The 57,671-nt window shown below is 50.9% G+C and carries 55 protein-coding genes, 1 pseudogene and 1 riboswitch; of the genes and pseudogenes, 21 read left to right on the forward strand and 35 right to left on the reverse strand.

The annotated features are described in order from the left end of the window. Nucleotides 1-181 precede the first annotated feature (181 nt). From VA597_RS13175 to VA597_RS13200, 6 genes are all read right to left on the reverse strand, one after another. Nucleotides 182-1,258, reverse strand: a complete 1,077-nt coding sequence (locus VA597_RS13175) for an alcohol dehydrogenase catalytic domain-containing protein (protein ID WP_128743247.1) — start codon at nt 1,256-1,258, stop codon at nt 182-184. Between the two features lie 52 nt (nt 1,259-1,310). Then, nucleotides 1,311-2,453 (reverse strand): ABC transporter ATP-binding protein, encoded by a 1,143-nt coding sequence (locus VA597_RS13180; RefSeq protein ID WP_128743249.1) that lies wholly within the window; start codon nt 2,451-2,453, stop codon nt 1,311-1,313. Between the two features lie 22 nt (nt 2,454-2,475). Beyond that, entirely contained in the window at nt 2,476-3,609 is a 1,134-nt protein-coding gene (locus VA597_RS13185; RefSeq protein WP_128743251.1) for an ABC transporter ATP-binding protein, read from the reverse strand. Between the two features lie 14 nt (nt 3,610-3,623). Then, entirely contained in the window at nt 3,624-4,493 is an 870-nt protein-coding gene (locus VA597_RS13190) for a carbohydrate ABC transporter permease (RefSeq protein ID WP_243112518.1), read from the reverse strand. A gap of 14 nt (nt 4,494-4,507) precedes the next feature. Continuing rightward, on the reverse strand, nt 4,508-5,329 hold the full coding sequence (locus VA597_RS13195; protein ID WP_442872778.1) for a carbohydrate ABC transporter permease: 822 nt from the start codon (nt 5,327-5,329) through the stop codon (nt 4,508-4,510). Between the two features lie 245 nt (nt 5,330-5,574). Beyond that, nucleotides 5,575-6,978 carry an ABC transporter substrate-binding protein gene (locus VA597_RS13200; RefSeq protein ID WP_326974748.1) on the reverse strand — a complete coding sequence of 468 codons (1,404 nt, stop codon included), beginning with the start codon at nt 6,976-6,978 and terminating at the stop codon, nt 5,575-5,577. Nucleotides 6,979-7,345: 367 nt separating this feature from the next. Here VA597_RS13200 and VA597_RS13205 point away from each other — a divergent pair, with 367 nt between their 5' ends. Continuing rightward, complete coding sequence (locus VA597_RS13205) at nt 7,346-8,611, forward strand: YibE/F family protein (RefSeq protein WP_164919070.1); 1,266 nt, start codon at nt 7,346-7,348, stop codon at nt 8,609-8,611. A 304-nt stretch (nt 8,612-8,915) separates the two neighbouring features. Here the strand turns inward: VA597_RS13205 and VA597_RS13210 are convergent, their stop codons facing one another. From VA597_RS13210 to VA597_RS13225, 4 genes are all read right to left on the reverse strand, one after another. Further along, entirely contained in the window at nt 8,916-9,842 is a 927-nt protein-coding gene (locus tag VA597_RS13210) for a MetQ/NlpA family ABC transporter substrate-binding protein (protein ID WP_128743258.1), read from the reverse strand. Between the two features lie 33 nt (nt 9,843-9,875). Next, nucleotides 9,876-10,535, reverse strand: a complete 660-nt coding sequence (locus tag VA597_RS13215) for a methionine ABC transporter permease (protein ID WP_128743260.1) — start codon at nt 10,533-10,535, stop codon at nt 9,876-9,878. Then, entirely contained in the window at nt 10,525-11,538 is a 1,014-nt protein-coding gene (locus tag VA597_RS13220; protein ID WP_128743262.1) for a methionine ABC transporter ATP-binding protein, read from the reverse strand. The genes VA597_RS13215 and VA597_RS13220 overlap by 11 nt, the downstream gene beginning before the upstream one ends. An 88-nt stretch (nt 11,539-11,626) precedes the next feature. Then, nucleotides 11,627-12,820 (reverse strand): trans-sulfuration enzyme family protein, encoded by a 1,194-nt coding sequence (locus VA597_RS13225; RefSeq protein WP_128743263.1) that lies wholly within the window; start codon nt 12,818-12,820, stop codon nt 11,627-11,629. Between the two features lie 150 nt (nt 12,821-12,970). On the opposite strand from VA597_RS13225, the gene VA597_RS13230 reads away from it, so the two are divergent. Continuing rightward, nucleotides 12,971-13,411: an RrF2 family transcriptional regulator gene (locus VA597_RS13230; RefSeq protein WP_128743265.1), complete on the forward strand. Its 441-nt coding sequence runs from the start codon at nt 12,971-12,973 to the stop codon at nt 13,409-13,411. Nucleotides 13,412-13,540: 129 nt separating this feature from the next. On the opposite strand, the gene VA597_RS13235 is transcribed toward VA597_RS13230, so the two are convergent. Continuing rightward, nucleotides 13,541-14,827 (reverse strand): O-acetylhomoserine aminocarboxypropyltransferase/cysteine synthase family protein, encoded by a 1,287-nt coding sequence (locus tag VA597_RS13235; protein WP_128743267.1) that lies wholly within the window; start codon nt 14,825-14,827, stop codon nt 13,541-13,543. A gap of 548 nt (nt 14,828-15,375) precedes the next feature. Between VA597_RS13235 and metE the strand changes: the two genes are divergently transcribed. The 15 genes from metE (at nt 15,376) to VA597_RS13310 (ending at nt 30,995) form a co-directional block, all read left to right on the forward strand. After that, nucleotides 15,376-17,646, forward strand: a complete 2,271-nt coding sequence (metE, locus tag VA597_RS13240; RefSeq protein WP_326974749.1) for a 5-methyltetrahydropteroyltriglutamate--homocysteine S-methyltransferase — start codon at nt 15,376-15,378, stop codon at nt 17,644-17,646. After that, the gene (gene metF / locus VA597_RS13245) at nt 17,646-18,521 is read left to right on the forward strand and encodes a methylenetetrahydrofolate reductase [NAD(P)H] (RefSeq protein ID WP_128743271.1); all 876 of its coding nucleotides are present in this window, start codon (nt 17,646-17,648) and stop codon (nt 18,519-18,521) included. Before metE ends, metF begins: the two co-directional genes overlap by 1 nt. Before the next feature lie 439 nt (nt 18,522-18,960). Beyond that, nucleotides 18,961-19,113: a YezD family protein gene (locus VA597_RS13250; protein WP_128744325.1), complete on the forward strand. Its 153-nt coding sequence runs from the start codon at nt 18,961-18,963 to the stop codon at nt 19,111-19,113. 105 nt (nt 19,114-19,218) lie between these two features. Then, entirely contained in the window at nt 19,219-20,106 is an 888-nt protein-coding gene (locus VA597_RS13255) for a radical SAM protein (protein ID WP_128743272.1), read from the forward strand. 31 nt (nt 20,107-20,137) lie between these two features. Next, the gene (locus VA597_RS13260) at nt 20,138-20,494 is read left to right on the forward strand and encodes a NifB/NifX family molybdenum-iron cluster-binding protein (protein WP_128743274.1); all 357 of its coding nucleotides are present in this window, start codon (nt 20,138-20,140) and stop codon (nt 20,492-20,494) included. 45 nt (nt 20,495-20,539) lie between these two features. Then, on the forward strand, nt 20,540-22,012 hold the full coding sequence (locus tag VA597_RS13265; RefSeq protein ID WP_128743275.1) for a nitrogenase component 1: 1,473 nt from the start codon (nt 20,540-20,542) through the stop codon (nt 22,010-22,012). Further along, nucleotides 22,009-23,376 (forward strand): nitrogenase component 1, encoded by a 1,368-nt coding sequence (locus VA597_RS13270; RefSeq protein WP_128743277.1) that lies wholly within the window; start codon nt 22,009-22,011, stop codon nt 23,374-23,376. Before VA597_RS13265 ends, VA597_RS13270 begins: the two co-directional genes overlap by 4 nt. A 14-nt stretch (nt 23,377-23,390) precedes the next feature. Then, on the forward strand, nt 23,391-23,774 hold the full coding sequence (locus VA597_RS13275) for a NifB/NifX family molybdenum-iron cluster-binding protein (protein ID WP_128743279.1): 384 nt from the start codon (nt 23,391-23,393) through the stop codon (nt 23,772-23,774). Continuing rightward, nucleotides 23,771-25,381: an L-serine ammonia-lyase, iron-sulfur-dependent, subunit alpha gene (locus VA597_RS13280; RefSeq protein WP_128743280.1), complete on the forward strand. Its 1,611-nt coding sequence runs from the start codon at nt 23,771-23,773 to the stop codon at nt 25,379-25,381. Before VA597_RS13275 ends, VA597_RS13280 begins: the two co-directional genes overlap by 4 nt. A gap of 212 nt (nt 25,382-25,593) precedes the next feature. After that, nucleotides 25,594-26,493: a transporter substrate-binding domain-containing protein gene (locus tag VA597_RS13285; RefSeq protein ID WP_164919071.1), complete on the forward strand. Its 900-nt coding sequence runs from the start codon at nt 25,594-25,596 to the stop codon at nt 26,491-26,493. A 1-nt stretch (nt 26,494) separates the two neighbouring features. Then, nucleotides 26,495-27,292 carry an amino acid ABC transporter permease gene (locus tag VA597_RS13290; protein WP_326974751.1) on the forward strand — a complete coding sequence of 266 codons (798 nt, stop codon included), beginning with the start codon at nt 26,495-26,497 and terminating at the stop codon, nt 27,290-27,292. A gap of 1 nt (nt 27,293) precedes the next feature. Then, nucleotides 27,294-28,034 (forward strand): amino acid ABC transporter permease, encoded by a 741-nt coding sequence (locus VA597_RS13295; protein WP_128743286.1) that lies wholly within the window; start codon nt 27,294-27,296, stop codon nt 28,032-28,034. Beyond that, a complete protein-coding gene (locus VA597_RS13300; RefSeq protein WP_128743288.1) occupies nt 28,018-28,758 on the forward strand; it encodes an amino acid ABC transporter ATP-binding protein in 741 nt (246 codons plus the stop codon). The genes VA597_RS13295 and VA597_RS13300 overlap by 17 nt, the downstream gene beginning before the upstream one ends. An 86-nt stretch (nt 28,759-28,844) precedes the next feature. Beyond that, the gene (gene nifH / locus VA597_RS13305) at nt 28,845-29,693 is read left to right on the forward strand and encodes a nitrogenase iron protein (RefSeq protein ID WP_128743290.1); all 849 of its coding nucleotides are present in this window, start codon (nt 28,845-28,847) and stop codon (nt 29,691-29,693) included. A 108-nt stretch (nt 29,694-29,801) separates the two neighbouring features. Further along, nucleotides 29,802-30,995 carry a trans-sulfuration enzyme family protein gene (locus VA597_RS13310; protein ID WP_128744326.1) on the forward strand — a complete coding sequence of 398 codons (1,194 nt, stop codon included), beginning with the start codon at nt 29,802-29,804 and terminating at the stop codon, nt 30,993-30,995. 56 nt (nt 30,996-31,051) lie between these two features. Here the strand turns inward: VA597_RS13310 and VA597_RS13315 are convergent, their stop codons facing one another. Genes VA597_RS13315 through VA597_RS13325 form a run of 3 tightly spaced genes read right to left on the reverse strand, consistent with a single transcriptional unit; the run spans nt 31,052 to nt 33,996 of the window. Further along, nucleotides 31,052-31,903 (reverse strand): class I SAM-dependent methyltransferase, encoded by an 852-nt coding sequence (locus tag VA597_RS13315; protein WP_326975689.1) that lies wholly within the window; start codon nt 31,901-31,903, stop codon nt 31,052-31,054. Between the two features lie 18 nt (nt 31,904-31,921). Then, complete coding sequence (locus VA597_RS13320; protein WP_128743294.1) at nt 31,922-32,836, reverse strand: PLP-dependent cysteine synthase family protein; 915 nt, start codon at nt 32,834-32,836, stop codon at nt 31,922-31,924. Next, entirely contained in the window at nt 32,833-33,996 is a 1,164-nt protein-coding gene (locus VA597_RS13325; RefSeq protein ID WP_128743296.1) for a trans-sulfuration enzyme family protein, read from the reverse strand. Before VA597_RS13325 ends, VA597_RS13320 begins: the two co-directional genes overlap by 4 nt. A gap of 373 nt (nt 33,997-34,369) precedes the next feature. Here VA597_RS13325 and VA597_RS13330 point away from each other — a divergent pair, with 373 nt between their 5' ends. Both VA597_RS13330 and VA597_RS13335 read left to right on the forward strand, forming a co-directional pair. Continuing rightward, nucleotides 34,370-35,191: an alpha/beta hydrolase family protein gene (locus VA597_RS13330; RefSeq protein ID WP_128743297.1), complete on the forward strand. Its 822-nt coding sequence runs from the start codon at nt 34,370-34,372 to the stop codon at nt 35,189-35,191. A 557-nt stretch (nt 35,192-35,748) separates the two neighbouring features. Then, nucleotides 35,749-35,970, forward strand: coding sequence for a hypothetical protein (locus tag VA597_RS13335; protein ID WP_243112520.1), 222 nt, complete (start codon nt 35,749-35,751; stop codon nt 35,968-35,970). Nucleotides 35,971-36,039: 69 nt separating this feature from the next. Here VA597_RS13335 and VA597_RS13340 read toward each other — a convergent pair whose 3' ends face one another. The 3 genes from VA597_RS13340 to VA597_RS13350 all read right to left on the reverse strand — a co-directional run bounded on the left by VA597_RS13340 (nt 36,040) and on the right by VA597_RS13350 (nt 38,476). After that, a complete protein-coding gene (locus tag VA597_RS13340) occupies nt 36,040-37,122 on the reverse strand; it encodes a helix-turn-helix domain-containing protein (protein ID WP_128743299.1) in 1,083 nt (360 codons plus the stop codon). A 101-nt stretch (nt 37,123-37,223) separates the two neighbouring features. Continuing rightward, nucleotides 37,224-37,526: a GIY-YIG nuclease family protein gene (locus VA597_RS13345; protein ID WP_128743301.1), complete on the reverse strand. Its 303-nt coding sequence runs from the start codon at nt 37,524-37,526 to the stop codon at nt 37,224-37,226. An 8-nt stretch (nt 37,527-37,534) separates the two neighbouring features. Further along, on the reverse strand, nt 37,535-38,476 hold the full coding sequence (locus tag VA597_RS13350) for a hypothetical protein (protein WP_128743303.1): 942 nt from the start codon (nt 38,474-38,476) through the stop codon (nt 37,535-37,537). 377 nt (nt 38,477-38,853) lie between these two features. Between VA597_RS13350 and VA597_RS13355 the strand changes: the two genes are divergently transcribed. Further along, on the forward strand, nt 38,854-39,150 hold the full coding sequence (locus tag VA597_RS13355; RefSeq protein ID WP_128743305.1) for a ParA family protein: 297 nt from the start codon (nt 38,854-38,856) through the stop codon (nt 39,148-39,150). A gap of 85 nt (nt 39,151-39,235) precedes the next feature. On the opposite strand, the gene VA597_RS13360 is transcribed toward VA597_RS13355, so the two are convergent. The 10 genes from VA597_RS13360 to VA597_RS13405 form a co-directional block, all read right to left on the reverse strand. Then, nucleotides 39,236-41,806 (reverse strand): FtsX-like permease family protein, encoded by a 2,571-nt coding sequence (locus VA597_RS13360; RefSeq protein ID WP_326974753.1) that lies wholly within the window; start codon nt 41,804-41,806, stop codon nt 39,236-39,238. Further along, entirely contained in the window at nt 41,806-42,492 is a 687-nt protein-coding gene (locus tag VA597_RS13365; protein WP_128743310.1) for an ABC transporter ATP-binding protein, read from the reverse strand. Before VA597_RS13365 ends, VA597_RS13360 begins: the two co-directional genes overlap by 1 nt. Nucleotides 42,493-42,574: 82 nt before the next feature. Further along, nucleotides 42,575-43,564, reverse strand: coding sequence for a sensor histidine kinase (locus VA597_RS13370; protein ID WP_128743312.1), 990 nt, complete (start codon nt 43,562-43,564; stop codon nt 42,575-42,577). Further along, the gene (locus VA597_RS13375; RefSeq protein ID WP_128743314.1) at nt 43,551-44,237 is read right to left on the reverse strand and encodes a response regulator transcription factor; all 687 of its coding nucleotides are present in this window, start codon (nt 44,235-44,237) and stop codon (nt 43,551-43,553) included. The genes VA597_RS13370 and VA597_RS13375 overlap by 14 nt, the downstream gene beginning before the upstream one ends. Nucleotides 44,238-44,709: 472 nt before the next feature. Next, complete coding sequence (locus VA597_RS13380) at nt 44,710-45,261, reverse strand: flavodoxin family protein (protein WP_128743316.1); 552 nt, start codon at nt 45,259-45,261, stop codon at nt 44,710-44,712. An 18-nt stretch (nt 45,262-45,279) separates the two neighbouring features. Then, complete coding sequence (locus VA597_RS13385) at nt 45,280-45,444, reverse strand: hypothetical protein (RefSeq protein ID WP_326974754.1); 165 nt, start codon at nt 45,442-45,444, stop codon at nt 45,280-45,282. After that, a complete protein-coding gene (locus tag VA597_RS13390) occupies nt 45,441-45,653 on the reverse strand; it encodes an AraC family transcriptional regulator (protein ID WP_128743318.1) in 213 nt (70 codons plus the stop codon). Before VA597_RS13390 ends, VA597_RS13385 begins: the two co-directional genes overlap by 4 nt. Before the next feature lie 571 nt (nt 45,654-46,224). Continuing rightward, on the reverse strand, nt 46,225-46,923 hold the full coding sequence (locus tag VA597_RS13395; protein ID WP_128743320.1) for a phosphatase PAP2 family protein: 699 nt from the start codon (nt 46,921-46,923) through the stop codon (nt 46,225-46,227). 111 nt (nt 46,924-47,034) lie between these two features. Beyond that, nucleotides 47,035-47,640: a helix-turn-helix domain-containing protein gene (locus VA597_RS13400; protein WP_128743322.1), complete on the reverse strand. Its 606-nt coding sequence runs from the start codon at nt 47,638-47,640 to the stop codon at nt 47,035-47,037. A 149-nt stretch (nt 47,641-47,789) separates the two neighbouring features. Then, nucleotides 47,790-50,321 carry a cation-translocating P-type ATPase gene (locus VA597_RS13405; protein ID WP_128743323.1) on the reverse strand — a complete coding sequence of 844 codons (2,532 nt, stop codon included), beginning with the start codon at nt 50,319-50,321 and terminating at the stop codon, nt 47,790-47,792. Nucleotides 50,322-50,429: 108 nt separating this feature from the next. After that, nucleotides 50,430-50,523: riboswitch (NiCo riboswitch) on the reverse strand. A 205-nt stretch (nt 50,524-50,728) separates the two neighbouring features. Between VA597_RS13405 and VA597_RS13410 the strand changes: the two are divergent. Then, nucleotides 50,729-50,898, forward strand: a pseudogene (locus VA597_RS13410) (cupin domain-containing protein); the annotation flags it as partial. Between the two features lie 137 nt (nt 50,899-51,035). Here VA597_RS13410 and VA597_RS13415 read toward each other — a convergent pair. The 8 genes from VA597_RS13415 to VA597_RS13450 all read right to left on the reverse strand — a co-directional run bounded on the left by VA597_RS13415 (nt 51,036) and on the right by VA597_RS13450 (nt 57,387). After that, nucleotides 51,036-52,520, reverse strand: coding sequence for a metallophosphoesterase family protein (locus VA597_RS13415; protein WP_128743325.1), 1,485 nt, complete (start codon nt 52,518-52,520; stop codon nt 51,036-51,038). Between the two features lie 356 nt (nt 52,521-52,876). Continuing rightward, entirely contained in the window at nt 52,877-53,473 is a 597-nt protein-coding gene (locus VA597_RS13420; RefSeq protein ID WP_326974755.1) for a DedA family protein, read from the reverse strand. 37 nt (nt 53,474-53,510) lie between these two features. Then, nucleotides 53,511-54,137, reverse strand: a complete 627-nt coding sequence (locus VA597_RS13425; RefSeq protein ID WP_128743329.1) for a phosphatase PAP2 family protein — start codon at nt 54,135-54,137, stop codon at nt 53,511-53,513. Beyond that, nucleotides 54,130-55,080, reverse strand: a complete 951-nt coding sequence (locus VA597_RS13430; RefSeq protein WP_128743331.1) for a zinc ribbon domain-containing protein — start codon at nt 55,078-55,080, stop codon at nt 54,130-54,132. The genes VA597_RS13425 and VA597_RS13430 overlap by 8 nt, the downstream gene beginning before the upstream one ends. After that, complete coding sequence (locus VA597_RS13435; protein ID WP_128743332.1) at nt 55,080-55,346, reverse strand: hypothetical protein; 267 nt, start codon at nt 55,344-55,346, stop codon at nt 55,080-55,082. The genes VA597_RS13430 and VA597_RS13435 overlap by 1 nt, the downstream gene beginning before the upstream one ends. After that, entirely contained in the window at nt 55,339-55,881 is a 543-nt protein-coding gene (locus VA597_RS13440) for an RNA polymerase sigma factor (RefSeq protein WP_128743334.1), read from the reverse strand. The genes VA597_RS13435 and VA597_RS13440 overlap by 8 nt, the downstream gene beginning before the upstream one ends. 174 nt (nt 55,882-56,055) lie before the next feature. Continuing rightward, a complete protein-coding gene (locus VA597_RS13445) occupies nt 56,056-56,916 on the reverse strand; it encodes an EamA family transporter (RefSeq protein ID WP_128743336.1) in 861 nt (286 codons plus the stop codon). A 27-nt stretch (nt 56,917-56,943) separates the two neighbouring features. Next, the gene (locus VA597_RS13450) at nt 56,944-57,387 is read right to left on the reverse strand and encodes a helix-turn-helix domain-containing protein (protein ID WP_128743338.1); all 444 of its coding nucleotides are present in this window, start codon (nt 57,385-57,387) and stop codon (nt 56,944-56,946) included. Nucleotides 57,388-57,671 lie beyond the last annotated feature (284 nt).

The following is a 57,671-nucleotide window of genomic DNA, read 5'->3' on the forward strand; positions in this document are numbered from 1 at the left end:
CATCACGTTCCCTTGATTCAAATTTTGGGGCCGCCGATTCGCCGGGAGTCCCCGGTGATTAAAGGACAATGCTGGCGCTTTAAAAAGTTGAGAAGAAGGAGGAGAATGAGTTTAATTACTCCCGAAACCGGCGGTCCCCAAGGTGTAATACAAAATTTTACGGTTTAAATCAGGAATGAATTCAGAACTTAAACGCTATTTTAAAATCACCGTATTTGCCGGTCGCATAATCGAACGCTTTTTCCCACTCGTCAAGGCTGAAGAGTGTCCTGATCACGCCGTCCGTCTTGAGATTTCCGTTGCAGATATTGTCAATCACAAACGGGTAGCAATAAGGGCTCAGATGGACGCCAAGAACATCCAGTTCCTTTTCGTCGCTGATCACGGACCAGTCGACCGTGGTCGGCTGTGCGAAAACACTGAATTCAACAAAGCGGCCGAGTTTTCTGACCATGGCGAGCCCCTGGAGAACGCTGGACGGATGTCCCGTCGCCTCCACATAGATATCACATCCATATCCGCCGGTCAGCTTCATAATCTCCGCGACAACGTCCTGATTCTTCGGGTTGAACACCATGTCCGCACCGAACTCCTTCGCCTTTTCCAGCCTGGAATCTTCCATGTCCAGAACAATCAGGTGTTTGGGATTTTTCATTCTCGCATAGGTAATCATACCCAGGCCGAGCGTGCCCGCTCCGGAAATGACAACAATATCCTCACACCCGATCTGCGCGCGGTCGATGCAGTGTTTGGAACAGCTGTAGGGCTCAATGAGAAGCGCCTTTTCCAACGGCAGTTCTTCGGGGACCCGATGGACGATGGCCGTTTGGGGGAAGCGGACGTATTCCGCCATGCCGCCGTTTGTCTCCTTCTGGAACCCCAGCAGATAATGCGGCTGGCACATCCAGTAGTGTCCGTCTTTGCAATACCGGCATTTCCCGCAGGGAACGATCTGGTCGGCCGTGACCCTGTCGCCGATCCTGTAGTCCGTGATATTTTTGCCTGTTTCAACGATATGCCCAAGGAGTTCATGTCCGGGAATGAACGGGGGCCTTACCCAGGAAGGTTTTGTTTCATCGCCCCAGAACCTGGCGGCGCCCTGGCGGCATTTCAAATCACCCGCGCAGATGCCGCAGCCTTCCGTCTGGATAATAATGTCGTCCGGCCCGCATTCCGGGGTCGGATAAGAGGTTTCCAGACGATAATCTTCTTTTCCATACGCGACCAGAGCTTTCATTGTTTTTGGATAATTTGACATAAGATTATCTCCTTATTGATTCAAATTGCAGGATATCACTTTTCAATCCTGCTTAGCTTTCGCTAGAGGTTTGGCCGGGACGAATTCTCTCCCCCGTTTTCGGGTCAAACAGGTGCGTTCGTTCCGCGTGGAAAATCAAACGAATGATCTGTCCCTTTTGGTAATAGACATCTTTTTCCGTCGTGATATTGAGCAGGGATTTGCCGATTCTGACGCTGATGTGGCGCTCATCTCCCAGATCTTCATACACGGCTACCGGGACAGCCGTGCTGACCGAATCACCGCCGGAAATCAACACATCCACCGGGCGGACGCCAAGAATGACATCCATCCCGTCAGAGACAACCTCTCTGTACCGCTGCGGAACCTCGATACGGACATCGCTGTTTTCAAAAGTGAACAAAAAGTGGCCATCCGCCCTGACGATCGTGGAAGGCAAAAGGTTCATGGGGGGCTCTCCGATAAAGCCCGCTACGAAAACATTGCCGGGGTCATCGTAAACCTCCAGCGGAGTTCCCATCTGCTGCAGTTCTCCGTCCTTCATGATGACGATCCGGTCAGCCAGAGACATCGCTTCCAGCTGGTCATGCGTCACAATGATTGTCGTGCATTTGATTTCGTGGTGCAGGCGCTTGATCTCCTGCCGGAGTGTCTGGCGCATTTTGCCGTCCAGGTGGCTCAGGGGCTCATCCAACAGCAGCAGCCCCGGTTTTCTGACGATGGCCCGCGCAATATTCACCCTCTGTTTCTGCCCGCCTGAAAGAGCCGTCGGCTTCATCTGAATCAGATCGTCGACTTTCAGCAGAGGAGCCACATAGTCAATTGATTTCCTGATTTCTTCCTCGCCGATCTTTTTCGCCCTCATGTTAAACGCAAGGTTATCGTATACGCTGAGCGGCGGATACAGAGCATAATCCTCGAATGCAAGTCCGATGTTCCGGTCCTTCGGCAAAAGATCGTTGATTCTGATCTCATCGATGTAAACATCCCCCGAGGTGATCTGCTCCAAACCGGCAAGCATGCGGAGTGTGGTCGATTTCCCGCAGCCGGACGGGCCGAGAATCCCGACGAATTCCCCGTCGTTGCAGGAAAAGGAAAGATCCTTTACAGCAAAATCATTCAGAACCTTCTTACGAAACAGTCCTTTTCTCCCGTCATATCTTTTATAGATATTTTTTAATGTTAACTGTGCCAAAATTTCACACCGTACCTTCCGCTTATGATTTTGCCAAAAATCGGTTCATAGCGCTTCTGGTAATGAACTTCTGCGTTTCGCTGTCAAAGAAAATGAGATTCTTTTCATCGAACTTGATGTAAACTTCCTGGTCAAGTTCTGCTTTTGTATGATTTGGAGCAACCAGGTGAAATCTTGTGCCGAAAATGTCCACCGTCATGACCACTTTATTTCCGATCGGCTCGTTTGCATAAACGCTTCCCCGTACCCAGTCCCTGCCCTCCTGCTGAAAACTGAAGCGGATATCGTTTCCCCGGACGCCGATATCTATCTTTTGAGCCGATTTTTTAAGCTGCGGGACAACGTCGCCGCATGGAACAACGGTTACATTTCCTTCAAACGCCCTCAGTTCCAGGGCGTCGCCGTTTGTATTCAGTTCCGCCGGGAAAATATTGATTTCCGGTTCCCCGAAAAGCTTTGCCACGAACTCATTGCTCGGAAGATAGAACATTTCATTCGAAGTGCCGATCTGTTCAAACCGGCCGTTGTTGAGAACGGCGACCCTGTCCGCCAGGGACATGGCTTCCATGTAATCGTGCGTAACGTAAAGCGTCGTCGTGTTAAAGGCACTCTGCATCTCTTTCAGCTCACTGCGCATGAAATGCCGCAGCTTCGCATCCAGGTGAGCAAGCGGTTCGTCCATCAGAAAAACATTCGGTTTTCTGACCAGACACCTGCCGATGGCGACACGCTGGCGCTGCCCGTTGGAAAGCTCGCTCGGCCTGCGTTCCAGAAGATGCTCGATGCTCATCATTTTGGCGACCCGATTCACGGCTTGCCGTATATGTTCTTCGCTTTCTCTGTAAAGCTTGCTGCGCATAGGGGAAGCAATATTGTCATAAACCGTTTTCTGCGGATACAACGCATAATTTTCAAATACCATTGAAACATTCCGGTTCAGCGGTTCCACGTGATTGACAATATTGTCGTTAATTTTCACCAGGCCCTTCTGAGGAAATTCGATGCCTGCGATCGTTTTCAGAAGAGTGGTCTTCCCGGCTCCGGCCGGGCCGAATAACACAAAAAACTCATTGTCTTTTACACAAAGGCTGATATCGTCGAGGGCTGTTTTTTCCCCATAGTTCTTTGTGATATTTTGCAGTTCAATCTGGGCCATCTCTTAACCCCCCATTATCCTTTCACCGCACCGAAGCTCAATCCGCGGACCAGATGTTTCTGAATGAAGAGGCACGCAATGACTTCAGGCAGCACCGCTATGGTGGAAGCCACCGCAACCTGCCCATAATGAACCGTATCGGAGGCAAGGTAACGCAAGGATGTGATGGTAATGGTCTGGATGCTCGACCCGCTGAGGATCAGCGGGAAGGTAAAGTCATTCCACGCAAAAATAAAGGCAAGCAGCGCCACGGAAACAAGCCCCGGCTTAATCAGCGGAACCAGCGTCTTCAGAAAAATCTCATACCACCTGTATCCGTCCAACTGGGCCGCCTGCTCGATTTCGACGCTGATATCTTCAAAGTACCCTCGAAGCACCCAGATCAGCAGCGGCATCGTGACAAGCTGATAGACCCAGATCAGCCCGAAATAAGTGTCATATAACCCTATCTTTTGAAAGATAAGAAAAACAGGCAGGGAAACGAGAATCTCCGGAGCGAATTTGAAAGAAAGAATCGTGAAAGCGACATTTTCTTTTTTCTTGAAGTTATATCTTGCGAGCGCATAAGCGATTGGCACCCCCGCGACGATCGTAATCAGAACGGCAAGGGCCGAAACGACAAAATTCTGATAAAACGCTTTGAAATAATCGGTTCCAATCAGGACCGCGGAATAGTTGGCTGTTGTCGGATGGAATCTGAAAACCGTATTGTACATCTCCGTATCCGGTTTAAAGGAGCAAAGAACCATCCACAGCAGGGGAAACAACGCAAACACCGCATAAACAGTCAGTCCGAGGTTGCGGCCGACCGCCCCAAGGACTTTGAATTTTTTTCTGCGCTGGTAGCTGTTTCGCAGTTTTGAATCCATTTGATTGTTATCCATACAGTTCACCTCTGTTATAATCCCTGGGCCTGTCTGGCAAGTTTGCGCTGCCTGTTGACAATTGCCTTCGCAGAATAATTGATAATGACCCACAAAACCAGCAGATAAGGCATCGCAACGCCCACCCGCGAATATTTAAACGCCGTCATATAAGCCGTCAACGAAATATTCATCAAGGAATCCCCCGGGCCGCCTTTCGACAGGGAAAAAATAACTCCGAATTCCTGAAGAGCCGCCATGAGTCTGAACAAAAGCGCAATGTACATGAACGGTTTCAGCATCGGGAATGTAAGAGTCTTAAAGGTAAACCATGCGCTGGCGCCATCCACCTGCGCCGCCTCAAAAGGCGACTTGGGCAGTGACTGAATCCCGGCCAGTACCAAAAGCAAAATAAACGGCGTGTTAACCCAGGTATCAATCAACACTGCGGTAAACATGGATGTCTTGTAGGACGAAGCCCATGGGAAGTTAAAAACTCCAAAAACATTTAGAAATTTTTCCAGAACACCAACCGTGTTGGATGTCATTAATTGCCAGATCAAGACTGCAATCGCCGGTGCGACCATCAGCGGAAAAGTAAACAGGACCTTAAGAACCTTGCTGTACAAAGTGTCTTTTTTCAACAGCAGCGCAATCACCGTTCCCAAAACCATCTGGACTACCGTTGCGGAAACGGCATAAATCAGGGTGATTAAAAGGGCGTGGTAAAAATCCACATTGGTCAGCATGTCAGTCCAGTTTCTCACCCCGACAAAACGCCAGTGCATGCTTTTAAAGGAATAATTGGTAAATGAAAGGAAAATGGCGAGGATAAACGGGATCAGAATGCCAATCAATACGATCATACCCGGAGTAATAATGTAATATGGCCTTCTTTTTATGGTCCTGGGGATTTCGTTGTAATTCACTGGAATATTTTTTCCTTCACTTGGCATCTCGATTGCCTCCGTTAATCAGACTCAGGTATTTCAAATATGCCGCACGGACCGAATCGCCTGATGCGGCATATTTTTAATACCGCTGGGGGGAGAAAAAATGAGCAGTTCTTCTAAAAGCTGATTTAGGGCAAAATTCTATTTTGTTATCCTACGTCGACATCCTCGACCGCCTTATCCATCTTCTTTTTCAAGTCGTCCATACCCGCCTGCACATTCGAGTATTTTCCTGCAACAATGTCCTGAAGGGTTGCCGCCCAGTTCGTCGTTGTTTCAAAAAACGACGGCTGCGGAGTGAACAGAATCGTGGAATTGTCAATGGTGGCTTTGAAGGATTCCAGATATCCGGTCTGCGCACTCATCTTTTTTTCGTATTCACTGGAATTAATCACAGACTCGCGGCACGGATCGAGACTGTTCTTTTCAATCGTGGCATATTTCGCAAAATCCTTCGATGTGAAATACTGGATGAAATACCAGGCGGCTCCTTTATTCTTGGAGGCGCTGTTCATTGCGAGAGCCCAGGTCCAGAAATTGGATTTCGGCGTGTCTCCTTCTTTCACAACAGGAATCGTTGCCCACGCAAGGTTTCCCGCCTCCTGTGAAGCGCCCTTCCAGTTCTGCTGCACTCCGACAGAATCCGAATCCAGCATCATAGCCGCTTTTCCTGCTCCCAGGTCGGCGCTGCAGTCGTACCAGGTATAGCTTGACCAGCCCGGCGCACAGCCCGTTTTCACCAGATTCGTCCAGTAAGTCGTCATTTTTACCGCTTCCGGTGAATTCACTTTGGAAACCAGTTTTCCGTCCTCGATTGCAAAATCCGACGCGCCGAAGTTTGAATATGTACTCATATATCCAGGATGGATCGTGCCCCAGTCGCGGGCGCCGCGAATTGCCAGTCCGTAAGAACCCGTGCCGTTCCAGTTCTTTAATTTTTTGCTGACGTCCGCAAGTTCGTCCAGAGTCTTCGGGACCTGAAGATTTAACTGCTTAAATGCTCTTGTATTATAGGAAAGAGTGTAAATTTCAGACATCAGCGGGAGTCCCAGCAGCTGGCCGGAACCAACTTTGTGGCCTGCGGTGCCGTCCCATTTCAGAGCATTCACAACGCTTGGAACAAAATCGTCAAAATCATAATCCGACGATGTCGCGCCCGCGTCGCTGGTATAATTCGACAAATCGTCTACATAACCTGCCGAAGAATAATCCCACAACTGATATGCCCCGGACATGAACACGTCCGGATCGCCGCTGCGGCTGGAAAGCGATGTGGAAACCTTGTCAAAATAGTTTGCTTCCGGGGTGACGGTATGCTCAACCTTAATTCCGGTTTTGTCTTCGAATTCCGACAGTTTGGCAATGATCGGAGCAGAACAGAAATGCTGAACAAAATATACTTTCAGAGTCGTGCCGGAGTATTTCTTCCAGTCAAACTGAGACGGTTTCGCCTGTGTTTGTTCCGCGCTGGCGGACGACGCCGTGTTTCCGGAGCTGGCGCTTGGGGCAGTGCTGTTTCCTCCCGAACATCCCACCAGGGAGCTTGACACCATGGCCAAAGTCAACAAAATTGCAGCTTTCTTCTTGAAGTGCATTAATACAACCTCCCTACACGAAAAATGAATATAATTTTTGCCTTATCAGCTTTCTTCTCAGTATTTTAATATAATTCCTGCCTTTTTTAAATTGATTATTTTTTTATTATTAGCAATTTGTTTATTTTTTGTAAGGCGGGATTCGATCATTTTATAAAATTTTATCAATACCATCAAAACGATATTAATTTGCTAAAGATTTCACAGCCCGGTTTTCACCAAAGTTCCGGAATTTTGCCGGAGGCCCGGATAACCGGCTTTCAGAGACAAACCATCATATCCTATTTCCGGCGGACATAAATTTGATGAAAAGGATGTGATGAAAGTGAAACAGAATCAAATAAAATCAACACTCGCAATCCTTTTATTCTCCGCGTTTTTTCTGTTGATCGGGAACAGAATCGCGTCCATGCACGCTTTGCCGATCACCGTAGCGGATTATGAATCGGAACTGAAGGAGCAGGTATTTGCGAAAGTTACAAAAATCGATTCGGTCACGCCGGACCCTACGGACTCCAATACCAACGTCGTCAAATTCACCTGCATCCTCGCGGCGGGAAAAGAAAAGGGAACTGCGGTTCAGGCGACTCAGTATTGCTACAAAAACAACGCGACCATGCCTCCTCAGGTCAGTGTCAACGACAAAGTCGTCCTTGGAATACTGTCCTCTGGAAGCTCGACGGAGTATGCATTCGAAAATTACGACCGAATCGGACAAGTGCTTCTGCTGTCTCTCCTCTTTGCCGGACTCATTCTCCTCTTCGGCGGTAAAAAAGGAGTCAAAACCGTCCTTTCCCTCGCGCTGACCTGCATGGCAATTTTTTTCGTTTTCATCCCGTGCATCATGGCGGGATTCAACGTTTATCTGTCGACTGTCATAATCTGCGTCTATATCATCGCGGTCTCTGATACTCTTACGGGAGGGCTCGGCCTGAAAAGTCTCGCGGCTGCATTGGGCTGTTCCGGCGGTGTGGCATTTTCAGGGTTCCTCTACATTTTCATGGGAAAGGTCATGAAATTAACCGGATCCTATAACGATCAGACCTCCTTGATTATGCAGACCTTTGTACAATGTCCGATCGACCTGAAAGCGGTCGTGTTCGCGATGGTCACGGTCGGCGCGTTGGGCGCGACCATGGACGTCGCCATGTCGATTGCGTCATCTCTGGAAGAAATTCGGGAGAATAACGATCATTTTAAAAAACAAGACCTGATCCATTCGGGCTTCAAGATAGGGAAAGATATTATGGGCACGATGACAAACACGCTGATCCTCGCCTATATCGGCAGCAGCCTTGTCACGGTGCTGATCTATGCTGCGTCCCATTACCCGATTCTTCAACTGCTGAACAAGGAAGAAATCATCATTGAGACTCTCCAGTCCCTGATCGGCAGCCTTGGGATGCTGATCACAATTCCGTTTACCACGGTCATATCGGCTTATCTGTTCCAGAAGCAGAAACGACAGCCGTTCGCCAAAAAAGATCTTACGAGCCGCGTGTCCTGTCGGCAAAATGGCAACCGCGATTTGGACTTCCCCGTTCACGAAAAAAAGTCCAGCCATGTCGGTCACTATGATCCCTATCGTTGAATCGGTCCTCCCCCGTCAAGAGGCCAGCCGGATCCGCACCGCTCCGGTCCGCAGCCAAACCTAAAATCCAGCCGTGTAGGGAGAGTTCATTCTTCGGAATTGAAAGGGATCAGGGAACGACTGCCACGGCCGGATAAACCAACCGGCCGATATAGCAAAGCCCCGCCTCCGGCGGGGCTGGATCTTATACTCCAGAAACATGAAAAAGCCGCATGAACACTAGAAAACTAGAATTCATACGGTTTCAGGCCCGATGCCGGCGGCCGGAAGAAATTCGCCCTTTTTAATACTTGTGAAAGGCGGCTCAGTTCACCGGAACCACTGCTCCCTTAAAAGTATCGTTGATAAATGTTTTAATCTCTTCGCTCTTCAGCACTTCCACAAGAGCTTTGATGTCCTCACGATTTTCATCGCCCTTTCGGACCGCAAGGATGTTTGCATATGTGGTGGCAGCCAGCGAATCCGGTGTTTCCACCTCCAGTGCGTTTTCGACCTTGAGCCCGCCTTCCAGAGCATAGTTGCCGTTGATGATCGCAATATCCACGTCCGGGAGAGATCGGACAAGCTGAGCCGCCTCGATCTCACGGAACTTCAGGTTCTTTTTGTTTTCCACGATGTCTCTCTGCGTGGCTGTAACGCCCGCCCCGCTCTTGAGCTTAATCAAACCGTTCGCCTGAAGAAGCAGCAAGGCTCTCGCTTCATTGGAAGTGTCATTGGGCACCGTAACGGTCGCGCCGTCTTTTAGATTGGCCAGCGCTTTCGTCTTGCCGGCATAAATCCCGAACGGCTCATAGTGAATCGCTCCCGCGGACACGATATTGGTCCCCCTTTCCTTATTGAATTCGGTCAGGTACGGCTGGTGCTGAAAATAGTTCGCATCGAGCTGTTTGTCTTCCAATGCGGTGTTCGGCAGAACATAATCGGAGAATTCCTTGATTTCAAGGTCATACCCCTTGGCCTTCAGCAGTTTTGCCGCTTCCTTCAGAATTTCGGCATGCGGAGTCGGGGAAGCGCCCACTACGATCTTTTTTTGTTCCGAAGCGGAAGACGCTGCCGGCGAAACCGCCGGCGCCTCTGAAGAGGCCGCCTGGGAAGATGCCGTCTGGGAAGATGCCGTCTGGGAAGATGCCGTCTGTGCGGAAGAGGCGCCGCCGGAATTCGCGCAGCCCGCCAGCGCACTAAGGGAAAGGAGTGCTGCCAGCAAAACGGAAACGGATTTACTCTTTTTCATAAATTACCCTCCAGTACTTGTTATGGGATTTGACTATTTTCTTCTGTCAAACGACGCGGCCATTTTCATGCCGAACCCTTGAAAGACCTGGACGATCAGCACAAGAAGCACGACGGTCATCAGCATGATTCCGTTTTGGTAACGGTAATAGCCATAATTGATGGCGATCGTGCCCAAACCTCCGCCGCCCACAAAACCCGCCATGGCGGAATAGCCTAAAACCGTCGTAACCGCAATGGCACAGCCGACGAGCAGAGACGGCCTTGCCTCCGGAAGAAGGACTTTCCATACGATCTGAACATTGGAAGCTCCCATGGACTGTGCCGCCTCAACCACGCCCGCGTCGACCTCTTTCAGCGAAGACTCCACAAGCCGGGCAACAAACGGGGCGGCGGATAAGGTGAGCGGAACCACGGTTGCCGTGGAACCGATGATGGTGCCGGTAACCAGGCGGGTAAATGGGATGATCGCCACCAAGAGAATTAAAAACGGTACGGACCGGGTCAGGTTTACAATGACGTCCAGCGTTTTGAACAGCCCTGTGCAGGGGTGGAGCCCGTCTTTCGAACTTGTGACCAGAAAAATGCCGACCGGCAAGCCGATCATATAAGCAAACAGCGTTGACAGCAGCGTCATGTACAGGGATTCGCCAATGCCCTGAAGAAGCATTAAAACGGTTGACTCATCCCACATAATCATCCACCTCTTCTGCGGTCAGACCTTTCGCGCGGATATAATGGAACATTTTCCGCGCCAGCGCCTCTTCTGCCGGAAGCTGCACGACCATCTGCCCAAACGCTTTGCCGTTCAGGTTTTTTGTGTCCGCATAAAGAATATTAACAGGCGCCTTACAGGCAAGAACCATGCCGGCCAGTACCGGTTCAAAAGAGGAATTGCCGTTAAAGACAATGCGCATACAGCGTTTGCTGATCTTTACCGCTGTGCCTCCCGCGTCCGGGTAAACGAATTTGTGGGCTGCGGCCGTCTTTGGATTTGTAAAGATGTCTTCCACCAGTCCCGTTTCAGCAATCCTGCTTTCGTCAATGATCGCGACCCTGTTGCAGATCCTTTCAATTACGCTCATCTCATGGGTAATAATCACAATGGTAATTCCGAGCCGTCCGTTAATGTCTTTCAGCAGGCTGAGGATCGACTGCGTGGTGGCGGGATCGAGCGCGCTGGTTGCCTCGTCGCACAACAGCGCCTTTGGGTTTGTTGCAAGCGCCCGCGCAATGGCGACGCGCTGCTTCTGTCCCCCGGACAGTTGCGTGGGGTAGGATTCCACCCTGTCGGAAAGCCCCACCAAGTCAAGAAGCTCCCTCGCTTTTTTCTTCGCGTCAGATTTGTGGATTCCGGAGATTTCCAGTGGAAAGCAGACATTTTCGAGCGCGGTACGCTGCATTAAAAGATTGAACTGCTGAAAAATCATTCCGATGGATCGGCGCACGCCGCGCAAATCCGATTCCTTTAGCCTGCATAAGTCTTTTCCGTCAAAAAGGACATTCCCCTGCGTGGGCCTCTCCAACATATTCATACATCGGACCAAGGTGCTTTTCCCCGCGCCGCTCATGCCGATAATGCCGAAAATATCGCCCTTTTCAATCGTGAGGCTGATGTCGTTCAAAGCGTGAATCTCTGTGTCCTTTGTCTGGAATGTTTTGCTCAGATTGTGTATTTCAATCAGCGCCTGACCCAATAGCGTCTTACCTCCTCATCTTCCGGACTTGCGCCATACCTTCCGAATGGTCCCCCCTGTTTTACCTTGTATGCCGCCTTAAATCATTTTATTTCAGGCCGGTCTTTTCAAGAGCCTGCCGGATATCCCCAATAATGTCTTTCGTGTCTTCCAGACCCACGCTGAAACGGAAAAAGCCTTCGTGGAACTCTGCCGGATAAAGGTACTGCCGCTCGTCGTTTGGGCCGAGAAAAACGATCAGGCTTTCGTCGTGCCCGAGGGAAACCGCCGACGTAATAACGCGCAGGTAACTCACAAACCGGTTGTGCGTATCTGCATCGGCATTCAGGCCGAAGGAGATCATGCCGGAAAAGCCTTTTTTCATCTGTTTTACGGCGATCGCATGACCGCGGTCGCTTTCCAGCCCCGGATAAGCGACGAAGCGGACGGACGGATCGTCTTTCAGAAACCGTGCGATTTTCAGGGCGCTTTCGCTGTGCTGGCGCATCCGCAGAGGCAGCGTGACCGCGCCGCGCATGATGAGCCACGCGTTGAACGGGCTGATTGCGCCGCCGAGATTCACCATTGCTTCCGCGCGGATTTTGTCGATGAGCTCCTTTTTTCCGGAAACGGAGCCGCCCAGCGCGTCGCCGTGGCCGTTGATATATTTAGTCAGGCTTTCCGCCGTCAGATCGGCCCCCAATTCGGCCGGCCGCTGAAGGTATGGAGAGGCAAACGTGTTATCAACCGAAAGCAGGATCCCGTTTTCGTGGGCGATTTTTGCAATCGCCGCAATATCGCTGACGCCGATCGTCGGATTTCCGGGAGTTTCGATGTGGATTAATTTTGTATTGGGCCGGATCGCCGCTTTTACCGCTTCCAGGTCGGACATATCCACCAGCGTGGCCTGGATTCCGTACTTGTTTTTCAGGTGTTCCGTCAGCAGCCGGTAGACGGCGATATAGGTCACTTTTGAGCATACCACATGGTCGCCGGAGTTCAGGAAGGCAAAAAATATTCCCGAAAGGGCCGATACGCCGGAAGCAAGAACCACGCAGTCGTCCGTCCCTTCCAGCGAAGCGATCTTTTCCTGAAGATACTTCTGATTCACGCCGCCGTTGCGGGTATAGAGCGCTTTGTCGGCGCTGCTCCAGTTCAGGCTGCTCGGATCGTAGGGCAGCTCGTAGCAGTTCCCAAGCGTGATGGGGCGCTTGATTGCGCCGGTGTCCCGGTCGACATCGTTCCCCGTATGCACCGCTCTCGTCAGGAATCCATATCCGGGACCATATTCACGTTGACTCATGGAAAATCTCCTTGTCTTAATTTGAGTATCGAACAGGCACGCCGTTCTACTCCAAGCCCGTATATTCGTAAAGCGAATTCAGCTTGACAGAATAAAATAAGATTGATACTATATAATAAATAGTATTAATATATGTTATGGTGATTATAAATGAGGATTTCTACAAAAGGACGATATGGGCTCGCATCCCTGATCCTTATGGCACAGAAATATTTAAGCCGGGAAAACGTTACCGTCATTTTTATTTCCGAACAGCTCGGCATCTCAAAGATTTACCTGGAACAGGTCTTTTCCCTGTTGAAACGGGATAACATTGTCATTTCCGTAAAAGGCTCGCGCGGTGGTTATCGGCTTCTGAAAACACCGGACGCGATCTCCGTTTATGAGGTCTTATCCGCTTTGGAGCCATCCCTCTTTGAAATTACGGAGAGTTCGGTAGAGGATAAAGCGCCCGAGGTGGAACGGACCATGCAGAAAAAGGTCTTTGACGTTATCAATTCCGCCTTAATCACCGCTCTGAAAAAGATCACATTATATGATCTCGCGCGCGATGCGGAAAAGCGGCCTGCCGGATATATGTACTACATTTAACGGGCAGCCTTTCCGGGGTGCCGCCGAAACGCACCTCCGTGCTGGTAAAACAGGGAATCCGATAGTGATGAGGAGCGCTTTGGCGCCCCTCATTTGCACTGTCCTTTCGCTTTTAAGTATCTGCTCCTTTTAATCCGGAATCGCCTGATCAAGCGCCTGGCCGATATCCCAGATCAGATCGTCCGGATCTTCCACCCCGATGGAAAGGCGGATGGTTTCCGGCCCGAAGCCCGCCGCGCGCTGCTCTTCCAGCGTCAATTGCTGGTGGGTTGTGGTAGACGGATGGATAACCAGCGATTTCGCGTCCGCAACATTGGCAAGCTGAGAGAAAATCTGCAGGCTGTCGATGAACTTCTTTGCTTCATCGACGTTCCCTTTCAGCGAGAATGTAAAGATGGAGCCCGCGCCCCTCGGGAAATATTTCTTTGCGAGGCCATAGTATCTGTTCGATTTCAGGCCCGGATAGTTGACTTCCCTGACCTTCGGATTGCTGTCGAGATACTCCGCAACTTTTTCCGTGTTGGAAACATGCTTTGCCACGCGGAGCGACAGAGACTCCAGGCTCTGGATGAACAGCCACGAATTGAATGCGGAAAGCGTCGCGCCGGTGTCGCGCAGAAGCTGCGCGCGGATTTTTGTCACGAAGGCCGCCGCGCCGAGATCCGCGTATCTGATCCCGTGGTAGCTTTTGTCCGGCTCGGTGAATCCCGGAAATTTTCCGCCGGTCCAGTCGAAGTTGCCGCCGTCCACGATCACGCCGCCGATGGAAGAACCATGGCCGCCGATGAACTTCGTCGCGGAATGGACGACCACGTTCGCGCCGTGCTCAAACGGGCGGAACAGGTATGGGGTCGCGAACGTGTTGTCCACAATGACCGGGATCCCGTGCTTCTTCGCGATTTCACCGACCGCATCGAAATCGATCACGTTGATGCCCGGATTGCCGAGCGTTTCGTAATAGAGCGCTTTCGTCCTGGGGGTAATTGCCTTTTCAAAGTTGCTCACGTCCTCCGGATCGACAAAAACTGTTTTGACGCCGTATTTCGGCAGCGTATGCGCGAACAGATTGTAGGTGCCGCCGTACAGCGTGCTGGCGGATACGATCTCGTCTCCCGCGCCGGCAATATTCAGGATGGCGTAAGTGACCGCCGCCGCGCCGGACGCGACGCCCAGCCCCGCGGAACCGCCTTCCAGCGCCGCGATGCGCTGTTCAAAAACGTCCGTCGTCGGATTCGTGAGGCGGGAGTAGATGTTGCCGGGAATCGTCAGCCCGAAGCGTCCTTCCGCCTCGGCGGTGTCCTTGAATACATAAGATGTGGTCTGATAAATCGGGACGGCGCGCGCGCCCGTCGCCGGGTCCGGCTTCTGCCCCGCCTGTACCTGAAGAGTGTCAAATCCAAATTTTCTCTCGCTCATCGTCAATCAACCTTTCAAAATAATATTCATGGATTTCTTGGGAAATGATATAAAAAAGGCCGGCAGGTCTTTGACCTGACAGCCCTTTTGTCGGTTTGAATGCGGCGTTTTAAGCGCCTGGATCTATTCCAACAGCAGAAGGGAGCGGTCATGTTCCATTTTGGGCATGCCACAGCACATGATGCACATCGCGCACATCATGCAATCCATTTTGCCGTTGTTGCAAGCCAGAGCTTTCATAGCCGTCTCCTCCTTTAATACTAGTTATCATATATGCTTTGTATTCATATAATATTCTGAACATCCGCTTTTGTCAAGGTCTTTTCCTATAAATATGAGATAAATATTTTCATGGCCGACAGGATGCATAGACGACATGCGGCCGGCAGCTCCAAATGATATCCGGGTTCTATGTCCGTGATAGTCCCATAGGATGAATCTATGAAATATCATAAAATTTTTGAGTTGGCTACAGCGGCGCTTTTATGGTATCTTAATATGCAATATAAATTATTCATATCATAATTATAGGAATAGGGGATTTCGCAATGAGAACATCCGTGATAGGATTTCCGAGGATCGGCTCTCTTCGGGAACTGAAATTTGCATCGGAAAGCTATTTTAAGGGAGAAAAAGATCCGGAGGAATTATTGTCGGCAGGGAAAGCGCTTCGCGAGAAGCATTGGCGCTTACAGAAAGCCAGCGGCCTTGATTCCATTCCGTCCAACGACTTCTCTTTTTACGACGGGATGCTCGATACGGCCGTTTTGCTGAACGCGGCCCCGAAAAGATACCGGGAGCTGGGGCTCGGCGGCCTCGACGAATATTTCGCAATGGCGAGAGGCTACCAGGGCTCAAACGGAGACGTCAGAGCGCTGGCTATGAAAAAGTGGTTCAACACCAACTATCACTATCTGGTGCCGGAAATAGAGGATGACACGGCAATCAGCCTCGCGGGCACAAAGGTGTTTGAAGAGTTTTCAGAAGCGATGGCCCTTGGCATTTTAACAAAGCCTGTCGTTATCGGTCCGTTCACCTTTTTGAAGCTTGCCAAATTTACGGGCAGGAAAAGGGCCGCTGATTTTACCGGCGGCATTGTAAGGGCTTATTCCTCGCTGATCGAAAAGCTCGCGGCGTCCGGCGCGGAGTGGATCCAATTCGACGAACCGTCGCTGGCGATGGATCAAACTTCGGAAGACGTCTCCCTTTTCAGCGGACTGTACGCGGGAATTCTGGAGGCGAAGGGGAAGGCAAAAATTTTGCTGCAGACCTACTTTGGGGACATCCGGGACTGCTACGGGGAAGCGGCCGCGCTTGATTTCGACGGAATCGGCCTGGACTTTATCGAGGGAAAGGAAAGCCTCCGGCTGATCCGGGAGAACGGTTTTCCGGATCATAAGACCTTATTTGCGGGCCTTGTGAACGGGAAGAACATCTGGCGGAACAACTACGCAAAGACGTTGTCGGCAATCGGTGAATTGAAAGGGCACGCGGACCATATCGTCCTCGGGACGTCCTGCTCTCTGCTCCATGTCCCGTTTACCGTCGAAAATGAAACACAGCTTGACAATACATACAAAAGGCACCTGGCTTTTGCCGTGGAAAAGCTGCGGGAACTCGCCGACCTGAAAAAGCTGGCTTCCTGTGACCTGCCGTTGGAGACGGATGAATATGCCTTCAATGAGGCTCTGTTTAAAAAAGTGCGGCAGGGCGCGGACAAAACCGTGAGGGCAAGAATCAACTCCCTTTCTGAGCGGGATTTCACGAGGCTTCCCGCTTTTGCGGAACGTGAAAAGATTCAGAACGAGTTTTTTCATCTGCCGCTTCTTCCGACAACCACGATCGGTTCCTTCCCGCAGACCGCCGACGTCCGCGCAAACCGCTCCGCTTTCAAGAAAGGGCGGATTTCCGAAAAGCAGTATATGGATTTCAACAAACAGAAGATCAAAGACTGCATCGAGCTCCAGGAAAAAATCGGGCTGGACGTTCTTGTTCACGGCGAATTCGAGCGAAACGACATGGTTGAATATTTCGGCGATCACTTGAACGGATTTCTCTTCACCGAAAAAGCGTGGGTCCAGTCCTATGGCACGCGCTGCGTAAAGCCGCCAATCGTATGGGGAGACGTCTCACGCCGGCATCCGATCACGGTGGAATATTCAAAATATGCGCAGAGCCTGACGGATCAGTACGTCAAGGGCATGCTGACAGGGCCGGTGACCATACTGAACTGGTCTTTTCCAAGAGAAGATATTTCATTAAAGGAATGTGCGTTTCAAATCGCGCTCGCCATCCGGGATGAGGTTCTCGATCTGGAGGCGAACGGGATCAAGATGATTCAAATCGACGAAGCCGCCCTGCGGGAAAAGCTGCCGCTGAGAAAGGCCGATTGGCACAGCGGATATCTCGACTGGGCGATTCCCGCGTTCCGGCTCGTCCACAGCGGCGTGAAACCGGAAACACAAATCCACACGCACATGTGCTACAGCGAATTCGGCGATATCATAAAAGACATTGACAATATGGACGCGGACGTGATCACGTTTGAAGCCTCGCGCTCCGATCTGGCTATCATCGACGCCCTGAACGAATGCGGCTTTAAAACCGAAGTGGGGCCGGGCGTCTACGACATCCATTCCCCGAGAGTGCCGGCGGTTTCGGAAATTAGAAACACGCTTCATAAAATGCTGGGGAAAATTCCGAAGGAAAAGCTTTGGGTCAATCCGGACTGCGGCCTGAAAACGCGGGGATATCGTGAGACCGTATCAAGCCTTGAGCACCTTGTTCAGGCCGCCAAAGAGACAAGAGGTGAACTGTAATGCGTACCAGCGAATTGTTTCAAAGGAAAACCGTGTTTTCCTTTGAAGTCTTCCCTCCGAAAAAGACCGCTTCGATCGATACTATCTATAACGCTCTGCAGAAAATGCGCGGGCTTTCCCCCGATTTTATCAGCGTCACCTACGGAGCGGCGGGAAGCGCCGGCGATCTGACCGTGAAAATCGCCTCCGACATCCGGACCCGGTACGGCTTGGAGAGTGTCGCCCATCTCCCATGCATCAATTTCACCAGGGAAAATGTGCTGGAAGTACTGAAAACCTTAAAGCAAAGCGGCATTGAAAACATTCTGGCCCTGCGAGGAGACATCAGCCCGGACAGCGCTCCCCAAACGGATTTTAAACATGCAAGCGACCTGATTGCGTTCATAAAGGAAAACGGAAACTTCAATGTCATCGGGGCATGCTACCCGGAAGGGCATCCTGAGTCGGGAGGGCTTGTCAGAGACATTCAAAACCTGAAAATAAAGGTCGACGCGGGTACGGATCAGCTGATTTCCCAGCTTTTTTTCGATAACAGCTGTTTTTATTCTTTTTTGGAACGCACCGAGATTGCAGGGATTCACGTCCCGATCCAGGCGGGGATCATGCCGGTGACGAACAAAAAGCAGATCGAACGAATGGTTTCTCTCTGCGGAGCGGCACTTCCGAAAAAGTTCGAGACGATCATGGAAAAGTACGGAAGCGACCCGGCTGCGATGCGCGACGCGGGAATCGCGTACGCCATTGACCAGATCGTGGACCTTATCGCGCAGGGGGTGGACGGCATCCACCTGTATACGATGAACAACTCCTACGTTGCGTCGAAAATCAGTGAAGCGGTGTCCAGCCTTCTGAAAGCGAATCAAATTTCAGCGTAAAAGATGAAGCTTTTACCGTCCGCAAATTTTTTCTTGACATTTATCGGCGAATCCGTTATAATTGCCGTAACGCGATTTCAAATGTAAGCATATATAAATAATATGTTTTAACGACTGACCGGAAAACCGGAGGCCGGGCACTGGTACCTCGTACTTTGCCCGGCATTTTTTATAACGGCTTTGGAAGGATAAGGAGAGATACAGGATGAAGTGCATGGCTGCTGTTTCAGGACGGAAAAACAATATGATGTGCATGATGTGCTGTATGCGAATGTCTAAAACGGGCAATTCGTTTCACTTGTTATGTCCAAGGTTAAATTGATGATGGATTCCGTATGCCGCACAGGGATGTAAAGCATATGAAAGCTCATGGGTCAATTGGCCTGTGAGCTTTTTTTCATCCATGAAACCGAGCTATTCGAAAAGGGCGGTGAATGCCATGCTGGAAAAGGATACTGGTTGTCATAACGCGGAGATTTATCAAAAATTGTTGGAGTACATAAAAGATATCCGATACGGTTCTATCGTAGTGGTGATCCAGGACGGCAAAATAGTCCAGATCGAAAAAAACGAGAAAGTGAGATTTATTTAAAAAAATCGAAACGGACTGACCGGAAAACCGGAGGTCGGGTTGGGCTGAAAAACGCCTGGCCTGGCCATTTTTATTTTCAACTTGGACAGAAGAGGGTGGTATGAAATGAAAGAGAAATTCTTAGAGAACGAAGAGCTGCTGCGTATTGCGAAAACGCATCCCTGTTTAAGCCGGGAGGCGAACACAGCGTTTGGAAGGCTGCATCTGCCGGTCAGCCCGGCGTGCAATATCCAGTGCCGGTTTTGCAGCCGTTCGCTCAATAAAACGGAACAGCGTCCGGGCGTGACCGCGCAGGTGCTTCAACCCGAACAGGCGGTGGAAAAAGTCCGGCAGGCGCTTGAGCTTTGCCCGCAGATCACCGTCGCGGGCATTGCGGGCCCGGGCGACACGCTCGCGACAGATTCTGCCCTGCGCACTTTCCGGCTGGTACATGAAGCTTACCCGGAGCTGACTCTCTGCCTTTCTACCAACGGGCTGATGCTTCCGGATTACGCACAGGAGTTGTACGACGCGGGTGTCAGGACGATTACCGTTACGGTAAACGCCGTAGACCCAGAGATCCAGGCGAAGATCATTTCTTACATCGTCTATCAGGGAATCCGCTATGTGGGCAGGGAGGCGGCGTCCATCCTGATCCGGCGCCAGCTGGAGGGGATCCGGAAAGTCAGCGGCCTGGGAGTCATTACAAAAGTCAATACCGTTCTGATTCCGGGCGTCAACGGCCATCACATCGGAACCGTTGCAAAGGCGGTGCGGGAAGCGGGCGCCAATATCTACAACATGATCCCGCTGATCCCGCAGCATGATTTCTCAGATTATCCCGCTCCGTCCTGTTTGCAGATTGAGGCGGCCAGAGCCTCGGCGGAAAAATATATTCCTGTTTTCCGGCATTGCCAGCATTGCCGGGCCGACGCCTGCGGGATTCCCGGAAAAGGGGATCTGTCTTCGAGACTATACGGGGAAGTCTGCGCGGAAACCTTTTCCCACGGATGATCTGACACGAAGCCCGGGAAGGAAGAAAAATATGACGATAAAAGTGGCCGTTACGAGCAGCGACGGCAAAAGGATCGACCAGCACTTTGGGCATTGCATGAACTTTTCAATTGCCGAGATCAATCAGGAGGATTCTTCCTGGAAAATGGTTGACAGCCGCAAAACGGCCCGGACCTGCCATGAATTTTCACATGACGCGGAACAGGTCGAGCAGGTTGTTGATTCCCTGTCGGACTGCGATTATCTGCTTACATACCGCATTGGATATTATCCCAATCTTCTGTTTTCATCAAAAGGAATTCAATGCGTGGAAACTCCAACGGAAGAGCCCGTCACGATCGAGCAAGGCATAGCGCGGCTGCTTTCTATAACTCAATCGATGAAATAAATTTTCAAATTAATACAATTCCTGAAAGGGTGAGCTTATAATACTATGAGTTTAAATCTGGCAAACGCGGAAGTTGAAGTCCGGGAAAGAAGGCTGCATTCCATCGTATCCTATCATGGAACGGCGGTGGACCTGAACGAACGGTCGAAAACAAAGTCCTTACCCTGCGGCGGGCTGTCCTATGAGCAATGCAAGGACTGCTCGCAGGGATGCGCCGAATCCATCACGTACCTCATCAGGGACGCGGCTGTCGTCGTGCACTCCCCCGTCGGCTGCTGCAGCCGCGGAGCGTCTTATTTCATTCAGGGCGACGTCGTCAACAGGGCAAGGGGATTGCCCGCGCAGAACGTAAACATCATCTGTTCCAACATCCAGGAAAAAGACACCATATACGGCGGCCTTGAAAAACTTCGAAACGCAGTTCATGAGGCATACGGAAGATTCCATCCTTCCGCAATATTCGTGCATTCTTCCTGTGCGGCCGGAATCGTCGGTGACGACATCGACAGCGAGGCGGACGCCCTTCAGGACGAACTCGGCATTCCGGTTGTACCGATTTTCTGCGAAGGCTTTAAATCAAGGATATGGTCCACCGGATTCGACGCGGGATTTCACGGCATACTCCGCAAGATCGTAAAGCCGCCCAGAAAAAAGGATGAAAATCTAATCAATATTTTTAACTTTGAAGGAAGCGATACCTTCGGCCCGCTCCTGGAGAAAATCGGGCTGCGGGCAAATTATCTGGTCCCCCTGGCGACGGTGGAAACGCTTTCGAGAATGTCGGAAGCGGCCTGCTCCGCGCATATCTGCGAGACGCTGGCTACCTACGTCGCACATGCTCTGGAAGAAAAATACGGCGTGCCCGAAGTGAAAGCCCCCGCTCCTTTCGGAATCGAATGGACGGATCAATGGCTCAGGGAGATCGCAAAATATACCCATAAAGAAGAGCTCGCGGAAAAGGCCATTGCGTCGGAGCATCAGAGGATCTTGCCTGAGCTTCAGAAAATCAGGCAAAAGCTCGCAGGAAAAAACGTTTATGTGTTTGCGGGAGATTCGTTTGCCCACAGCATTGCGAATATGGCGAACGACCTGAATCTCAAACTGCTTGGGGTCACCACCCTGCACCATGACCAGGCGACCGACGGAAATCTGGAAAGCCTGAACACGCTGGATCAATATATTAAAAGCAGAGGCGATATCGGCTTCTTTACCGTCTGCAACAAGCAGCCTTATCAAATGGTAAAAATACTGAAAAAGCTTCATCCCGATTTATTGATCGTCCGTCACGCGAACATGACGATCCTTGGCACAAAGCTGGGCATACCCACCGTTCTGGAAGGCGACGTCAATATCAACGCCGGTTACGACGGGGTGATCAAATTGGGAAAAAGGCTGTATGAAGCGCTGCTGACGCGAAAAGCGATTCAAACCATTTCAGAGCATGTGGAGTGGCCGTATACGGATTGGTGGCTGAACGAGGAAAATCCTTTCTACTTTGAAGGGGGAAAAGAAGCATGAGTGCGATCATCGAACAGCCGAGGTATACCTGTGCGCTGGGGTCGCAGCAGACCGTGCTGGCGATCCCGAAGGGAATCCCGATCGTCCACGCCGGTCCGGGCTGCTCCTCTAAGATATTCCAATATGAGAACCTGGACGCCGGGTTCCAGGGGGAGGGCTACGCGGGAGGCGGCGCGGTTTCCTGCACGAACACAAGCGAGCAGGAAGTGGTCTTCGGAGGAGAAGAAAAATTGAAGGCGTTAGTGAGAAACACCTTCAAAATCATAAAGGGGGACTTGTTCGTTATTCTTTCGGGCTGTACCGCGGGAATCGTGGGCGACGACGTAAAACAGGTGGCGTCTCAGTTTGCGTCGCAGGGGAAACCGATTGTCGGCGTCGACACCTCGGGATTCCGGGGGAACAATTATTACGGGCATGAGCTGGTGGTAAATGAAATCATCAATCAGTTTATCGGCGACGCGGTCCCCCGCAGAAGAGAAAGGCTTGTAAATGTATTTTCGGTCGTCCCCAACCAGGACCCCTTCTGGCGTGCCGATCTGGAAGAAATCAAAAGGCTGCTGGCCAAATTGGGACTGGAAGTGAACATCCTGTTCGGCGACGGCTCAAACGGTGTAAGCGAATGGGAGGACATTCCAAACGCGCAGTTTAATCTTATCCTGTCTCCATGGGTCTGCCTGAGCACCGCAAAACTCCTGAAGGAAAAATACGGGACGCCCTATCTGCACTATCCGATTCTTCCGGTGGGAGCGAAAGCGACCGGCGCCTTTTTACGGACCGTGGCTGAATTCGCGGGAGTCCCAAAGGAACACGCCGAAGCGGTGATAAAGGAGGAGGAAAAGAGGTTTTATCATTACCTGGTTTCTCTCGGGGACTTTATCGCCGATCTGCGGAACAATATTCCGTATGAGCTGTATGCGGTCGCCGACAGCGCCTATGCGATTGGAACAAGCGATTTTCTTGTCAACGAACTCGGTTTTATCCCCAGGGGGATTTACGCGACGGAGAATCCCTCCCCGTCCGGCGAACAGAGGATCAGAAAGGCGTGGTCGCTGGCCGTAAGCGATTACCCGGACGCGCTGTCGGTCGAGGCGGACGGCGGGATGATTCAGGCGGATATCAGGGCGAAGATCGGGGAGTCAAACCGGGCGGTCATTCTGGGCAGCACATGGGAATCGAGGCTGGCGGCGGAACACAACAACCTGCTGATCCACCTCAGCCTTCCGATTGCCGACGACGTTATCGTCAACAGGAGCTTCACCGGTTATAACGGCGGGCTCCGGCTGATGGAGGAAATCTACTCCGGCATATTCAGAAAAGGCAATATATCCCAGACCACACAGACGGCTAAAGCATCTCAAATCTAAAGAGGATTATTTCAATGTATAAAGTTGCGATCGCATCTTCCAACGGCAGAAATATCGACCTTCATTTCGGCCAGGCAAAGGAATTCCATATCATTCAGGTCGATGAGAAAACCGGCCGGTGGGAAGAGAGCGAGCTGAGAAAAATACCGGATTTCAAGCTTTGTGAGCCGGATTTTCACTGCCGGGGTCATGGCGGGGACACCGCATCCCTGAAAACGATCGCCGGCCTTCTGCAGGATTGCCCTTACCTGCTGGTTAAGAAAATCGGCCTGTACCCCTACAGGATCTTACAGCAATCCGGGACCGACAGCCTGGAAGCCCCCTGTGAGCTGGACGAGGCGATCAGGAAATTAAACGCCTACCACACGCGCAGGCGGGAAAAGGGAAGAGACAAATGACGAAGATATTTTACCCCGACTTTTTCAACGATGTTTTCGGGCCGATCATGCAGCCCGGCTCCAGCGGTTCGTTCGCGGGGCCGTGCAGAATCGGCAATATCGCAAGGAGCCTGATCGGCGGCGACCCGGTGAAGGTCGGATTTTTACTCAACCGCTCGGACGGGAGGCTCCCGCATCTCGTGAACTTCATGTCCGACAGGGCGTACCTTGGCGGCATTCAGGGCTTTCAGACCGACGACGTCCGGCTGTTCGACGCGCCGTCTCTGGCAAGGGAAAAAGGAATTTCCTACGATTTTGGATATCTGGAAAAGGATAATCCCTATCCCGGAAGCATTGAAATCCTGATCGAAGGAAAAAACGGAGAAAAGGGCAGCCTTACCGCCGAATCGATCGGCGGCGGAATGATCCGCACCGATCGGATCAATGGCTTTGAAATCGAATGGCAGTCCGATACATACGGGATTCTCATAGAAAAAGCAAGCGGCGACAGGGCGGATCTTTCGGATGCCTTTGAAGAAGCCAACCGGCCCCGGCTTGTAAACAGGCTGAAGCTGAAAAAAGCGGATCATGCAAACGGGTATTTTTACGAATTTTCCGAAAAACCGGATTTGCAGGAGATAAAACGCTATTTCCCCGACGATAGGATCGCCGTTCTTCCGGCTTTGCTTCCGGTCGTTACAACTCCCGAAAGGCGCCCGCAGCTCTTTAAGACAGTGGAAGAGTGGCGCCGGTTTGCCGACGGGAAAGGGATCAGCTTTGCGCAGGCCGCCATCGAATACGAAAAGGCCTTTTCCGGCTGGAGCGGCGAACGGATCTGGGATTATTTCGAAAAAATAGCGGATATCCTGTACGAACAAATCCACTCTTTGGAAAAGGTTGGATATGAAAACGCGAAAGACACCTCCCTCCTGCCGATTTACGGAAAATACTGGGACAGATACGAGAGAGAGAAAAAGCCGCTCGGCGATCCGCTGACAAAGCACATCCTGCGCCATGCGATGTCCACGAACGCAAAGCTGCCCGGCGTCCGGATTGTGCCCGGGCCGATGGGGACCGGGGGCGGCTATTTATTCTCCGCGCTGGACGCCGTGAGGGAAGAATACGGCTTCAGCCATAAAAAGCTGCTGGAGGCGCTGGCGGTGGCGGCGGCGCTGGGCGCGCTGGCTTACACGCACACAAACGCAAGCGGCAGCGTCGGCTGCGTGGGCGAATCCGGCGTCTGCTGCGCAATGGCTTCCGGTGCGGTCACCTGGATCGCGGGGGGAGACGGGCTGCAGGTGGAACACGCCGCGTCCATGGCACTGCAGGCGAATCTGGGAATTCCGTGCGACCCCATCTCCGGCGGCCTGGAGTTTCCGTGCCTGACCAGGACCCTGCGCGCGGCCGTGACCGCGCCGCTTTACGCCGATCTCGCGCTGAGCGGGATAGACCCCCTGATCCCCTATCACGAGGTTTTGCAGGCGATTGAGTCCAACTTCCGGCATGCCGACAACCGATACCTCTGCGGGCCCGAATGCGGCTGCAACTGCACGCCGACCGCCCGGAAATGCCTGGAAAATCTGGAGCAGCATTCGGAGGGCATTCTGCATTTTCACGCGGATGCATGATGAAAGACTCCGTACTAATGGAAGACCGTCTAAACATTCCGGGAAAGCCGTGTGAGGAAGAGATCATGGAAAAGTTTTTGAGCAGGCCGACATTCATCAGACCGGCGCCGGGATCCGTCAGATGCAGCGGGAACAGGGACCGAATGTGACAGGGACGGAAAGGATTCTGCCAATATTCTGCCAATATGCTGATGAATTATGGAGTGAAAACAATGAAAAAAGTACAGATTATCCCCCTGATTTTGCTGTTAAGCCTTTCTTTCTTTACGGGCTGTTCCTCCTCTTCCAAGACAACCGATGCTTCCGGGGCGAGCTCCGAGGGAAGCGCGGGTACGGTTTCCGGCGCCTCCGCTTCCGAAAGCTCCGGCAAGGTAAGGAAAATAAAGATTTCGTTTGGCCAAACCGGCAAACCCTACGGCTATGTGGACGATAACGGGAATGCGACCGGATACGATATTGAGGCTTTAAGGCTCGTGGACGGCCTGCTTCCCGACTACGAATTTGAATATGTCCCGACGGATTCGCAGGACGCGTGGACGGGAACCCGCGAAGGAAAATACCAGGTCGCGGTGACCAACAGCTTTTGGACGCAGGAGCGCGCCCGGAATTATATTATCCCTGAAGAGAACCTGGGCGGCTCGATCGGCGGACTGATCGTCCGGAAGGAGAACAAGGACGTCAAAAGCTTTTCCGACGCCGCCAAAAAGGGCCTGAAGCTCGTGCCCATCAAGGCGGGCGACGGCTGGCAGTATGTAGTGGAAAGCTATAACAAGGAAAATCCCCAGAACCAGATCAAGCTGGAGCTTTCGGACAGCCAGGATTGGACGGCGGGCTTTACCTATGTGGCTGAAGGCAGATATGACGTCTTCGGAACCATCAAAAGCAGCTTTGCAACCAACGTCGCCGATTCAAAGGGCGACCTCCACAATCTGGCCGACAAGCTGGTGTGCAATGAGTTTACAACCATTAAAACCTATACGCTCATCAATAAAAATGAGACCGATTTGGCTAAGCAGGTGAATGATGCCCTGAAAACCCTGAAGAAAGGCGATAAGCTGGTACAGTTTTCCGAACAATTCTATGGGGAAAATGTTTTCCGCTATTTAAAATGATATGCCTGACCGCGGAAGCCGGAAGAAGGTCATTTGGGAATATCCTCTTTTGGCTTCCAGTAAAGTCCACGCTAAAGGAAGTGATACCATGTTCCAGTTCCGGACAGACCGATTCTTTGAATCATTTCCAAAAATATTTGCCAGTCTGGGCCTTACATTCTCCATCGTGCTGCTTTCCATCCTTTTCGGAAGCGCTTTAGGCCTGATGCTGGCCTGGATGAAATTGGGCAAAAACGCGGTGCTGAAAAAGGCCGCATTCGGATACACGACCATCTTGCGCTGCACGCCGACGCTGGTTCTTATTTTTATTATTTACTACGGGCTGCCCAAACTGGTCCGGTCTCTGTTTGGAATCGATATCAATGACTGGTCGAGATTCTTCTTTATTGTCGTTTCCTTTTCGCTGTACTGCGGAAATATCCTGTCCGAAGTGATGCGTTCCGCCTACGAAGCCGTCGGGAAAGGACAGTTTGAAGCGGCCGCTACCGTCGGGCTGACGGGCTTTCAGGCTTTTCGAAGGATCATCTTTCCGCAGGCGTTTTATATTTCGCTTCCGAATGTGGGGAATTCTCTGATCGGAATGCTCAAGGAAAGCTCGCTGGCGTCGACGATCGGGCTGAATGAGATTACCGGCACGGCAGCTCTTATCATCGCCAGAAGAAACGGGAGCTGCACTCTGGAAACCTACCTCGCCCTTGCGCTCATTTACTGGGCAATCTGTGTTCTTATTGAACAGCTTGTCAAACAGTCTGAAAATCATTTCGGCCGCTTTCATCAGCCGGTAAAGAAGGAAGTCTGATATGAACTGGGAATTTTCACTGTCCACATTAAAGCTGGCGCTGGGCGGGCTTCCCGTAACGTTGATGATTACTGCGATAACGTTCATTATCTCCACGCCTTTGGCTTTCCTGATCGCGATAGTGCGGCTAAAGGAAATTCACGTTATCGACAAGATCTGCAAGGTTTACATTTCTTTTATCCGCGGAACGCCGATGCTTGTGCAGATCTATGTGATTTACACCGCCATGCCAAGCATTTTGTCGGGAGTATTCCAATCCTTCCATATCCCCATCCGGATTTTCGATGTAAACCCTATTCTGTATGCGTTTATCGTGTTCGTTTTGAATATAGCCGCGACCATGTCGGAAATTCTGCGCTCCGCGCTTGGGACGGTAAACAAAGGCCAGTTGGAAGCGGCCTACACAGCCGGGCTTACCTCTTTCCAGGGATACCGCAGGATTGTGATTCCTCAGGCGCTGGTTTCAGCGATTCCAAATTTATGTACGCTGACAACGGGCCTTATCAAGGGAACGTCTTTGGTTTTCGCCATGGGGATACTGGACGTCACGGCAATTGCGAAAATACAGGCAAGCAGCGGCTACTATTTTATTGAAGCCTATCTTGACATCTTTCTGATCTATCTGGTCCTGTGCTTTTCGATCGAGAAAATTTTCAGCCTGATAGAATGGAAACTGAAGAACCATCCAAAAATCATGTTTCCGGTCTGGAGCAGGAGGGATTGCTATGCTCAAAGTAAATAACGTCAGCAAAGCCTTCGGGAAAAACGAAGTTTTACAAAACGTCAGTATCCGGATAGACAAGGGCGACGTAGTCGTCATTATCGGCCCCAGCGGTTCCGGGAAGACCACTTTGCTGAGATGCATCAGCTTCCTGGAAAAGGCGGATCAGGGCGAGATCGAAATTGGGGACCTGAGAGCAGACCTTGCGGAAGCCTCCAAAAAACAGATGCTGGCCATCCGGCGCAGAATGGCTTTCGTGTTCCAGAACTACAATTTATTCAATAACAAGACCGCTCTCGAAAACGTTGTCGAGGGGTTGATCACCGCGCGGAAAATGCCCAAAGGCGAAGCCGTTGAAACCGGGAAAAAAGCGCTGGACCGCGTCCATCTCTCTCAAAAATATGATTTCTACCCGAATCAGCTCTCCGGCGGGCAGCAGCAGAGGGTTGGAATCGCACGGGCGGTAGCGGTGAACCCCGACGTGATTCTATTCGACGAGCCGACATCCGCGCTGGACCCCGAACTGACCGGGGAAGTTCTGTCCGTTATGAAGGACCTCGCGGGGGACGGGACCACCATGCTGGTGGTAACGCATGAAATATCCTTCGCGGAGGATGTCGCCAACCGGATCGTGTTTTTTGAAGGCGGAAACATTGTTGAAGAGGGAGCACCGAATGTTATTCTGTTCCGGCCGGAAAAAGACCGCACAAAGCAGTTCCTGAAAGGCAGGTTTGCCCTGATGTAGCGCAGCCGGACGCAAAACGGACCGCTTGAACAAGTTTTATGACAGTACAGATTTCAAATTGGAAGTAATTAAGAGGAGATAATTCTATGCCGTTGAGACAAATCGCTATTTATGGGAAAGGCGGGATCGGGAAATCCACTACCACGCAGAATCTCACCGCGGCCCTGGCACAACTGGGGAAGAAAATTATGGTGGTGGGCTGCGACCCGAAGGCGGATTCCACAAGGCTTCTGTTGGGCGGCCTTGCACAGAAAACCGTGCTCGATACGCTCAGAGAGCATGGAGAAAACGTCCAGCTGAATACGATCATGCGGGAAGGGTACAGCGGGATCCGCTGCGTGGAATCCGGCGGCCCCGAGCCGGGAGTGGGCTGCGCGGGACGCGGCATTATCACGGCGATCGGCATGCTTGAAAATTTGGGAGCCTATACAGAAGACCTGAATTATGTGTTTTACGACGTTCTCGGAGACGTCGTCTGCGGCGGCTTCGCCATGCCGATCCGGGAAGGCAAAGCGAAGGAGATTTATATTGTGGCAAGCGGGGAAATGATGTCGCTGTATGCCGCAAATAACATTTCGAAGGGAATCCGGAGATATGCCGAAAGAGGCGGGGTCAGGCTTGGGGGAATCATCTGCAACAGCCGGAATGTCGATCGCGAGCTGGACTTGCTACGCGCCTTTTCCAAAGAGCTGGGCACGCAGCTGATTCATTTTATCCCGAGAGACAACATTGTGCAGCGGGCTGAAATCAAAAGGCAGACGGTAATCCAGTACAGCCCGGAGTCGGCGCAGGCGGAGGAGTACAGACAGCTGGCCCAAAAAGTTGAAGAAAACGATCTGTTTGTCATCCCGCGTCCAATGACGCAGGAACGGCTGGAAGAAATACTTTTACACTACGGCCTCATGGATTCACTTCAGGACGATTACCGGATTTAACAAGGCGATTCCCGCAAAAGATGTTTCATTCTATACGTTATGTGTTGTTTTCGAGAATCGAACACAGTCAGAGGGATATGAAAAATGGAAGAGACGTTTTATGAAAGAATGTCAAGGCTGGTAAAGGACTTCACTGGGATCGATCATCGGAGCGAAACAGCCGGCCTGCGTGAAAACACCAGACTGGTGCGCGGCTATTCTGGCGTTGAAGAGCGCACGGGGGCCGTTTCCACTCCGATTTATCAGAGCGCGACGTTTGTGCACCCGGGCTTTGACCGGACGACGGGGTTCGGCTACAGCCGATGCGGAAATCCCACCCGTCTGGAGCTGGAGAATACGCTTGCGATGCTGGAGCACGGAAAAAAAGCGTGGGCGTTTTCCAGCGGAATGTCGGCAATATCGATCGCCGTCAAACTGTTTCAGCCGGGCGATCAGATCCTCGTTTCAGATGATTTGTACGGGGGGACTTACCGGTTATTCAACGATTACTATTATGGCAAATACGGAATCAAGTTCGACTATATCGACACATCCAGTCTGCCGGAGATCAAAAACGCATTAAAGCCGGAAACAAAAGCGATTTTTGTGGAAACCCCTTCGAATCCCACCATGAAGGTCACGGATTTGCAGGCGGTTTCCGATCTGATTCACGGACAGAACGGACTGCTGATTGTCGACAACACGTTTTTGTCCCCGTATTTTCAAAAGCCGGTCGACTTCGGCGCGGACATAGTGGTCCACAGCGGGACAAAATATCTCGGCGGCCACAACGATGTTCTCTGCGGTTTTTTGGTCGTGAAAGATGAAAGCCTGATCGAACCGGTTTTTAAAGCCTCGATGGCGGAAGGCGGCACGCTGGACCCGTTTGACAGCTGGCTTGTTCTGCGGAGCATAAAAACCCTGGGGATAAGGCTTGAAAAACAGCAGGCGAATGCCTTTGAAATTTATAAGTTTCTAAAGACGAGCGACAAGGTCGAAAAAATCTATTATGTCGGCGACCCGGACCATGAGGGCTATGAAATTTCCCGCAGGCAAACGACAGGGTTCGGCGGAATGATTTCATTCAGCGTAAAAGATGCCGAGACCGTCCCCGATCTGCTGAATCATTTGCGGCTGATTCTGTTTGCGGAGAGCCTGGGCGGCGTTGAGAGCCTGATCACTTTTCCGCTGATGCAGACCCACGGGGAAATTCCGGAAGCGCTCAGAAATAAACTGGGAATCAACGACCGCCTGCTTCGGCTGTCGGTCGGAATAGAAGATGCTCAGGATCTGATTGAGGATCTGGAGCAGGCCCTGAGATAACAGGACGAAAACGCACGGGAGCGGCAGGCGCCCGGAAACGCGCAGGAAACCACACTTTACTTTCCCGTTCGGCCAGGAGGAACAACGGCAATCCGGTTTACGCTGATGATGCGAAACAGGTCGTTGAGCCTCATCGTCAGGCCGATGACAGGTCCCCAGGAAGGGAAGATGCGCGTCTTATGAAAAATGGGGTAACGCTCCAGAAGCTTCAGACGAAGCCCCCATTCTTCAAGGTCGCCGGCGTCCCGGATTCCCCATTTCATTTCCGCTCTCCGGATCCCGCATTTCCGGACCATCCGGCTCGCCAGACGGATGCCGGACGGCGCGATGGCGTCGAATACGATCTCCGCCCCTGGGAACCGTCCTGCAATCATGGTGAAAAATCTGCGGACCTGTTTTTCGTCGAAATACATCAGCACGCCTCCGACCAGAAAAAGGATTCCGTCCTGAGGGACCGCGATGTCATTGAAAAAGCTTTCGTCGAACATAGACTTCGGGATGCTGTTCGTTTCCCGGCTTTCGGGAATCAGCATGCTGCGCAGATGAATTACCTGCGGGACGTCCAGATCATACCATTTGATTTTTCCGTTGTTCACCCGGCTGAAGGTCGTGTCAAGGCCCGCGCCGATGTTTACGACGACGGCCCGGGGATGCCGCTGAATGAAATCGCGTATCATGGAATCAAACTCGCGTGCGCGGATGGCAAGGGTCAGAATCTGAAAACGCCGGATTTGGGAACGGAACCTGGTAAAATCATAGTCGATCCTGTCGATCAGGTCTGCGGATACACGGTCTTTAAGGACAGGGTCCTTCATCCTTGCTTCCTCCGCGCGCCCCCATAATGGGAGCAAAAGCGTTTCGTTTACGCTTCTCAAATCGATTTTCACTTTTTCGCCGCTCACCATCATACTCACCTTACCATAGACTCAGCCGTATATATGTTTGCTGAAGTAGCGGTCGCCGCGATCCGGCAGGATCGCCACCAGGTCGCTGCCTTCAGGCGCTTTTAACGCCGCCTTTCTGGCCGCTGAAAGAGCGGCCCCGGACGACGTTCCCGCCAATATTCCTTCCCTGCCCGCGAGCAGCCGGAGCTCCTTAAACGCCTCCTCGTCCCCGACTTTATAAACCTGGTCCACAAGCGACATATCCATGGTGCCGGGCATAAAAGTGTTGCCGATCCCCTCAATGGCGTAGCAGCCGGGCTCCCCGCCGCCCATGGTGGAACCGACCGGGTCCGCCATGACGACTTTTACCGCCGCGTTCTGTTCCTTCAGATATTTCGCCGCGCCGGAGAGAGTCCCCCCGCTGCCCGCGCCCGCAACCAGAATATCCACCTTTCCGTCCAGGTCCTTCCAGATCTCCGGTCCGGTGGTGCGATAGTGAGCCAGCGGATTCGCCGGATTTTCAAATTGGCTGAGCGTGACCGGGTGTTCAATCCGCTTTTTCAGTTCCTCCACTTTTTCGATCGCACCCTGCATTCCCTTTTCCAGCGGCGTATGGACAATTTCCGCCCCGTAGGCTTTCATGATGGTTTGTTTCTCCTCCGAGAATTTTTCCGGTACGGCGAAGATCACCCGGTATCCCCTTCCCAACGCCGCGAGCGCAATGCCGATCCCGGCGTTGCCCGCCGTCGCTTCCAAGATAGTATATCCCGGCTTCAACAGGCCGCGCTCCTCGGCGTCACTTACCAAAGCGGACCCCATGCGGTCCTTTACGCTTCCGCCCGGATTGAACAGCTCCAGTTTTGCAAACACATTCACTCCGCCGCGAAAATCCATATGGTTCAGCTTTAAAAGAGGCGTATGGCCGATCATTTCGCGCACATCATTGTAATATGTCATTTTGACTCCCCCACAATCGCCTGCCCGAACGCCTGGGAAAGGTCGTCGGCAAGGTCTTTTTTATCTTCAATGCCAACCGAGAGACGCACCAGGTTGTCGACGATGCCGACTTTCTGACGGATCTCACAGGGGATGGAAGCGTGCGTCATGCTGGCCGGATGACACACGAGCGACTCCACTCCGCCGAGGCTTTCGGCAAGGGCGATCAGCCTGACGCTTCGGAAGAACGTATGGATATCGTATCGGCCGGAAAGCACGAAAGAGATCATTGCGCCCGCGCCGGACGCCTGTCTTTTCTGGATCTCGTACCCCGGGAAATCTTCAAAACCCGGATAGTAGACTTTGGCGACAGCGTCGTGATTCCGAAGAAAATCGGCCAGATAGGAGGCGTTTTCCAGGTGACGGTCCATGCGGACGGACAGGGTTTTGATCCCGCGGATCAACAGCCAGGAGTCAAAGGGACCCAGCACCCCGCCGGTGGCGTTCTGCAGAAAGCCGAGCCGCTCCGCCGTTTCCGCGTCCCTGACCGCGACAAGGCCGGCGACGAGGTCGCTGTGGCCGCCGAGATATTTCGTCGCGCTGTGCACCACGATATCCGCGCCCAGATTCAGCGGTTTCTGTAAGTACGGCGTCATGAACGTGTTGTCGACGATCATTTTAAGGCCGTGCCGGCGGGCAATCTCCGACGCCGCTGCGAGATCCGTAATCGTCAGAAGCGGATTCGCCGGGCTTTCGACGATCAGCGCCTTTACATTCTCCGCAATCCGGCTTTCGAGCAGCTGAAGATCAGACGTATCCACAATCTCATAGGTCAGCCCGAAGTTTTTGAACACTTTGTCGAGCACACGGAACGTGCCGCCGTAGACATTGCTGGAAATGATGATTTTATCGCCGCTTTGAAACAGCGACAGAACCGCTGTAATTGCCGCCATTCCGGACGCGAACGCGAATCCCGCCGCTCCGCCTTCCAGTTCGGCGATCAGTCTTTCCAGCGATTCCCGGGTCGGGTTTCCTGTGCGGGAATACTCATAGCCGCTGTTCTCCCCCAGCCCGCTCTGCCGATAGGTGGAGGTCTGGTAAATCGGCACGCTGACCGCTCCCGTTTTGGAATCTCCGTCAATCCCGCCGTGAATCAGAGCTGTTGCAAAACTTTGCTGCATCTCATGGTCATTCCTTTCAAATAATACACCGATTTAGTGAACTTTAAATTGTATAGAAAAGGGCCGGGCGGCAATTCACCGCCCGGCCTTATCTCAACGCAACGATCCCGCCTAAGAAAGGTTATGACAGCAAATCAGCCTTTTCCCCACAGCAAAGCCAAGCGGACAGCAACAACACGCCGCGGCAGCTTTCCGTGAGAAAAAGCGATTTTCCATAATTCCTTTCTCCTCTTTAAATTAAGTATAGTATATATATATGTTATGTTAGTATTTATGTTACAACTATTCGTCCGCTTTGTCAAGAGAAAATTGCTTGACAAGGAGGGAAATATAATATATATTACATATATTAATAGTATGTATAGAGGTAAATATGAGAGCGGGAACAAAGGTTGAAAAAAAGGCAGAAAACAGCTGTGCGGACCTGAAGGGTTTTGCAATTCCATCCGTGACCGGGGAACGGATGTATGCCTGTTTCTTTAAACCGTATGGAGATGGGCCCCGGCCCACAGTGCTCCTGCTTCATGGCTACCCGGGAGACGAAAACAATTACGACCTTGCCCACGCCTTTCAACGGGCCGGTTATTCGACGGTTATTTTCCACTATCGCGGAACGTGGGGAAGCGAAGGGTTGTTCAGTTTGTCCCATGTCCTGGAAGACGTATCGTCGGCGCTTGATTTTATCAGGAATCACTCCGGTGAGAATACATATCAGTTTGACGCGGATCGACTCGTTTTAATCGGACACAGCATGGGAGGATTTGCGGCCCTGGAAACGGCGGCAAACACATCGGGGCTTCTCGGCGTCGGGGCAATCGCCGCTTTCGACTTTTCTCTCGCCGCGGAAAATTCAAAGCTGCGGGACGCAATACGGCAGGAGTTTTCGAACTATGCTCCCGTCCGCAGAATTGAGCTTGGCAGTCTTATAAACGAGATCGGCGAAAATGCGGAAAAATGGAATTTCTCTCAATTGGCCGACAAGTTGTCAAATCTGCCCGTTTGTCTGATTGGCGCGGCACACGACATGATTTCCGTCCCGAAGTATCATTTGTTTCCTCTGCGCCAGTCGCTCGACCGTATTCAGAATCCGGGAATCACTTTTCACATGCTGGATGACGGACATTGTCTGAGCGGTACACGAATTGAACTCGCGGACCTTCTACTGGATTGGACCGATGGTTTATTAAATAAATAGCTTTATGCAAACAGGGCCTGCTCTTCTACAGAGGGCAGGCCTTTGCTGTGCTGCAAAAGACATCTGGACTGCATTTCTATGAATGGAACAGGCGGACGGGATCAAGCCAAATTATATTGCCGGCAAAATTGCTTTTTTCATAACTTCCGTATATATTGTGAATAGAGAAGTCCAACGATGCAAATCGTCTTCATAAAATCTTAAGATTTTCATAAGGAAAATGAAAGGATTCCCTTTTGTCTTTTGCCTTATGATTACTTACGGAAGTTTGGGGAAAAGGAGTGGCAACCGTATGGGTGTCGATATCTTAGTCGCAGACGATGAACAGGCCATAGCGGATCTGGTGGAAGTAGTGAAAAATTGCCGCTGTTGCTGATGAAACAATTCATGATTTGCCGGACAAACCAAAACGGCAGCATTCATCACGCAGCCGGCCAGCATTGCGGCAATGGCCGAAAGTACTCGACAGCGCCCACATCGCGGTTTTTGCTTTTCATCATCCGCTCCATGTGATATACTGTGACTTGTCCCACCATTTCAGACAGGAGGATTTTGTCATGAGCAATGAAACCGCAAAAACAATGGAAGAGGCATACGAGCCGGAACAGGCGCAGGTAAAAAAATGGTCGGCGTTCGTGGAATCCGACGCCGTGAACTTCTTTACGGCAAACAAGATCGAAAAGATGACGATTGAGGACGGCAGTGGCAATAAGGCAAAGCTATCGAGGACAAAGGACGGCGGCATCAAGGTTGACTCTACCTCTTCGGTGATTCTCTAAGCCTGATTAAAATAAATATAAAAGCGTTACAATACCCCTGATGTCATGCAGCAGACATCAGGGGTATTGTCATTCTGGGAGCTGCCCCAACTCTTTCAGAATATCCGCAAATTCCTGATCTTCCTTTAAAAAATCAAAGGCCGGATTTTTTGCTATCATCTGGCGGACACAGCGGTTCAGGTAGCCTTTGGACTGAGCAGATTCGTGCATTTCAATACTGTCGTAAAAAGGGCTCACCTTTACCGCATCGAGATCAGCGGGCATCCGCGCGCAGTTTATGAACTCATGAAGCGCATCCAGCGTTTCCCTTTCCTGTTTCTGCTCCGCGTGGCACTGCGCAATCATCAGATAGTGATTTAAGTCCTGGCCGTAAATTTTATCTCTGTCAAACATCTTTGAAAGCTGCAGGCTTAGGTTTTCCATCCGCAGCGCAAGCGGATAATCCTGATTCTTTTTCGCAATATTGGCAAGCGTGCCGAGGGCGATATTGCAGCCGAACGCATGTGTGGCAAGCAGATACTGCGCCATCTGCTTTGACTTTTCGTAATTTCCCATGGCGTAATAGATGGAGACTTTTATCTGATCCGGTTCGATTTCAGAACTGTGAATGTTGTCAAGCGCCTTTAAAGCGTCCTCATATCGTTCCTGCTGCATCAGAAGGGCGCTGAGGCTGTGCCACGCTTCTTCCCGGATTTGAATGTCGTCACTTTTAGCAGCATCCCGCATCAGAGTTTCCGCACGGCTTAGCAGATTGGCGGCAGCATCTTCCGTTCCCGCACAGGGAATGTGCATCATAAAGACATTGCCCATCCTCAGTTTCAGGAGCGGACTGTTTGGATATTCCCTGATATATTTCTCCCCAAAGGAAACCGCATTTTCATAGTCGGAGGCTTCAAACAGTTTTGCGCATTGATCGCAGATTTCTATCGCCCGATCCTTCGACAGCTGCGGTTCGAAGCCCAGCAAATCGTCAACCGTGACACCCAGCAGCCGGGCAGCGGGAGCAAGCAGAGTGATATCGGGATATGCGCCGCCCGTTTCCCATTTCGACACGGCGGCGATAGAAACTCCAAGCGCGGTAGCGAGTTGATCCTGGGTTAAGCCCATGGCTTTTCTTTTGTTCTGAATATTTTTACCGATGGATAATTCCATGTGGATTCCTCACTTTCCGAGAAGGCCTTTCCCGATTATCAGTATAGCGGATCCTTCGGAATCCCGCAATGGAAACGTATTTGACTTTTATCATTCATTTTTTAACCGCCGGTTGAATGATTCAGCCAATCCGACATTTTGTACCCGCGCTTAATCAGCGCAATCTTTTCGGCATGGCTCAGCTTTTTGAGCGCGGCTTCCCGTCTGAGAGCTTCGCTTTTCGTTGCAAAGCGTTCCTGATAGACCAGCGTGACCGGCAGACGGGAGCGGGTATATTTTGCGCCTTTTCCGCGGCTATGCATGGCGGCGCGCCGATACGGATCCGTCGTATAGCCGCTGTAGATCGTGCCGTCCGAACAGCGCAGCATATATGCGTAATACCCGGCCTTTTTTGCATTTTTCATCTGCCCGGCTACCGCGCGGTGATAATCAGACTTTCCATTTCGGCCTCTATTTTTCCAATGTTGGAGTTTGCCTGAGATCTCATCGATTCAAGCCGTTGAACGGCGTCACGGACCTGGCTTTGCACATGAGAAACGCTTTCCTGCGACTGGTCGATTTTCGACTGCATGAACCAGTCCGCGATCAGCCCGTCAAAGAAAAAATCCGCAAATTTGGCGAAGCCGCCCGTTTCAATGTGAATGTCGGAACGGATTCGAACGTCGGCTAACTCAGCGTGAAACTGCCTCAGCAGCCGCTGTGCGTTTTCGGTTTCCTCTTTTGCGTCGTCAATATGGGAGTGCTTTGCAAGGTCGGAGATCAGCCCTCCGCCGAGAAGGTCCCAGGTTCCCCAGCCTTCTGCATGGCCGAGGCTGTTTTGAATCCGGTCCAGGCTGGCCAATGCTTCCTTACCGGCGGATGCTGCTTCCTCGATTTCTTTCAGATTTATCCTTTCACTGTTTATTTGGTTTGACAGTTCCAGAATTTTTTGGGCGGACGCACCGCTTTCTTTCACGATACGTTCTTTTTTATCGGCATAAAGAGCGTCGAAATCGCGCTGACAATTTACATAATTCAGCCGTTCCGCAGAAAGTTTTGAAATCTGATCTTGTATATTATCCAAATCTCTGATAGCCTGATCGTATTTTAGCTTCGCAGCAAAAGCTTCCGCCTGTTCTTTTTCAACACGTTCTTCCAATTTCCCAAACAGGGAATAAAAGACAGAGGCGATACTTTTATTTTCCATTTTGTCGACATCACAGTTTTCCTTTTCCAAAACGACCTTGAGCCCGGCAGCTTTGCGGTTTAATTGCGACTGTTGATTTTGCAGATCCTGAAGCACGGCATCAATCTTGTGCAACCGCGCAATTCCCTGTTGAGCAGATCGTATTTTCTCATTTATTGCAGAATCCATTTTTTATACCCTCCTAATCGAATGGAAGCTGAACGTGTTCAGACCTGCGCGCTGCGATGATTTGACCAATATAGTCTCTCGCACCTGAGCCGTTCCGCGTAAACAGATAACCGTAAACAAAAAGGCCCACGAAACAATTAGGTTTCGTGAGCCTTGTGGTGCCAAAATTCATAATGCTGCAGCCATCACCTGCCATTGACAAATCCTTATTAGGAGTCGACGACTGTGCAAACCAAAAGTAGAAAGTATGATGAAAACCTATTTCACCCTTACCCCGGCGTGGTCACGATTGAACAATTCATAGATTATATTCTTAGTGTTCATTATAGCAAATCCAAAAAGACATTGCAAGTTGAAATATGAGGGAGGCTCAGAAAATGTGTAGGATCATTGTTGCCGCAGCGCAAAAGGGCGGCGTCGGTAAAATGAGCACGGTCCGCAATCTTTCCCAGTCCCTCTCGGAACTGGGAAAGCGTGTTCTTGCCGTGGACTTTGACCCTCAGTTCAGCCTCGCCATTTGTTTCGGGGTTGACTCTGATAAGCTGAAACCTACATCTGCCAACCTCATGACCGCCATGCTTGAGGATGAAGAACTTACGCAAAAGAAGGATTTTCTTCTCCATATGAAAAGGCCGAGATTTAAGCTTCACCAGGCCAACTTGGCCCAAAGTTAAATACCTGACGGGACGGTTGCGAATCACTTGATTCCAATCGCGCAGATGTTTTTTGATCTTCTATCAAGTCATTATCGGCTTTGAATCAATCCATGTCATCCCGCAGCGCGTCGATGATGTTTTCTTTTTTGATCTTGCTGACGGCATACATCATAGTGACAAAGATGACCAGAAACACGCTGAACACGCTGATTCCGATACTGGCCCACGGCAGCACAAAATTGATACCGTCGATTCCTTTGTAGATCAACCAGGAGAAGATGACCGCCAGGGGAAGCCCGACAAGCAGCGCCTTCACCCCATAAAAGGCGCACTCATATCGCATCATTTTATTGAAATCGCGATCGGACATCCCCACGGAGCGGAGCATGGCAAGCTCCCGCCGGCGCAGCTTGATATTCGTGGAAATCGTGTTAAACACATTGGCAACCGCAATCAGCGAAATCATAATGATAAAAGTATAAGCGAACACGTTGGCAATGAATATCATATTGCGGTTCTGATCAAGTATTTGAGATGAGTCCAAAAGGATGTAAGAGGCTTTAATTCCAGTGCCTTGAATCATCGCCCTCATTTCTGCCGTCGACTGCGATGGATTCTTTGACTGGAATGTCATGCCTTTCACCATGATATCCGGCGAGGTATCGGAGGGAGCAAGCTTCTCCTCGAGCGAATAGGGAGCCATCACAGCAAAAGTGTATGCCCGCTGCTCGGAGGTTCCTGTCATCGGGGGGACATCAGGCGGCACGGTATCGACACAGGTAATACTAACATTTTCCCCATATGCCGCATTTGATTTGCCATTTGTATTGGGTGTAACGGTACTGTTCAGGGAAGAACCCGTAAACATGTCCTTAAGCTGGCTGACCCCTTCCGCCTGATTGCTGCTATCCTGCATTTTGGCGACAGCAATCAATTTCGCATTTTGCCCGGTATATTCCTCTGCGGGCAAGCCCAAGCCTTTAATAATTTTCAGATAGGCGCTGTCATCTAAAAACTGGATTTTTATTGGAATATTCACGGTTTTGTTCGTCGAATATGACCCAACGGATTTCCAGTAATCGTTTGAAAGTTTGTCTGTCTGAATCGTACAGGTATAGTTCGCAACAACCTGATACGAACTTTCTGTAACACCGGAGGCTGTTTTCAGTTTGTCGTAAAGCCGCAGCATTTCGCTGTCGTCCATATCCTGTGTGCCAAAGCCGATGTCATAGGTAGTAACCGCTTTTGCCTGCTCCGACGCCTGTTTCAAATCCGTTACAAAGGCACTGGTCGAAACAAACAGCACTATACTTAAAACAAGGGAAAGTACAATGCTGCGATAGCGTTTTTTGTTTCTTTTGAAATTCTTTAGTGCAAGGGTTCCCTCCAAACCGTAAATGCGCTGTGCCAGTTTCGACGTTTTCACAGCTTTGGATTCCACTTTGACCTCGTTTGTCTGGCGGATACACTCCATCACGGGCGTATTGGCAGCCTTGCGGGCCGGGATATAGGCCGAAATCAGAATCGTAACCATGCTGACCGCCGCCGCGCCGACAATCGCGGGGGCGGATACCGTCAAGGTCAAAGGCACACTGGTGTAGAGAATGTTTGCGAAATTCTTGGCGACAACGGAAAGCACAAGCCCCATGCTGCCTATTCCAACAATAACGCCAATCGGTATGCCAATGGCGCCGATACAAAGCCCTTCAAACAGCACCGAATGGCGCAGTTGCTTTGCGGTGGCTCCCACAGACGAGAGAATTCCGAACTGGTATGTGCGCTCGTTCAAGGAGATGTTGAAGGAATTGTAAATCAAAAAAATCGAACCAATCATGATAATGAGGACTACAATGCCTCCGAGTGAGTACAGAAGCGCGTTGAACACCTTGTCGCCCGAATCGTCCGCAAGGCCCATGAAGCGCAGCACATCATTATTCAAGATGTAAGCATGGCTTCCGGCTGCACTTTTTGCGTAAGCATGAACTTCACGCGGGTTTTTCAGCGTGACAAACAAGCTGAGATCGTCCGCCCTATCTGCGGCTGTGATTACGGTGTACCCCGGTGCGGAATCTTCCTCAAAGTGGGGCGTTTGGCAGATGCCGACCACCGTGTAAGTCCTTTTTGCTTTTGGCACAAAAGCTTCCTTCCCGGAAATGTAAGGGTCGTGCTGACCGAGTTTCTTGTCTCCGCCCATGCGGTTCCCGACAGCAAGAGCAAGCGTGTCGCCCACCTTAAACTGAACGCCGCCCTTTGTCATGACGCTCCCCGAAACAACAATCTCCCCGCCGCTTTTCGGCAGCCTGCCGGAAAGCAGCGTGATGGGCAGGGCATCAAAGGTTTTCTTGTTGAATCCGGCTATAAAAAGATACGGCTTGTTGGAATTTGTACCGCCGTCAAGTTTTGCGTAGCCGATATTTTCGAATGTTTCGGTATTTGCAACTCTGTCGTTGCTTGCTTGTTTCGCCACGAAAGAAGAATCCACATCCTCAAATTTGACGTGCCAGCCGCCGTATTTTTGAGCCTCGCCGTTTGCCATATAGTTCAGCAGGGAAACGCCAAAGGTGGCGACTGCCGTAATCAGGGCGGCGGACAGAACAACTCCTATCACCGTTACAATCGTTCGTGTGCGGCTTTTTTTCATGCTTTGCAGGGCAACTTTATGAAAGATGTTCATTATCGTGCCACCTGACTCTCATCCCGCACCACTTTTCCATCCGCGATGGTAATAATGCGGTTTGCCTGCAGGGCGATATTTTCATCGTGGGTGACGAGAAGCAGGGTCTGCCCATATTTTTGATTGCTTTCTTTCAGCAGTTTGATGATCTCATGCCCATTTTGGCTGTCCAGACTGCCCGTGGGTTCGTCGGCAAGCATGACGGCCGGGGCATTCATCAAAGCGCGGCCGATGGCCACGCGCTGCTGCTGGCCGCCCGAAAGCTGATTGGGTAAATGCGTTTTGCGGTCTTGCAGCCCAAGTAGTTCCAACAAGTCGTTCAGCCGTTCCTCGTTGACCTTCCGTTTGTCCATCAAGATAGGCAAGGTGATGTTTTCCACCACATTCAGAGTAGGAATGAGGTTGTGAAACTGGTAAATCAGCCCGACCTGCCGTCTGCGGAAGATGGCAAGTTTTTCGTTGCTTTGGGCATAGACATCCTGCCCTTCCAGATATACCTTCCCGCCGGTCGGCACGTCCACGCCCGCGATGGCGTGCAGCAAGGTGGATTTACCGGAACCGGAGGAACCAATAATCGCGGTAAACTCTCCTCTTTCGATTGTAAGCGAAACATGGTTAAGCGCGGCAACCCGGTTCTCACCCTTGCCGTAGACCTTGCATAAATCTTCTGTTTTTAAAAACTCCATTATGTGAGTCTCCTTTTTCATGCTTTACCCATATAATAAAGCTTTCAACTTACATCCCTGTGACTTTTCGGTGAGAGATCCGTCACTTTGGAAAACGAATCGCAAAGAGCGCGCCGCCCTGCGGGTGATTTTTTGCGGTGATCGTCCCGCCCTGCCGGGTAATGATGCTTTTACAGAGCGCGAGTCCAATCCCGTACCCCGTGGCGCCTGCGTTTTTCCCGCGATAAAAACGATCAAACAGATGGGGCAGCTCTTCTTTTTCAAACCCCGCGCCGCTGTCATGGAGGGTAATCTCGATAAAAAGCGGGTTGTCCTCACAGGAGATAACGATTTTTCCGTGGTTGCCCGCGCTTTCCATACAATTTTTGAGAAGATTTTGAACTGCCTCCGAAAGCCAGCTCAAATCGCCTTGCAGCACCGCCCCTTTCGGCACGTCGGTTTTCAGCGCGATATCATGCAATTCCATCGAAATCAGAAGCGGGCGGACCGCTGCGCCTATCAAGTCACCCGCCTCGATCCGCTCGTTTTGAAACACGACAATACCCGCGTCCAAACGGGATAATTTCAACAGCGAGGTAACCAGCCAATCCATCTGTGCAAACAGTTCCTCATTTTCCCGCAACAGGGCCTGCCGCTCATTTTCGCCGGGGTTCTTCTTCAGTAGGGACAGAATCAGATTTGCGGAGGTAAGCGGGGTGCGAAGCTGATGGGCAATGTCGGCCAGCGACTCGGCAAGATGTTCTTTTTCTTTTCTCAGCGCGTCGTTTTGTTCCCGAATTCGAAGCGTCATTTTGGTGATCTCGCTTTGCAGAATGGAAAGTTCACCCTCGTCCGATTCGCCGATATACAGATGGTCCGCATTATGAAGCACAAGATCGATTTGCTCTGAAATCCGCGCAATGCTTTGATATCGGGCTTTGGTAAATACAAAAAACGCTGCCCCAAAAGCGGCGGCGGAAGCAATGGCAAGGGTTCCAGCCGCCGTGTTGATTGCAAATCCCAGCGTCCCAGAAGCGGCGGCTATTAAGAAGATCAAAATGGCAAACTGCCGGAACTCTCTATTCCGAAGCATAGCCGTCCCCCAATCGATATCCTGTCCCGCGAACGGTCTGAATGATTTGCGGGCTTGCGGGGTCGTTCTCGATCTTCTCCCGCAGACGTTTGATGTACACGGTCAACGTATTGTCATTGACAAACTCGCCCGCAGCGTCCCACAGCTCGTCAAGCAGCCTGCTCCTTGTAATGATGCTTTTGGGGTTGTTAATAAACACCAGCAGCAAGCGGTATTCCAAGGCGGAAAGAAAAACTTCGCGTCCGTCCTTTTTCACGACGCCGCTTGCCATATCGACAGAAAGCCCGCGGATTTCAAAAGCCGATGGAGAACGTTCGCTTTTTCTCAGGGCGGTTCTGATTCGCGCGATCAGTTCACGCGGACGAAAAGGCTTGGTGATATAGTCGTCCGCGCCCATGTTCAGCCCGGTAACAACACTCGCCTCATCGCCGGAAGCCGTCAGAAAGAGTACGGGAATATCCTGCGTTTCTTTGATTTCCGCGCAAACCGTAAAGCCGTTTCCGTCAGGCAAAGAGAGATCAACGAGCGCCAGGTCAAATTTATTCCCGGCAAGCGCGGCAAGGGCTTCCCTTTGCGTAGAGACATGGGTAACTGTAAATCCCTCAGAGCGGAGCAAAAGCGCAAGATTCTTGGCGATTTCCTTATCGTCCTCAACCAAAAATATTCTTGGCATTAGTCAGGACCCCGTTTCCTTAGGGCTTTTCAAATCGATGAACTGATTCTCTCTTTCTATTTCCTCATTAGTCAATACATTCATCTCCTACAATTAAGTAGTGTAAACTCAGAGAAAGGGGAAATCAAGTCAAGTTTTCTCGGCCAGTCAGTCTGTCGTTATTCGGCGGGCTTTTTTATTTCTAAATCTCAAAGGAGGAAATTTTCACGCCCGTACAAACTTAAAGACAGCTCCCGTAAGGGAAGACAACGTTCATCTGCAAGACTTCTTGGACATGATCTCGCCCTCGGTAATCAAATTCCAGACTGATTACTTCATCTGTGGCAACACGTTTCGATGTGTCCGGGCGCTTCATGAGTACCCGACATGGTAATTATAGACGATGAAAACAGATAATGGGAAGCTGAAATTCATATCAGCCTCCCATTCACTCATTCTGCGTTAAAAATCTGAGTCTTTTAATTATAATAAACTATGATTTATTTTGAATATGTACCGCAAACGCCTCTCCTGCACCGATTAGCGCAGGGAGCATATAGCCTTTGTTAAATTGAATGACCGGCAAACGTTCCTTGACTTTCATACCCATATGACCGAGAATTTCCTCTAAATGTTCAAGACATTGAACAGCGCCGTTACCCGAACCCCCGGCACAGGCGACAAGCATACATTCCTTGTCACGCAGCAAGTGGTTATGTGCCGTCTCGCAGCGACGCAACCGGTCTAAAAACGATTTCAAGCATTCGGCAAGGTCATGCCAATATACAGGCGTCACAAACACGATGCCGTCGGCAGCTTTCATTTTATCGTATATGGCGGCGAAGCCGTCGGAAATAACACAGCGTCCTTCCGATGAGCAAAGGCCCCACCCATTCCCGCAGGTACGGCATCGTTCAATATTGTACTCGTTCAGATGAAGCAGTTCTACTTCACCGTTAGCGGCTTTGATTCCTTCCACAATTTTATCCTTGGCCGATGCAGTCAGGCCATCGGTATTGGGGCTTGCCCAGATTACCAATATCATCTTGAAAACCTCGCTTTCTCATTCATTCTTTGCTTTGAGCATAACGGACATATTTTCACCCAGTGTCTGCAAAATCTGCTGCCCTTTTACGTCCGATTCCATACTTGAATGAGGCGCAAATACCATATTCCAATAATCACTGCTTACCATCGGCATCTGGCTGAAAGTGAAATATTTGTTCAAACGGTCGATTGCAGCCGTAGCGCCGCTTTTGTCATTCTGCGGTTCTGAATATACTCCCATAGGCCGGACCCGGTTTCCCGTTCAAAAATGCGCAGAAAGTGATATTTAGAAAAGCCCGATTCGCCGGCAAGCAAATTAAGCGACAAATTGTCGGAAAGGTGCTGCTCGATATAGGCTATCGTATTTTGAACGCACTGTGAGTAATCCATGGGATGCATCCTCCTGACTATCAGTATAACGCATGCTGCCTCATATTTCTTGATTCAAATTGCGGAGTTTTAAGGATTGTATAGTTGTGATTTGATATGCGGGAACACCTTCCGGTGTGTCTGGGCCTTGCGGGAGTACCCAACATGGTTGCTATAAGCGATGAAAAAATAATGGGAAACTAATGCAACACATCAGCTTCCCAATTGCTTATAACCTAACCACCAGATAATCGCAATGTTCTAATACTTACTCCAGTTATCTCTGATACAGACTTTACGGTTTTTATTGATCCCTCCTTCTGGCTCAATCCTAAACCGATACGCCGCGAGAGAATCAAGACTAAACCAAAAGAAGTATACAAGCGAATTCTGCATGTGCCTATTATACCATGTTTGGTCCAAGAAGCGTTCAGTGCCGTCACAGAAAATGTAGCAGCGCTTTTTTCCGCGCGGGGTGTGCTTGGGCCTTCCGTGAGTACCCGACATGGGTAGTTACAGATGACGAAAAAGACCGGGAAGCCGACGTAGTACATCATCTTCCCGGTTTGCTCATAATCTCCTCCTGCAAATTTCAATTTGTAGGACTACCGGCTGCTTTAGCTTCGTGCTGGCTTTCGGCTATAAACGCATTCGCGCCGCGATACAACAGAACAAGCGCCGCGCTGAGCAGCGCCCCGCCCAAGATGTCGGTCAGCCAATGAACGCCCGACACCAAACGCCCAATCACCATAAATGCAGTAAATGCCGCAAGCACAGTGTTTACTGCGTTTTTTACAGTTCTATTGCAGGTCAGACGGCGAAACTGCATCATGGCGGTGAGCATCACGCACAGAACCAGCATGGTGGTGGAGGACGGATAGGACGTCTCCAAGATACCGTCGATCAAAACCGGCCTGTAATTCACACGATAATATTCGAAAAAGAGATACGCGCCCATGACCAGCACATAGAAGCCGCCCAGCACAAGGATGCTGCCGTCCACCCGAAGAAGGCTTTTGCGCCGTATGAGCTGCGTAAGCCCCAGGGCAGCAAATCCAAAAGCGACAAAGACAGGCACAAGCCCCAGCCAGTCGGTGATTATATAAAGCGTCCAGTTTACGCCGAGCAGGTCATGCGCCCACCCGTTGACCGTTGCAAAGCCCACGGCAGAACCGTTCGGCCCGATGGGTTTCACATCAATATTCCGGATCAGCATTGTATAAAGGATAAACAGCACAGACAGGCAGACGGCGGGCAGAAAGCTACCCAGGGAACGAGAATTCCATTTCATTTTCAAAGCTCCTTTTCTTAATGGGGTGTAAGCGTTTTTTACATGCTTACTCTACCTCCAGGAGCCGAAAAGCGGTAGAATCCCGCCGTCACAATGCCGATACGATTCGTGTCATCGGCGTTTTAACAGCAAAATCCCCTTGATGAGCAGAAACAAGAATGTGAGCGAAGCGGCATATGGCTCGCGGCTCAGAATGAAAACCAGAACGCCAGATACGCTGAAAAGCAGAGAGAAACCACTTTTGATCTGATTCCAGAATCGCACCTGCCTTCCCTGCAAGGCAAGGGTCGCAAGCCCGCATAAAACGGTGAGCGACACAAGCGTAAAGTATGTGACTTTTATGTCCGGGGATATCGACGTCAGGGAGAGCAGGGAGACAATGCGGATTACCCCCTCCTCCGCCTGACCGAACAACGGGAAAAACAGAAACAGCGCCATGGCACAGTCCAGCAGGCCAAACACCAGATCGCGCATTTGCCGCATTTTTTGGGCCTGGTCGTTTTGCGCAATGCTGACCAGCTCCTCGCCAGACAAGAGTTCATCAATGGACACGGAAAAGAAACTCGCAATTACCTTCAGGGAATCGATGCCTGGGTAGCCGCGTCCCGACTCCCATTTCGATACAGCGGTACGTGATACGAACAGCGCCTCCGCAAGCTCCTCCTGCGTGAGACCTTTCCGCTTGCGAAGTTCCTGCAATTTCTCGTTAAATTCCATAGGGGAAGCTTCCCTTCCAAATTCCATTTTGTCGCTTTGCTAGATCATATAAACAATTCGCAATTCATTGCCTGATCTATTATACCATAATTTATACAGGTAAAAAGTGGGCCGCCGATTATGGCGGCCCACATATGCTTTCGCTTCGCTCATTTTCTTTTCAGACATCGCCCAAGCTTCACAAGCTCGAACCATAGAACCGCAACCGCTGAAATTCCCATCACGGTGAGAAACTCCGGACCGTTCAGCGGAGCCAGTTTTAAGAATCCGGCGAGCGGAGTATACAGGATCAGCAGGAGCCCCAGAATGGTGCCGGCAAAGATCGCCCACATTACCTTGTCCTTTACGAGACGGGCCAACGATCGGAACGCAAAATCCGTATGCGAACTGTTGACCAGCACCAGCAGAAGATTACTCAGGAAGATGACGGTCAGCCCCATCGCGCGGGCGACCGGCGCGTTGTTTTGTGGATCCATTTGCAAAACGGAAAAATATGTCCCGAAGGAGGCGGCGAAGACGGCAAAGCCCTGCAGCAGGCTTTTGATAAGGCCCGCGGCATTGATGATCTTTTCACTGGGGTCGCGCGGCAAGCGCGCCATGATGTCGCGTTCCGCCGGCTGGCGTTCCAGAACGATCGAGCAGGTTGGGTCGATGATAAGTTCGAGCAACACCACATGCAAGGGCAGCAGCATGAGGCTCGCAGGGTTCACCCCGAGCATCGGCGCCAGCAGGCAGGAAAATGCGATCGGGATGTGGATGGCGAACACATAGCCCACGGCTTTCTTGATATTATCGTAGATCCGCCTGCCGTCGCGTATGGTTTCCACGATGGTCGAGAAATTATCGTCCAGCAGGATCAGGTCGGCGGCCTCGCGCGAGACCTCCGAGCCGCGCTTACCCATGGAGATACCAATATCGGCATACTTGAGTGCGGGCGCGTCGTTGACTCCGTCGCCCGTCATAGCGACGACCTCGCCGTTTTCCCGGAACGCTTTGACGATCCGCATCTTATGCTCCGGCACCACGCGGGAAAAGATGCTGACACTTCTCACCTTTTCTCGGAGCTCTTCATCGGTCATTCGGTCCAGTTCGTCGCCGGTGATGATTTTTTCGCAGTTGGGTATCCCGACCTGTCTAGCGATGGAGCTGGCGGTGATGCCGTTGTCGCCCGTAATCATCACGACGCGGACGCCGGCCTGTGTGCAGCACCGGATGTCTTCCCTCACCGACGCCCTCGGGGGATCGGCAAGGCCGACCAGACCGCGCAGCCGCAGCCTGCAGTCGGGCAATGTCTCCGGTATGCTGTCGCCGAACGGCAGTTCCGTCTCACCTACTGCAATCACCCGCAAGCCCTGCCGGGACATTCCGCCCGACTTGGCCTGAACGGCGTCCCCTTCAGCATCCGTTAGCGCGCACAGCCGCAGGATCTTCTCCGGCGAACCTTTCGCAGCGACGATGATACGCTCTTCCCGTTTCCAGACATGGCCCATCATCTTGGCTTCGTTAGTAAACGGATATTCCCTGACAAGCTCACCGGAAAACAACTGCCCGCGCGTGATTCCGAGGCTCTCGCAGTGGGCGAACATCGCCTGTTCCATCGGGTCGTAGGCCTCGGTTTCACACGCCATGCCCATGATCTCGCCCAGATGCTTTTCGTCGCCGTCCACTGCCCAGGTTTCTCGGACAGCCATTTTGTTCATCGTAATCGTGCCGGTCTTATCCACGCAGAGGACGGAAACCGCGCCGAGCGTTTCCACCGCGGGGAGCTTTCGTACCAGCGACTGCTTTTTGGCAAGCCGCCAGGCGCCCATGGAAAGGAACACGGTGAGGATGACCGGGAATTCCTCCGGGATCATTGCCATGGCCAGCGTGACGCCGGAGAGGATGCTCTCGATCAGCCGGTCCCTGAAGGAATGGTCGGGGATGTTCAGCCACGTGGCGCAGCCGACCAGCACGAACAGAACGGCGGCGATGCCTGCGCAGAGCTGCACCAATCTGCCGGTCTGCTTCTGCAGCGGCGTCGGGTTCTCGGGCGCGTTCGCCACGTTCGTTCCGATCTTTCCGTATTCGGTCGCCGCGCCGATTTTCCCGACCCGGACCAGGGCGCTGCCTTGCAGGACAAGTGTGCCTGCATAGCAATAGTCGCGCCGCCACGTATCCGGCTGCTTCTCCGCAGAATCGGCAACGACTTTCCAGACGCCCTCCGCTTCGCCGGTCAGGGAGGATTCATCGACGCACAGATCGCTTGCCCGGACGACTTCTCCGTCGGCCGGGATCTTGACGCCCTCAGCGATCAGCATGAGGTCGCCCGGAACCAGATCGGCACTGCTGATCGTCTTTTCTTCGCCGTCCCGTATCACCCGGACACGCGGCGCGGAGAGATCCTTCAGGGCCTCGAGCGTTTTATCCGTTTTCCTTTCCTGGATCACATCGATGCCGATGATGCCAACGACAAAAATCAGCATAATTGCCCCATCGCGGGGTTCTCCCAAGAAAAAGTAGATCGCGGCTGCAATCAACAGGAGAAGGAACATAGGCTCGCTGGCGGTGTGAAGTATCTTGCTGAAGAAGCTTTGTCTTTTTTGCGGCGTCAACTCATTCTTGCCGAATCTTTCCTGTAATTCCCGAGCCTTTTCAGTGGTAAGGCCATACGAAACCGGCGCTTGCTCTTGGTTTGTCATATCAGTTACCTCCGTGTCGCCTCACGGCGTTCATAAGATAGCTCTATGGCACTCCATAAATCCAGTTATTCCAAGATATGTATAAAAAAACACATCCATGGAACATACAACTGTCCCACAGATGTGATACGAGTCAATCTGTTGCCGTCACCGGCCCAGCCCCACAAACCTATCGGTTCATCGCCTGCTCAGTTTGTACTGTAGATTAAAATGCAGTGCAAAGAGATTCTTCAATGATACTATATGGAGAATAGTTTGTCAAGGTGTAATCAGATGTGAAAAAACGAGGATTAAACATCGAACTTAATGATAATTTCTTTCCGCTTCTAAAGCGCTTTCTCAAAGGACAATTTATAATATGAGTCAAAGCAATGGGAAAGGAGTAGAAAGCTGTGCCTGAGGAATGAAAGGATTACGGGCCCATACCAATTGTGGTAAATATTGAAAAGCAATGCATTCCGCACTGCCTTGTGGACAGGAAACCACCTTCAGCTAACGTTGATGAGTATCAATATGAACGATGACATCGGGCTTGAAATGCAACGTTGACCAGTTTATTCGGATCGAACCGGGAGAAAGGGGTTGTAAGAATCGGTGATTATTTTGACCTTATTCGAAGTTCAGAGCTTTCTTAACTACGTATTACAAAAAATCCGCCTCGCGGGATGTTTCCCGCGAGGCGGATAACAATCCATATTACAGGTTCCCGTTTTTTCAGCCCTTGCCTGCATGCAGTTCTTTTTGTCTTTTAGCCATGTATCTGCCGGTATCTTTCACCAAGATCCAAAGAACGGCAAGACGACTTTCCAATTTTAAGAACAGTAATGTAAGCAAAAGGAGTACAAGCAATGCAAATCCCACAATAAATAAGACCGCCGCCGCCTGATTTTCCTGATACATGGCCTTTACGAAGAGAGAAACCGTCGCCGCATACCTTTGCAGGATAAGATTCGGCAGAGAGGGCAGTTGGACCAACGTCAGCGTATCCGCCGATCCGGCTTTGGCGATCAGATAATGGTAATAGCTGTTCTGCGTCATCAGCTCCGCGCCGGCGCCTCCGCTGATGAGATATCTGACTCCGTTCCTGGTGTAATCAAAATAACTGTGGATATGGGAGAGATAGACCATATCGACCTTATATTTCGTCATGAGGTTTTCAAACCGTTCGGCTTCCTGCTTGGTCTGAAAGCCGTGGTCTATGCTTTCGTCTTCGCTGTAAGCTTCCAGCTTCTGCTCGACAAAGCCGCCCTCCTTTTTGACCTTATCCGTGTAGGCCTGGATCTCATTGGGCTTGACGCCGCTTCTCGGATCTGCCGGAGGCACATGGGATATTACATAAATCCGTTTTCCCTGCGCTTTTTGCAGGTCCCTTTCGAGCCAGGCGTATTGCTTGTCCGGTATTGCCTGCTTTTCGGCATATCCGCGTGAGCTGTCAAGAAACGCGAAATGATTGCCTCCGAAATCAAACGAGTAATACTCCGGCCCGTAAAGTTTTTGATAGGTCTCGCGCCCGTTCCCGCGAATATCGTGGTTTCCCAGCGTCGTGCACAGAGTTGCAGAAATCCCGGACGTCATCTCATCAAAGATCTTATATTGATTTGGCTTTCCGCTGTAAACAAGATCGCCGTTGTCGATTACAAAAGCCGGTTTCAGCGCATTGACCTGGTCGATGATCTTTCCAAAGGTCTCGTAGCCGTCCCTGCTGTCGCCGAGGATGACATAGCTGCCGTCCGCCGTTTCACTTGGCTGAGCGGGAATGATCCGCTTGGTTTCTCCCGCACTCAGATCCATCGAAAATTCCAAGGTATTTACCGTGATCCTGGCGGGTTTGAGGTCTTTATCGATGCTTGACGAATAAAAACTCGGGCTGATATTTTCAATGGAGATCCGCAAATTCCGAACGGGCGCATTTGTTTTCACTGTAACGGTAGGCAGAGGGGATAGAGCCCTTATCACGAGCCGGTCCCCGCCATCGTCTTTTTGTATCCCTTTTACAAAACCTCCGTGTACCGTTACGTTGACGTCGTTCCAGATATATGAGGAGGAAGAATCGTCCGGGTTATAGCTGAGCGGTACCGGGGTAAAACCGGAATTGATATTGTACACGTGATAAGAGTTATACAGAAAAAGGCCCGCGGCCGCGGCAAGGCATAGAACCAATGCAAATGTAATGATTTTCAGCGCCCTTTTCAGCTTCATCTTTTTCACCTCGGAATGATTTCGATCTTTTAGAATTACTATTTCCAGCAAGAATGATTCCTATCATGACGGCTGAAACAATTCCCAGAACGCCGCCGGCCAGGAATGGAGCGTCAGAGTTTATTTTATCCCGCAGGAATCCCGATACGATGGACGGCCATAACAGTCCGCACCCCTGCAGCGCACCGTAAATTCCAAGCACTGCTCCCCTGAAAGTCGAAGGCACATTCTCCGCGATAAAGGTGCTAAACGAGCAACGCCAGCCCCGTGCGTTGGCGTTGCTTTTTAACTCTTCTTCTAAGCTGATACAGGTCTTTATATCCTTTCAGACTCATTTGATCGGTTGATTGATCTTTCTATTCTTTTTTATGGACTTTTCTTTTTCGTCTGATCCAAATAATCAGTCCAACTCCAAGGACCGTCATCAGGGCAAGTGCCGCATAGGAGTACAGATTCACAGATTGACTGATGCGCTCCCAGCCCGCCCCGGCAAAGGCACCAAGAGTCACCAGAATCACGTTCCAGATCGCGGAACCCACAGCAGTGTAGAAAAGGAATCTGCCTCCGTGCATTCGCGCCAGCCCCGCAGGGACGGAGATAAGGCTCCTGACCAGAGGAATAAATCGACAGAAAAAGACGGTGGAAGCACCGCGCTGGTTGAACCAGTTATCCGCCCGTTTTAGATCTCCTTCTTTTAATCCAAGGAGATGCCCCCATCTGCTGCCGAGGAACCTGTCCAACTTTTCCGCCGGCAGCAGCCGTCCAACGCCGTAGAGGACGATCGCCCCGACCACCGATCCGACAGTCGCCGACAGGGTCACCGCCCAGAGGCTCATGCTGGTGTAAGTGGTCATAAAGCCGCCGAAGGTCAGAATCAGTTCGGACGGAATGGGGGGAAAGATGTTCTCGACAGCAATCAGCAGTGCAATCCCAACGTATCCGTACTGATTCATGATATTGATGACCCATTCCTGCATTTTTAACTCCTTTTCAAAAATCCGAGTTTTTAATCTTCGCCTGTCTGCCGTTCCAAAGGAAGTAGACCAATACGGATATAGCGGTTCCGAACAGCCAACCGCCTAAAACGTCTCCCGCATAATGGACGCCCAGATAGACCCGGCTGAACCCGATCAGTCCCATCAAACCGGCACACAGCAAAGAGAGGATCAGTTTTCGGTAAAATCCTTCGGCATACCTGACGGTCATCAGGATCAGCATGATATAAAGGGAAGCATTGATCATCGCGTGGCCGCTGGGGAAACTGTAGCCCGTCTCGCTGATCAGCCGCAGGACATTCGGACGCCCCCTTGCGAAGATCTGCTTCAAAATAACGTTGAACACGGCGGACAACGCCACGGCCGCTGAAACAGGAAGCGCGACGGTCCTCCTCGTTTTCGGCGCGACAAACAACGCCAGACAAAACAAAAGGACAACGACCGAGTCGCCGAGATGAGTGATGCCTTTCATCACAAAAGTTAAATTGGGGGACATGTCCTCAACCGCTTCACTGTAAGCCCACCCTTCAAAGCGTGTGGCAATTCCGGCATAGATGCATACGGCCAGCATCACAAACAGAATGATCGGCATCACAACAAGCCATACGGCGCGCCTATTCATCCTGATCCTTCTCCTCGTCCAGTACGCTTCCGCAATTTTTGCAGTATCTGTCTTTTTCACCTGCGGCCGTATTGCATTTATTACAAACGGAACCAAGCTTCGTACCGCAGAAAGTACAGTAGACGTTTGATTTGTTTTGCAGCGAGCCGCATTTATAGCAGGTCCGGCCGCCCTGTCTGTAGAGAAGAAAAACAAACAGCCCGGCCAAATTCGTAAAAAGAGTGACGATCCCCCACATGGACGCGTTCAGCTTTGCCCCGAGCGCCCGCGCGTATACCCAAAGAGCCAGTAAGACCCAATAGAGCATGAAAAACAGCATTGCGATTGCGGCCACAGCTTTTATATAGAATTCGCCACCCGCAACGGGCTGAACGTCGCTGATAATATAAACTTTCTGTCCGTCTGTTCTGTCGGCGATATAGGAAAGCAAATAGACTTTCTGGGCGGCAAAGCCGCTTTCATAGAAGTAGCGGTCTTCATATTCCTGTTTCACTTTGTTTTCGATCCCGAGCATTGAAGCCGACAATGTCAGCTTATCGCCTTTCATCAGCCGAAAATGGACCTCCGGATTTTGCCGGTCGGTGAAAAAAAGAGGGTTCCTGTCAGTGTCCGGCGTGAGGTCTACGGTTCCCTTCTGTGATAAATCCGAATGTTTCGCGCTGTACAATATTTGATTTTGTCCGTTGAGAATGAGGATATCTACCATATCCGGGGATGCATCTGCCAGATCGGCTAATTCAGGTTTCATATTTTCAAGCCCGTTCTTGTTATCTTCTACTTTTTCACTGATCCTGTGATACTCATACAGAAAAGTGAGTTTATCGCGGAACATATAGGCTAAAAATCCAGCTGAAAAGACTCCGGCAAGAATCAGGATAAGCAAGTAAATGGCGACTGCCTTCTTAAAATTGAATCTGCTGATAACAACGTTGAAGCGATCCATTATTCCATCCCTCCCGGCTGCCTGCTGAATATGAGCGGTGACAGAGCGCAGAAACCGATCACGAAGAAAAGGATCGCCGGACCACAGAATATCCAAAGGCTGATTCCGGTCAATACAAGCAGCACCGGTACAAGGATAAACAAGGCACAGACAATGACAAACACGGATTGCAGCCTCCTGTTCCGGCTCCTTTGCTTAATTTCGAAACACTTTTTATCGATTTCATCGTCCAGCCTAGACAGCAGGCCGTCTATGTTCTTATCCATGATAAAAATCTCCTCTCAGCATTTTCCTAAGCCTGACCATACCGTTGTGGATGCGGCTTTTCACTGTTTTTGGCTCGCAGGAAAACCGTCGGGCGATTTCCTGAAGCGTCAGCTGCTCCAGATATTTCAGCCTGATGGCGGCGGCCTGTTCAGGCGGCAGGCTTTCCAGAGCCTTCAGTATTTCATCCGTCAGCAAACGGTCAAGCACCACGTCCTGCACGCTGAACAGAGATGATACGTCCTGCTCCTCCAAGCTCAGCACCTCCCGCTTATTCCGTCTCAAGTGGTCAAGATAACAGTTTTTTGCAATCGTGATCACCCATGTGGAAAACGAGGCTTTCCCGTGAACATCAAATTTTTCGATTCCCCGCACCAATTTCAAAAAGGTATCCTGCGTCAGATCCTCGCTTAAAGTCACATCGCCGCAGACCTTCAGGATAAACTTTGAAACATATGGATAGTAAAAGGTGATGAGGCTTTGAAAGGCCTCTTTTTCACCCTTCTGCGCCGATACAATTAGAGAAAGCTCATCCAAGCCCTCACCTCCTTCAGACTTCTCATTATATTACACGCAACTGAATGAAAAAAGTTGCTGCCAATATTTTGCTCGGTTTTATTCATTTAAAAATTTTTAGTTTTATGAAAACAAAAAGCAGCAGACCACCCCCGCGAATCGGATGGTCAACCGCTTATATGATCGGATATAACATTAAAACAGCATCAGCATTGTTCCCGATATGACGAGCAATAAACCAATAAAGGCTTTTCTCGAAAGCTTTTCTTTGAGAAACAGGTAGGAAAATGCAATTGTGACGACAATGCTCAGCTTATCAATAGGGACAACCAGACTGGCGTTTCCCTTCTGCAATGCGTGGTAATAGCAAAGCCATGAGAGTCCGGTTGCAAGACCGGAAAGCATGATAAATACCCAGCTTTTTCTGTCAATATCCTTAATGAGAACATACTTTTTTTGGAACAGAACAATTCCCCAAGCCATAATCAGTACGACAATCGTGCGGATGGCCGTACCTAAATTTGATTCGATCCCCTGTATTCCGATTTTGCCAAGTATAGAGGTCAAAGCGGCAAAGACGGCGGAAAGGACAGCATAGAAAAGCCATGACTTGCTCTTGATGGGTGAAACTTCCGGTTCCTTCCGTTGTATCATGAGATAGGTTCCGACAGCAAGCAGTACGATCCCAAATCCCATCCAAACAGTTGGCGTTTCCCCTAAGATAAAAAAAGCAAGAAGGATAGTCAATATCGTACTGCTCTTGTCAACGGGAGTCACGTTATTGACGTTTCCAAGCTGCAAGGCCTTAAAATAGCATAGCCAAGACGCACCGGTTGCAACTCCTGAAAGGATCAGGAACAGAAGGCTGTACCCGGAAATCGCACCTATAGTATTTTGCGAACCCACAATAAAAACCATCAGCCAGGAAAACAAAAGCACAACAATTGTACGAAGGGCAGTCGCTAAGTTTGAATCGGTGTTTTTAATACCGATTTTCGCTAAAATAGACGTCATTCCTGCGAACAGCGCTGAGCCGAAAGCATATAGAAGCCACATGTATATCCCTCCAAAGATCCCTGTCCTCTAATTGGCCTCCAATTTGACATCCTCGCGCTGATCCCAGAAGACTTTGAATTCCAGCTTTTCGACTTCACGCTGCTGCTTATAGCTGATTCTGAGCGTGGCTTCCTTTGGAACGGTGACGTCTCTGTCCAGTTCCTGTAATAAGACTTTGATATTGTTTTCATTTCCCTTTAAGGTAGTCAGGGCTTCGCCAATTTTGCCAAACAGCGCGAAGGACGTGCCGGATACATCCTCGGAAACCATATACCGCTCATTCTGATTGATATAGTCAATGGAATCTCCGGCAGCCAGCCAGCGGAGCAGGGACTCCCGGGAAAAGCGCCATTCCCGGCCGATCTTGCGGGCCGGGAAATGTTCTTCGCGAAGCAGTTTGATCAGTGTCTTCTCGCTGACGCCCAAAGCCCCGGCAGCCTGTTTGAGGTTTAAAATATCATCATCATTCATTCCGTATCACGGCTCCTTTTGATCTTAGAAACAGCATATCACGATCGGGCCCGGTTTTCAAGCAGCGACGGAAGATAATAATAAATTAACAGTATATAATAGATATTTAGAGCAAGATAGCAGAATATTTTTCAACATCTATTAGAATAATTTACGGAATAGCGAAAAGCAAATCCTGATTGTTAGGGAAAGGTAAGGCAATGGTGGAATCAACGGTGCCTGAGCTTCGCTAACAAATCGACCTCTCTGTTATTTACATGTAAATGCCGGTAGCCGGATAAGCA

The organism is Caproicibacter sp. BJN0012, assembly GCF_035986805.1.
Lineage (GTDB): Bacteria > Bacillota > Clostridia > Oscillospirales > Acutalibacteraceae > Caproicibacter.

Bases quoted from the DNA above. Each gene is read 5' to 3' on its own strand.
- VA597_RS13175 (WP_128743247.1), bottom strand. From the start codon at position 1,258: ATGTCAAATTATCCAAAAACAATGAAAGCTCTGGTCGCGTATGGAAAA.
- VA597_RS13185 (WP_128743251.1), bottom strand. From the start codon at position 3,609: ATGGCCCAGATTGAACTGCAAAATATCACAAAGAACTATGGGGAAAAA.
- VA597_RS13190 (WP_243112518.1), bottom strand. From the start codon at position 4,493: ATGGATAACAATCAAATGGATTCAAAACTGCGAAACAGCTACCAGCGC.
- VA597_RS13200 (WP_326974748.1), bottom strand. From the start codon at position 6,978: ATGGTGTCAAGCTCCCTGGTGGGATGTTCGGGAGGAAACAGCACTGCC.
- VA597_RS13210 (WP_128743258.1), bottom strand. From the start codon at position 9,842: ATGAAAAAGAGTAAATCCGTTTCCGTTTTGCTGGCAGCACTCCTTTCC.
- VA597_RS13215 (WP_128743260.1), bottom strand. From the start codon at position 10,535: ATGTGGGATGAGTCAACCGTTTTAATGCTTCTTCAGGGCATTGGCGAA.
- VA597_RS13225 (WP_128743263.1), bottom strand. From the start codon at position 12,820: ATGAGTCAACGTGAATATGGTCCCGGATATGGATTCCTGACGAGAGCG.
- VA597_RS13230 (WP_128743265.1), top strand. From the start codon at position 12,971: ATGAGGATTTCTACAAAAGGACGATATGGGCTCGCATCCCTGATCCTT.
- VA597_RS13235 (WP_128743267.1), bottom strand. From the start codon at position 14,827: ATGAGCGAGAGAAAATTTGGATTTGACACTCTTCAGGTACAGGCGGGG.
- metE (WP_326974749.1), top strand. From the start codon at position 15,376: ATGAGAACATCCGTGATAGGATTTCCGAGGATCGGCTCTCTTCGGGAA.
- metF (WP_128743271.1), top strand. From the start codon at position 17,646: ATGCGTACCAGCGAATTGTTTCAAAGGAAAACCGTGTTTTCCTTTGAA.
- VA597_RS13250 (WP_128744325.1), top strand. From the start codon at position 18,961: ATGCTGGAAAAGGATACTGGTTGTCATAACGCGGAGATTTATCAAAAA.
- VA597_RS13255 (WP_128743272.1), top strand. From the start codon at position 19,219: ATGAAAGAGAAATTCTTAGAGAACGAAGAGCTGCTGCGTATTGCGAAA.
- VA597_RS13260 (WP_128743274.1), top strand. From the start codon at position 20,138: ATGACGATAAAAGTGGCCGTTACGAGCAGCGACGGCAAAAGGATCGAC.
- VA597_RS13265 (WP_128743275.1), top strand. From the start codon at position 20,540: ATGAGTTTAAATCTGGCAAACGCGGAAGTTGAAGTCCGGGAAAGAAGG.
- VA597_RS13270 (WP_128743277.1), top strand. From the start codon at position 22,009: ATGAGTGCGATCATCGAACAGCCGAGGTATACCTGTGCGCTGGGGTCG.
- VA597_RS13275 (WP_128743279.1), top strand. From the start codon at position 23,391: ATGTATAAAGTTGCGATCGCATCTTCCAACGGCAGAAATATCGACCTT.
- VA597_RS13280 (WP_128743280.1), top strand. From the start codon at position 23,771: ATGACGAAGATATTTTACCCCGACTTTTTCAACGATGTTTTCGGGCCG.
- VA597_RS13285 (WP_164919071.1), top strand. From the start codon at position 25,594: ATGAAAAAAGTACAGATTATCCCCCTGATTTTGCTGTTAAGCCTTTCT.
- VA597_RS13290 (WP_326974751.1), top strand. From the start codon at position 26,495: ATGCCTGACCGCGGAAGCCGGAAGAAGGTCATTTGGGAATATCCTCTT.
- VA597_RS13295 (WP_128743286.1), top strand. From the start codon at position 27,294: ATGAACTGGGAATTTTCACTGTCCACATTAAAGCTGGCGCTGGGCGGG.
- VA597_RS13300 (WP_128743288.1), top strand. From the start codon at position 28,018: ATGCTCAAAGTAAATAACGTCAGCAAAGCCTTCGGGAAAAACGAAGTT.
- nifH (WP_128743290.1), top strand. From the start codon at position 28,845: ATGCCGTTGAGACAAATCGCTATTTATGGGAAAGGCGGGATCGGGAAA.
- VA597_RS13310 (WP_128744326.1), top strand. From the start codon at position 29,802: ATGTCAAGGCTGGTAAAGGACTTCACTGGGATCGATCATCGGAGCGAA.
- VA597_RS13315 (WP_326975689.1), bottom strand. From the start codon at position 31,903: ATGATGGTGAGCGGCGAAAAAGTGAAAATCGATTTGAGAAGCGTAAAC.
- VA597_RS13320 (WP_128743294.1), bottom strand. From the start codon at position 32,836: ATGACATATTACAATGATGTGCGCGAAATGATCGGCCATACGCCTCTT.
- VA597_RS13325 (WP_128743296.1), bottom strand. From the start codon at position 33,996: ATGCAGCAAAGTTTTGCAACAGCTCTGATTCACGGCGGGATTGACGGA.
- VA597_RS13330 (WP_128743297.1), top strand. From the start codon at position 34,370: ATGAGAGCGGGAACAAAGGTTGAAAAAAAGGCAGAAAACAGCTGTGCG.
- VA597_RS13335 (WP_243112520.1), top strand. From the start codon at position 35,749: ATGAGCAATGAAACCGCAAAAACAATGGAAGAGGCATACGAGCCGGAA.
- VA597_RS13340 (WP_128743299.1), bottom strand. From the start codon at position 37,122: ATGGAATTATCCATCGGTAAAAATATTCAGAACAAAAGAAAAGCCATG.
- VA597_RS13345 (WP_128743301.1), bottom strand. From the start codon at position 37,526: ATGAAAAATGCAAAAAAGGCCGGGTATTACGCATATATGCTGCGCTGT.
- VA597_RS13350 (WP_128743303.1), bottom strand. From the start codon at position 38,476: ATGGATTCTGCAATAAATGAGAAAATACGATCTGCTCAACAGGGAATT.
- VA597_RS13355 (WP_128743305.1), top strand. From the start codon at position 38,854: ATGTGTAGGATCATTGTTGCCGCAGCGCAAAAGGGCGGCGTCGGTAAA.
- VA597_RS13360 (WP_326974753.1), bottom strand. From the start codon at position 41,806: ATGAACATCTTTCATAAAGTTGCCCTGCAAAGCATGAAAAAAAGCCGC.
- VA597_RS13365 (WP_128743310.1), bottom strand. From the start codon at position 42,492: ATGGAGTTTTTAAAAACAGAAGATTTATGCAAGGTCTACGGCAAGGGT.
- VA597_RS13370 (WP_128743312.1), bottom strand. From the start codon at position 43,564: ATGCTTCGGAATAGAGAGTTCCGGCAGTTTGCCATTTTGATCTTCTTA.
- VA597_RS13375 (WP_128743314.1), bottom strand. From the start codon at position 44,237: ATGCCAAGAATATTTTTGGTTGAGGACGATAAGGAAATCGCCAAGAAT.
- VA597_RS13380 (WP_128743316.1), bottom strand. From the start codon at position 45,261: ATGATATTGGTAATCTGGGCAAGCCCCAATACCGATGGCCTGACTGCA.
- VA597_RS13390 (WP_128743318.1), bottom strand. From the start codon at position 45,653: ATGGATTACTCACAGTGCGTTCAAAATACGATAGCCTATATCGAGCAG.
- VA597_RS13395 (WP_128743320.1), bottom strand. From the start codon at position 46,923: ATGAAATGGAATTCTCGTTCCCTGGGTAGCTTTCTGCCCGCCGTCTGC.
- VA597_RS13400 (WP_128743322.1), bottom strand. From the start codon at position 47,640: ATGGAATTTAACGAGAAATTGCAGGAACTTCGCAAGCGGAAAGGTCTC.
- VA597_RS13405 (WP_128743323.1), bottom strand. From the start codon at position 50,321: ATGACAAACCAAGAGCAAGCGCCGGTTTCGTATGGCCTTACCACTGAA.
- VA597_RS13415 (WP_128743325.1), bottom strand. From the start codon at position 52,520: ATGAAGCTGAAAAGGGCGCTGAAAATCATTACATTTGCATTGGTTCTA.
- VA597_RS13420 (WP_326974755.1), bottom strand. From the start codon at position 53,473: ATGAATCAGTACGGATACGTTGGGATTGCACTGCTGATTGCTGTCGAG.
- VA597_RS13425 (WP_128743329.1), bottom strand. From the start codon at position 54,137: ATGAATAGGCGCGCCGTATGGCTTGTTGTGATGCCGATCATTCTGTTT.
- VA597_RS13430 (WP_128743331.1), bottom strand. From the start codon at position 55,080: ATGGATCGCTTCAACGTTGTTATCAGCAGATTCAATTTTAAGAAGGCA.
- VA597_RS13435 (WP_128743332.1), bottom strand. From the start codon at position 55,346: ATGGATAAGAACATAGACGGCCTGCTGTCTAGGCTGGACGATGAAATC.
- VA597_RS13445 (WP_128743336.1), bottom strand. From the start codon at position 56,916: ATGTGGCTTCTATATGCTTTCGGCTCAGCGCTGTTCGCAGGAATGACG.
- VA597_RS13450 (WP_128743338.1), bottom strand. From the start codon at position 57,387: ATGAATGATGATGATATTTTAAACCTCAAACAGGCTGCCGGGGCTTTG.